A 57,671-nucleotide genomic window follows, 5' to 3' on the forward strand; every position below is an offset into this window, starting at 1 on the left:
CTTTCAGCGAACGCTATTGACCGGCACCTTACCGCTGATTTGGCTGGATGCACTGACGACGTTTCTCTACGAGTACTTTACGCTCAGCAGGAGCAGTCTGTCATTTATTGGTTAATCAACACGCGTGGCTTTTTATATTACTAATTTTTTTAGCAACTTACTCCACTTTCTCTATAAAACTTCTTTTATACTTGCGATCGCAAATCATGCCGACTTAGCCATTCACGAATCATTGCTACATATGCCTGCGGTTCTTCGATTGCTGGCATATGAGAACTGTTTTCAAAAATATGGAATTCTGCACCTGGAACGAGCTTTGCATAACGCTCTGTTGCTTCTGGCGTAGCCTCATCATAGCGACCACATGAAAAAAGGGTAGGAATTTCAATTTCATGCAAGCGTCCAGTTGCATCAAAATTCTTTAATGTGCCGGTAACGGTAAATTCGGAAGCACCCCACATGAAGTTATAAATTTGTTGGTTCATCTTGACCATGTCTTCTAGCATTTCTTCTGGCCATGGATCGACACGGCATACATGACGCTTATAAAAGACCAGCATTGCTTCATTGTATGCTGCAGAGTCTGTCGTACCTTTTAGCTCACTTTGTTTGATTGTATCCCAAATCTCTTGCGGAAATTGTTTCAAGTAATTGCGCTGGTCGCGTTCCCATCTCTGTGCATCTAAAGCAGGTCCAGAAAAAATAACACTGCGGATACCGTCTGGCTTTTCGAACAAATAAGAAGCAGCTAGCATCGTTCCCCAGGAGTGCCCCAGAATATGAACTTCTTCAAGTTTCAATGCTTTAATTACTTGCCCTAGCTCTTCTACATAACGCTTGACTGTCCAAAGTTTCGTGTCTGTTGGTCGATCTGATTTTCCGCAGCCTAGTTGGTCGTAGTGAATCACTCGTCGTTCGTCTCCTAATCGATAAAGTGGACTGTTGTCGCTGCTTTTGCCACCTGGACCGCCGTGCAAAACCAAAAGCGGGATACCGGGACCATCACCGCTGACTTGATACCAAATTCGGCCTCCTGTAACAGGGATAAAACCTTTTGTAACGTTTTCCATTAAGTGATCCCTCCTTCTCGTTAGCTACTCCTCCTCTTAATTCTCTTTAAGATAAAAAACTCCTTTTTTATCGCTCTCAAAAAGCCTCGTTTTACAGAACCATTCTACAACCCAAACGCAACGGTGGCATGTTCGGGTAATTTAGATCCGGATGTCGTCACAGTCAGTTAGCTTAAGAGCTTGTTTGGCAGAGGCAGCGGTGAATCGGTACAAATGAAGTTTCCAAGCAATGGCTTTGTCTTCGCATAGCCTTTTGAGAAAGTTTACCAAGTACAGCAAAAATAATTTTGCTATTGATTTGAGTAAGTGTATTCGTGAAATTTATGAGTGTAGAAATTCAGAAATAATCACAGATGAAATTACTTGTCTTGATTTTGCAGATTATCTTCAGGAAGAAGTGAGTAGCAGAGAGTAAAAGTACCTTTTAGCTTTTAACTCAGCAAGTAAAAAACCTTCGTTTCCTTATGGAAGGAAACGAAGGAACTTTATTTCTTCGCGCGAGTAGTAAAGTCTTTTTCGATATCTTTTTTCCAACTGCGATCGATCTTTTTTCCAGTTCGAAAAGAAGTGACAGCCTCACTCAATACGTCATAGTTTAACTGAGTTCCTTTAGCGTCTGCATGGTAGTTGACCGCGAACTCCTCATTTACTCCAAATTGACGCGCTGTCGCGACTGCGTCGATATTCGCGCCAAGAAAGATGAATTCCCAGTGTGCTTGTTTTTTCTGCATCGCAATCATTTCATGGATTTTTTTATACGTGTATTCACAGCTGGAGTTTTCTAAGCCATCTGTCGTAATCACAACCATTACTTTACCTGCTCGCTGTTCTTGCACATTGCTTATTTTCTGTATTGTCAAACCGATTGCATCCAGTAGCGCCGTCATTCCTCCTACCTGGTAGTCTTTTTCAGCTAGTGGAGAAACACTTTTTAACGAAATTCTGTCATGCAAGAGTTCGTAGCCTTGATTGAACAATACGGTTGTAACATGGATGTCGCCCGAAAGCTTCCGCTGCTTTTCGATCAATGCGTTAAAGCCACCAATGGTATCCTGCTCTAGTCCAGCCATTGATCCACTCTTGTCGAGAATAAACACCAATTCTGTCGTTTTGTTTTTCATCATCTATTCCTCCTCAAGTTTTCTTTACAACTTAAGAATATGATTTTCAACAATCAAATGGGTCGCTTTTAAAGCGACATCTCACGCACCGAGAAGCATTTGGTCAAACGCGAACAAAGCTTCGTTGATTTCATGAATATCGTAATTTTTACGTTCAATGAAATAAAGAATAATCAAATCAAATTTATGGCTACGCGATAATCGATATCCTGCTTTTTCAAGTAAATCCTCTGTTTCAGCTAGATCCAGTTCAAGAGCTATTGCAAAAGCGATAATGGTCTTTTTTAAAGGTGTATAGTCTGTATTGTTCCGAATCTTGGAAAACAGCTTGCGATCAATATTCGCTTTTTTATAGGTTTCAGTATCTGTCATTTCTTTTTCGTCAATAAAGCGGAGTAGTCGTTGTGAAAAAGATTCATTCATACCTTTAAAAATAGCCTGTAAATGGGATGCTACGTCAACTTCTGCTTCTGGACTAGAGGCAGGTTCTGAACTACTTTTCTTACGATAGCGAGTACTCTTCTCCTCTAGCACACTTGCCTCATTATCATCAATAAAAGCCGAAATGGATCGATAAAGTTTTTTACTGATTCCAAAAGATTGTTTGTCGAACACCACTACAGACACATGCATTTCATGCGCCTTCAAAAATAGGTCAATTGCGGAAATGGCAATCTGCAAAGCCGGTTCTTTTGGGTAGCCAAATATTCCAGTGGAAATGAGCGGAAAAGAAATCGACTCACAGCCAAGCTCATAAGCAAGTTCTAGTGAATTTTTATAACATTCTCGAAGCCTTTCTTCTTCGTTGTGGCTACCCCCTTGCCAGACAGGTCCAACCGTATGGATAATGTATTTGGCATTCAGCGCAAAAGCATCTGTATGCACCGCTCTTCCCACAGCGCAATAACCAATCTGGTCGCATGCCTTTTGTAACGCCTGAGCTCCTGCCGCATTAAATACAGCACCGCACACACCGCCACCCATTTTTAAATGGCTGTTGGCAGCATTGACAACAGCATCCGTCGTCATCTTCGTAATGTCGTTTCGGACGATTTCTAGTGGCATACGGACATCTCCTTTTCGTTAAATTAGTTGATGAATTTTACTTTCGCAAAATGATCTTTCAGTTTGTTTTTCATCGCGTCTTTATTGTCTGCAAACTGCTTATGGCGATGTCCGTTGCCTCCTGAAGGGTGCGGAAAACCTGAGAGAATTTGCTCGCTTGAAATCACTCGTTGCTCTACTAAATAATTCAAGGCATTCGAAACGTTTACACCTAAAGGAATAATCAAAGATTCACTTAAATTCTTTAATTCTTCCGCAAAATTCTCTGTCATGTATTTTTTCAACAGCTTGTTTTTCACTAAATTAGGAGTTGAGCCGCTGTAATTTTTGCCATTATAGAATACCGGATAAGCAATTACGGATGTTGTATGTACTAAGTGGCTAGCATCCTCGAATAACTCTGAACTAGAACACAATCCCAAATGCTCATTCAGCTCCAACTCATCTAGCATCTTTACTAAATTTTTTCGCATAGGTCCTTCAAAACTAGAGTTGTTTTTTACTTTCCGAAGAATTTCTTCATCATCATGTTCTGCCCCTGCTGCATCTATCACCGTTGAAAACGATTTTTTCATTTGATGAAATCCAGGTGTGATGCCCACAATTACTATTTTTGCATCTTTATTCACATACTCAAAAGGCGCATAATAAATCGCTAACTTTTTCTTGTCGTCTCTTGCCAGTAAAAATTCTTCGTTAATTAGTTCTTCTTTTGTATATGACGATGGAATCGATTGAATCCTTTTTTTGTATTGCTGAAACTTAGCATAGTTGGTGATTGACACGGATATTACTCTCCTTTTTACTGAACATACTTGTAACTTACCACTAGTTGGAAACCTATAGTTTGATGACTTAATTTTTTAAAAGTCATTCAACACTCTTATTGATTTTGCCTTTAAAAATAAGGCTCTACTTCTTAGATATTATTAAAGTTCCTCTTTTTTTACTAATCACTTTTAACATTCAGATAAAATTTCTACTAACTTTTTTAAATACTGTGTGAAGTCAATGACACGAGGGTATTCTTATAATGAAGACCATACTGTCAAAGCATTTAGTTAATCGCTTGACGGTAAACTTCACGCGCTAGCAAAAGCAGAAAGGAGGCCCTATGTGGAACCATTCGCTATTATTATTCCAGCATATAAACCAGATCAAAAATGCTTGAATATAGTCCAACAAATAATCGATGCTGGTTTCCAAAACATTATCGTTGTTGATGATGGCAGCGGCAAAGAATATTCGACTATATTTAAGTCACTGGAATTACATAAAGAAATAACGGTAGTGAGCCATGCCGTTAACCAAGGAAAAGGGCGCGCTTTAAAAACCGCTTTTCACTACATACTCACAAAAAAACTTCCATTTAAAGCCGTCATCACAGCGGATGCAGATGGTCAGCATTCAGCCAATGACATGGTGAAATTAGCGCAACATTTACTCAAGACACCTGATCAAGTTGTGCTTGGTGTTCGAGACTTCACTGGAAAAAACATTCCATTTAGAAGTCGATTTGGCAATCGCTTTACGCGGTTGCTGTTTAGACTTTCAACCGGCGTTGTCCTCTCTGACACACAGACCGGTTTAAGAGGCATTCCGGTCGACTACCTCCCCCAAATGCTTACGGTAATTGGTGAGCGATTTGAATATGAAATGAATGTGTTGGCGTATTTAGGAAAAAATAAGATGGATGTAGGAGAAGTGACAATTGACACCATCTATTTGGATGACAACCAAACCTCCCATTTCCACCCGTTGAGAGATTCCTACCATATTTATAAAGTATTTATTTTTTATGGGTTGTCAGGAGGAGCATCTTTTGCACTGGACATCGGACTTTATTGGGTATTTATCCAACTGCTTAAAGATCCCGCTCCAGAGCTGTTCATTATTTTAGCAACCATTGCGGCACGCATTTTGTCTTCATTGTTTAATTATTACGTCAACCGCAATAAAGTCTTTAAACAAGGATCCAGCAAGTCGCTTGTTCGTTATTATATACTGGCTGCGTTTATCATGCTAACTTCTGCCGGTTCAGTTCATTTGCTTTATGCCGAGTGGCTCGGACGTGGAGAGATGATTTTGAAAGTCGGTGTGGATGCCATTCTCTTTATCGTTGGCTTTGTGGCTCAGCGTGCTTGGGTATTTCGTAAAGAATAATTGATCTAAAAGCACCGAATCATTTTTTGAAGAACAATTATTGCATACTTAAAAAACCGATCGTATTACTGGTGCTTTGCAGTTTTCTCTATAGGCATGATGATCAAAACTTTCTCCCCTTCTAATAACATTTACGCGCATCACAAGTTCATTCTACATAAAAAAATAAAGAAACCAAGAGAGTTTTCCACTCTTTTGGTTTCTCTATCAATTGCGATGTAGGTTAAAAAACGAAACTATTCAAGTAATTATTGAAGACCAAGTAAGATCAATTTCCTTCTTCCAACATCTCCAAAAACTCTGCTCTACTCTCAGCCCCCGAATGATCGATTGCACTCAAGCCGTCCGGTCCAGGCAAAGCAGGATCTGCTCCGTTTTCCACTAGCAGCAATGCGCTTTCATTTTCACCATAGATCACAGCTGTTCCAAGTGCTGTTGAGTAGTCATCCGCCGTATTGGCATCTGCTCCAGCATCTAACAAATACGCCATCATAGCCAAATCTCCAGAATAAGTGGCGTACATCAAGGCATCTGCTCCTTCAGAATCCTTTGCATTCAACTCTTCCCCATTTGCAATTGCTACTTCAACTGCTGCAAGGTCACCCATCGAAACAGCAGACATTAAAGCGGTTTGGCCTTCTACTGCGTAATCCTCTTCATAAAGAGCATCTTCAAAATCCGGCAGGAACTGTGAAAACGCAAATGCGCTTCCGGCAAAAAGAGCAACCGTCAGCAAGTAAGCAGCACCGAGCACACCGAGCATTGCTGCAGCACCCAGAACGATTTTTCCGTGAGCAGGCTCGTAAAACTTGGCATCCTTATTATCAAATTGGCTGATAGCCTGAATACGTTTTGGTAAGCGGGGATGCGTCGATAACACTTCACTTAACCACACAACAGCGTTTGACTCTGTAGCGATTTGCTCGCAATAAGCATCTTCGTTTACTTCTGCATATGTCTTCTTGCCAATTCCAAGAAGCGTTAATGCACGTTTTGCAGCTGACGCGTTTTGAATTGTAAACGCAGCATGACGATCACACGTGTATTCACAAGACCGGCTATACGCTTCAGCAAGAAAAGGAATAAAACCAGCCGGCATTATTAACAGATTTTTCCAAACGTGACGACGTTTAATATGTGCCAGTTCGTGAGCAATGATAAAGTCTAGCTCTTCTTGCCCTTGCTCGCGTGCCAGTTCAAACACTTCAGAATACAAAACGACCATGTCGCGACCGAAGAAACGAGTTGCAAAAGCATTAAGTGCCCCTTCCGATTGAATGACAAAAACATCCGGCACTTTTTTCAGTTCCATTTGTTTCGCTAAAACTTGGACACGCTCATAAACGTCTGGAAACTGCCGCTCATGAATCCGGACTCCATTTCCGCGAATCGAACCAAGCATAATTGCGTTTGTGAAAAGTAAAATGATAAAAATGGTTAAGGCAATGGCAATACCGATAATCGATACAGCTGCTAGTGCGTAAATAACAATGCTGAAAACTAAGCTAATAATAAAATACGTGGTTTCTCTGTTTGACTGAATACTCGTCTGATTCATCGTGTACTTCCTTTCAAATTGGAATATCTTACATATAATAGCACATAGTGCCCATCTAGAGAATGTAATTTTAAATTATATAAATTGAATTAAAGAATCCAACAAATATGCCGCTTCGGTGCCATGGACAAGCCTTTGCTGGGAAGTGTCTCTGAAGAGATGGAGCAAAATAGCGAAGACGCCTTGGGGAACAAGCGAAGTGCTGAAATCCACTCGGGCGTTTAGCTCGAGTTAGTTCAGCGCGAGCCCCCGGCAAGCGAGCTGTTTTGCGGAATATCGACTGCTATCGGTTTATTAGTTCAACATATATAGTTGAATAATTATTTTCATTATAGATTTTGAGCTTTTGATTAGCATACTTGCAGAAACTTCTAAACTGTAGTACTATTTTTAAAGTACTTATTATATGCATCTGTATAACCTTAAGGATATGGCTTAGGGGTCTCTACCAGGAGCCGAAAAATCCTGCTTACAGAAAACGACTTGTTCGTTTTTTGTAAGCAGGATTTTTTTATGTTTTCTCATAAAGATCTTTGAGAGTTTGATTAATGCACTCAAGAAAGGAAGCGTACAAAAATGAATTTAAAAGTGTATATTTTAGCCTTGTCTACCGTCGCTGTTGGACTTGTCGAACTAATTGTGGGGGGGATTTTGCCGACAATTGCGGAAGAATTCGATGTATCTTTAGCAACCGCCGGACAGCTGATTACCGTATTCGCCATGATTATTGCTATTGCCGGTCCGGTCTTACTTGTCGCCACCAGCAAAGTTGAACGAAAAAAAGTTTATTTAATTTCTATGTTTGTCTTTTTTCTTGGTAACTTACTAACTTATTTCAGCCCTGACTTTACGTGGATGATGATTGCACGCGTGATCACTGCAGCGAGTACAGCACTTATCGTCGTTTTGTCTCTAACCATTGTTGCGAAGCTTGTGGAACCACGTTATCGTGCCAAAGCAATTGGTTTTATTTTTATGGGCATTAGTTCTTCACTGGTTCTTGGTGTGCCGCTCGGAATTCTCATTTCAGACGCTTTTGGATGGCGGTTTATTTTCCTTGGTATCGCCCTATTGTCAATTGGTTCTATGGTGCTGATTGCACTTTACATCCAACCGATTCCTGGTGGCACTGCAGTTCCATTTAAACAGCAGTTAAAAGCAGTGGCGAGCGCAAAAATTGGCACTGCACACCTTGCAACCTTGTTTATGCTGGCTGGGCATTATACCGTTTATGCTTATTTCACACCCTACTTAGAAGTGAACTTGCAGCTAAACTCGACGTGGATCAGTATTTGTTATTTACTGTTTGGTATAGCGGCAGTAAGTGGGGGCGCAATTGGCGGCGCATTATCTGATTCGATTGGTTCGAAAAAGAGTATCATTCTTGTGATCTCTGCGTTTGCGATCGTGTTGTTTTTCCTTCCGTTCACTACATTCTCATTGATCGTCTTCTTACCGGTAATGATCATTTGGGCAGCACTCAGTTGGACTCTTGCACCTGCTCAGCAAAGCTACTTGATTGAAACGGATCCAGCAACGTCTGACGTTCAGCAAAGTTTTAATAATTCTGCACTTCAAGTAGGTATTGCGCTCGGTTCGGCAATCGGTGGAATCGCTTTGACTCAAACCGGCTCAGTTTCAAGTATGCCGTGGGTTGGCGCTGTTATTGTTGTTGTCGCTCTTGGCTGCGCAGTGTTTTCGATCACACGTCCTGCCATCAAGCGCACAACCAAAGCTTCTGACAATCAATACGTTAAAGCGAACTTCGAGCAAAAGTAAACATTACTTATTCAGCTAAAAGAAGGCCCCTTAGGAAATCAACTGGTTTTCTAAGGGGCTTTTGTTTCCTATTGCTACTCGTCGAATTTCACTGGAACTAGTATTCTGAATGTAACTTACTTAGGATTAAGTTACATTCAAATTTGACGACAAAAAGAGTGAACTTCTTTAATTTTTTAAATTTTTATAGGGTAAACAAATTAAAATGTCTTAATTTATTTAATGCTAAATGGGTCTCACAATGTGTGAGGAACGGTTAACAGAAAATCCAGATGCGGACATTATCATGGTGGATGATCTTACTTACATCAATGCCGAGGAGATCGACAGAGATTTTTATCCGGAATTAGAATTAGGGAAAAAAGTACTTGAAATCAAAACTCAAACAGATGACGCTGATGATTTTGTAAATGGGGCAGCTTCTAAGTTGGCGGTAGGTACAGTAATCTATGAAGCAGCTAGCCCAAACCAGGGGGATATTGCTGTAGTTAATAATAAAAAAAGGCTGTATGTAATAATTGCTGAAGGTTAAGGACTTAAATATTAATTTCATACATTCGCCTTCATCTTTTTGGAAAGATTTTTCTCCAGTCATTAAATTAAATGTTGTGATAGATTAATGCAGAAAAACATTTAGTTCAGAAAGATCAGGTGATTAAAGTCTTTTTATACTAAATAAATCCTGTAATAATCCTACTACCGGATATTTGGTCAATCAGAAATTATCTTTGTTTTGAATGTAACTTAACTGCGCTTAAGTTACATTCAAAATTTCATTTTTTAGCTGTATTTAATCCAACAAAAAGCCATCCTTTGCTTAGGATGGCTTTTATCAGTTGCCTAGATACCGTTTTAATTCCAAATAAAAATTTTCGCGAGTCCCCAGTAATACAACCAGAACCATTTCGCCCTCTTCATTTTCTCGTAGGGCATAACACAGCTCATAATTGGTGCCTCTGTGATGAACGTCCAAGCAGGAATAGCCTTTTAAATCCCCTTTTTTCGCTTCGCCAATGGCCGGATCCTTACGGATGCTCGTAATGGCTTCGTCCATTTTCCGATAGAGGACTTGGTCGGACTTCTTGATCTTTTTCAACTCTTTTCCAGCTCGTTTGCTGAGCTGAACTGGCAACAAGTCTTCACTCATCTTCTTCATTATCCTCCAGAGCGTCTAAATAGTCGTCTAAACTTCCTTGGATGACAGGCTGAGCCATCGTTTCCTGTTCCAATGCTTGCAGGGCTTTTGGAATGCGGGCTTTGATTTTCTTGAATTCTTGCAACAACTCTTGCCCAGAAAGACCTTGAGCGATTAAGTCTTGTAAAATATCTGCAGAGAAATCGACTTCTTCGAATGTGGCAGGCCGGATGATGATCTCTGTCCCCGTAAATTCCATGACGGCTTCATCGGTGAGTCCAAGAGCCAGGTAAAAATCTTTGGGGATGCTCAATTGTCGTTGCTGCGAAACACGTACCCGTCTTTTTGCTTTTTTTCCGGGCTTCAGTCCGTGTTCAGACGCTCTTTTTTTCGGCATAATACCACTCATTAGTTTCACCCCTAACTTTAAAATAAAATTATTTATTTCTTTTTTTAAAGTATATCATTTTTTAGGGTGAAGGAACGTTTGACGAACTGAAAAAACATTGGCTACCGGCGACTTATTGAAGAGCCATAGAAAAGAAAGTGAATGTAACATAATTCACATTAAGTTACATTCAGATATTAAAAAAGCAGCTTAATTGATGCTCTAGCTCATTCTCTTTGTTTGGCACTAGTGTAAAGCTACTATATCTTGTCTTGTAATCGATTTGATTGCTCATGCAAAAATTCTCTCAAGCTACTAAACTCTTTTTAAAAGTTCCAACTCGTTACTTCCTGACCAATTTGAATGTAACTTAACTGCACTTAAGTTACATTCAAACACCAGTCTTTGCTGGCTATTTCCCGTTTAATTCAGCTGTCCATTCTTTAAACCAATACGAGGCCAACTCCACTTTGGGGAGGTCCATCTTCATAAGCTTTTCATGAGAATATAGAAGAATGATGCTTGTCTTATTCCAATTCCATTTCACAGTGCAGTTCTTCCATTTTATACAAGTATTAAGCAAAGTAATCTTGTGATTTTCATTTTTACTAATACTATCCTATCGAAAAGCTACGTATGATGTTGCCCGATATTTCATTTGCAAAAAACATTCGTAAAAGCTTTGAAGGATTTTCGCAAGCTATTACAAACTATAAGCTCATGAGAAATCACAAAAAACTAACTTTACTTCTCCCCTACTGTCAACTCACCAAGCGAGGCGCGGTCACGGGCTCGGCGAAGCACTGAGACAGGTGTTCTTTTCTGACTTAGTGCGAGAGCCATGCCCAAAGCGATCGGAGCGACTTTCACCTGTCTCTCTTTCTCAACCCCTCTCGCCACTTCTACTGTCTCCAAATCCCCTCTTTACTTCCTCAGTCACTTCCTCTACACTAAACTCATCGGGAACAACCCGAACACAAAAACCGCATACCGTTTTCTGCACTAGGGGTGCCCACTTTGGCTGAGATGCAAGCGCAAGCTTCGATCCCTCAAAACTCGATCAGGATAATACCTGCGTGAGGAAGTGCGGCGCATTTCTGAAATAATTTCTTTTATTAATTATTTGTAGACTATGGCTGCATCTTCACGGATGCGGTCTTTTTTGTGCACATTTTTAAGGAGGAATTATTCATGGACTCACTGCAATGCGGCACAAACCCCATCGTCGGATTTCGCTTTTCACTGCATCCGATGACTGGCGATTTTATCAAAGTAATTAAAAGGGCGTTAAACGATACCGACACATCGAACGTTTGGATGCATACGGACGACGTCTCTACAGTAATACGAGGCAAGCAAGTTCACGTCTTTAATGTCGCTAAAGTTCTAGCCTTGCATACGGCAAAGACAGGCGAACATGTCGCACTGTCCGGCACTTTTTCAATTGGTTGTCCTGGTGATTCGTCAGGTGATGTCTATTTAGAAAAAGACGATGTGCTAGTAAATACCGACAACACACAACAATACGTATCTTCACAATTTGCGCTATACCCGATGAACAATCCAGATTACATGACAGTAATTTACCGTGAAGTCGAGCGCGCTAAACATCAAGGCGTTTTCAACGATTCCATGCATTACGTAAGCGGTATTCATGGCGATATTCATGAGGTATTCGATTTTTATGAAGAAGCATTCACCAATGCCCGCTCTGATAAACATCGCCATTTGGTCATGACCATATCCATGAGCATCAATAGTCCATCTCATGGAGGTGCATAATATGTTGAAGTCGTGGAAATTAAAAGAAGTGGTATTGATGTCGTTATTTGCGGTCGTTTTCGGCATCGTCTATTTATTGTTTGTTCACGCAGCGAATATTTGGGCAGCTGTAATTGGACCACTTGCTTATGAATGGATGTTCGGTATTTGGTTTATTGTATCAATAATCTGCATGTATATTATCCGCAAGCCGGGTGCTGCCTTTCTTTCTGAAACGATGGCTGCGGCAATTGAAGTCCTAATTGGCAATGCTGTCGGCCCGCGTCTCATTTTATCTGGTGTTATTCAAGGGCTCGGTGCTGAAGCGGCATTTGCATTAACCGGTTATAAGCATTTCACTATTTTGGTGCTTATGCTTGCAGGAATCGGATCAGCTGTTTTCAGCTTTGTTTACGGCTACTTCATTTCTGGTTATGCAGCACTGGATCCATCATTCGTCGCGTTAATGTTTACGATTCGCGTTCTTAGTGGGGCAATAATTGCGGGTATTGGTGGAAAGTATATCGGAGACGCTTTACTTGCGACCGGATCACTCCGCGGTTACGCCATTGCTCGAACGAAAAAAGGTGATATCAATGCCTGAAGAGATTTTCTCTTTAAATAGAGTGTCGTTTCACTTTCCTGAAGACTCTAAAAAAACCTTAGAAAATCTTTCATTCTCGGTTTGTCGAGGCGAAAAGCTAGTCATTTCTGGGCCCAGTGGTTGCGGCAAAAGCACGCTTTTGTATATACTAAATCGCTTGTATCCTGACAACTGCGATGGCTCAATTGACGGTGAAATTCGCCTATTTGGAAAACCAGCTAGTGATTATGCCCCTGGAGAAATCAATCACCGCGTTGCAACAGTTTTTCAAGATCCTGATTCACAGTTTTGCATGCCTACCGTTGAAGAAGAACTGGCGTTTACGTTAGAAAACTTGCATACACCTTTTGAAGACATGGACATTCGCATTACCGCGGTTTTAGAATTGACGGACCTGACCTATCTGCGAAAAGCCATCATTCAGTCGTTGTCAGGTGGTACAAAACAACGAGTTGCAACTGCTTGTGCGCTAATCATGGACCCTGAAGTGTTATTGCTAGATGAACCGCTTTCTCACTTGGATCCGTATACAGCACAACAATTTGTCAACTGGCTAGAGAAACTACAGACAAGATCTTCTTTAACTATTGTCGCGGTTGAGCACAGGTTAAGCAGTTGGGGTTCCTTTTTCGAACGAGAAATCCAACTGGATGGGGATGGTCGGCTAGTAGTGGACCAGTCTTTTACACAGAGAGAGCCGGTTTTATTCCCCAAACGCTATTCTGCAATACGAGAGACCACAGCATTACGAACTGAAGAACTGTCATTCACGATTAACAACCGCCAATTGCTGTCGCCTTTATCCTTTTCAGTTGAACGCGGTGAAATAGTCGTTATTGCGGGACCTAATGGCAGCGGTAAATCCACACTCGTCAAATCACTATGTGGTATTTACAAAAAGTCGACCGGTACTGTTGAGTCAAAAGGCATTGGCTATGTTCCACAATCTCCTGAGTATTTGTTTTTGACGCAACAAGTCGCTCAAGAAGTCGCTTATTCAGGAGCCTCTAGTCGCTCAGAACTCGATAGATTAATGACAAACTTACGTCTGGATGAAATTCACAACGCTCATCCTTTCGCCATTAGCCACGGACAAAAACGCCGTGTAGCGATTGCCGCTATGCTCGCCGATAAACGCCCAGTACTATTGATGGACGAACCGACTTCTGGGCAGGATGCTGCCGCGCTGCTCGAACTCTTTGAATTGATTGACCAGCGCTCTCGGGAAGGTACAACGCTTTTGATTGTGACACACGATATGGAATTTGCGGCGAGCCTTGCTGATTCGGTGCTACTCATTAAAGGTGGCAAGTTGACAGGTAAATTTGCAGCAAAAGACGTATGGCAGAACGAAAGACTGCTCACGTTACACCATTTACTAGCACCAAAAGGAGTGGCTGACCTTGCAAAATCTTTTGCATGACATGAATCCTTCAATCAAATTTATCTTAGTGACGATTTCAATGCTTATTATTGCGTTCTTTTTTAATCCGTGGACGCCCCTGTTGTTTTGGCTAGGCATCATTCTTTTACAACTAACAATGAGTCGTACAAATTGGAAGCTATGGTTGGTCTTCATGCTCCCTTTTTCGATTGGTGCTTTTGGTTATTTATGGACTACTGTCGTATTCGGCGCAAATACTGGCGGTACCGTTATTTGGTCATTTGCTGGAATTGATGTGACTGATACACAATGGGCATACGCTTTGTCACTAGCTTTTCGCGTTATGGCGTTCTCGACTTTATCTTTGTTATTCGCTTTTACGACCGATCCGGCAAAGTTTATTATGAGTCTCATGCAACAGCTAAAGCTTTCCCCGAAGCTTGCGTATGGTGTAATGGTCGGCTATCAATTTTTACCGGTTATGAAAGAAGAATTTTTACAAATCCAACAAGCTCAAAGACTGCGCGTTGTTGAAACGAAGAAATATAGTTGGCAACGAATACTAGCTATGCACCGTGTGTTAATTCCCATGCTTGCTGGAGCCGTTAGAAAGGCTGAACGATCAGCATTTGCTATGGAAGCACGCGGGTTTACAGGTAACATTAGAAGCGCTTATTACTGCCCCATTCGATTAGGTCGCATAGATATCTTCATGTCTGGTGTTTTTATGACGATTTTACTTATTAGCTGTCTTGGCGGCGTTTGGTTGAGCTAAAAATCTTTTCAAAAAAGGAAATTCTCTTTAAAGAGAATTTCCTTTTTTTCATCTTTCTTGTATTGCATGTTTTTGTTTTGAATTTCAATTAATACCTTATGTAATATTTTACATAGTAAATAAAAACAGAGCCTCTGTACCTTTTCAGTTGATTTGCATGGGATAAATAGGCTCTTTTTAGTTTACATAATGTTATTATTAATAGAATTGACTGCATTGCTTTTCAATTGAGAAATTCTTTCGCTTTTATTACATAAAAAAAAGAGAGCTGCACTTCAGCTCTCTAACGGCCCATATGTGATAAGGTCTTCATCTCTTGCATTAACGCCATTTTTGACATGGACAATAGTTCGTAAAATCAATTTAGCTTTTGGGTGTTCTAACATCCAACGCTCATCTGGAACAATTTCAAATTGCTGCATGACCGTGTCTTTTGACTTGACCGATCCTGCAAACTCCATTGATTGTTTCGCAATGATGGTTTCAAAAAAATCAAAGTCGCTGTCATCTCGTGTATCTTCAACGAGTCTTATGACATTCAATTCGATAAAATCAATTGTCTGTTCTCCGTCCCCACCATCAAGATAAATCGTACCATTCAGTGTTTCGCCTTCTTCTAAATGTGGCATCTCAACCACTGTATTCACTTTTAGTGACCCAATGCCAATAGATGATAAAAAATCTTTAAACTTCATATCGTGGAAACCCCCAACTTTTGTTAGTACTTATATACCACAATTCGATCATTTTGAAACACGACTACAAATCTGTATAATCGTATTGATTTTCTAAATTGATTTCGTGTCGATTATAGCGACGTTTAAACAATTTATAAAAATGAGAAACCAATACCCGCACTAAAGCGTACATCGGTATTCCTAGAATTACACCGACGACGCCAAACAAGGAACCTGCTGTTAATAAGACGAAAATAATTGTCACTGGATGGATAAACATCGTCTTGCCCATGACTTGCGGTGAAATCAAGTTGCCTTCAACTAATTGTACAACAGTCCAAACAACCGCCAGCTTGACGAGCATGAATGGTGACGTTACTAAAGCAATAATAGCAGCTGGTGCAATAGCAATTGCCGGACCGATATAAGGAACAACACTCGTAACCATTGCTAGGACTCCTAATAATAATGCATACTCCATACCGATAATCAAAAACCCAATATAAACCATGACACCAATACAAAATGCAACAATTAACTGACCTTGAATATAAGCACCTAGTTGCTTATCTGCTTCTGCGAATACTTCACGTGTATCATCGCGGAATCTTGGCGGCAAAAGTTTCAAGAAATAATCCGGCAAGTTTTCGCCGTCTTTTAAAAGATAAAACAAGATAAATGGAACAATAACAATCGACAAAATAACGCCCGTAATCGTCGAAATTAACCCCGTAATCCCAGTAATGACACTGGTTACTGTATTTTGCAACGTATCTGCTATATTTGCAGGCAACGTAGCAAGTAAGGTATCAATCGTGAAATTAGATTCACTATAGTAGTCGCCGACAAATGATGTTCTCAAAAATCCATCTACATTCGTCAATAATTGCATAAAATATTTTGGGAAATCAACGATTAATGTTTCGAATTGGGAGCGTAAAAAAGGAAAAACCAAGACGATTAGTAAGGTGATTAGTCCAATTACGCCAAGAAAAATAATAACGATTCCCCAAATACGCGCTATTTTAAAATTCTCCAACATACGCAAAATCGGTCGCAATAAATAGAAGAAAACCAATGCCAATACAATCGGCAGCACGACTGTTTTCATGAAAACGCTAATAGGATGAAACAAGAACGAAACTTCTCTAAAAATATATACCACCAATCCGAGCAAAAGCAACGAAATTAGCGTGAATAGGGTGTTTCTGCCACCTAAAAAGCGAATATAACTAGTAGCAAAGAATGATGGCTTGTCCTCTGACTGCATAAGCTTCCTCTTTTCTGAATAAACTCTATAGTTTCATATTAGCATAATTATAACAAAGTTAGTCTAAGGGTTGCGACAAATATTCGCGTAACGCCTGTTTGTTTTGTTCAACATCGATATCCAAAACTGAGCCCGCGTGAGAATAATTCCCATAGCTATAGCTGTTTTCAACCGGCAAAGTCAATCGTTCAACTTCCCCGCCTCCTCCAGTTGCTAATTGCGCCGCTAACTTCACTTGGTCCAGTAACGGCATATCGGTTTGGACATAACCTTGTAATGCTCCAGCTAACTTAGGAAGTTTTGGAATAGCCGTAACACTAGCCATTTCATCTTTCATCGCTGTAATAACTTGCTGTTGACGACGTACTCGTCCAAAATCTCCTTCGTTATCGGCACGAAAACGAGCATATCCTAAAAGTTCTTTACCAGTTAATTTTTGAACACCTGGTGTTAAAGAAACACCGATATATTCAGACATTTCTTTTTCGACATCAATTTCCACACCATTTGGTGCAGCTACATCAACAAGACTTTCAAAACTCGAAAAATCGATTAGTGCATAATGATGAATTTCTACACCAAACATACCTCTTAACGTTTCTGCAAGTAAATCAACACCGCCCAAATAATAAGCGGTATTAAGTTTATAAGATTGATAGCCCGGAATATCTGCATAAATATCCCGCATAAATGAAGTTAATTTAATTTCGCCGTTCACTTTGTCATGTGTTACGAGCATCATCGTATCTGTACGAGACTTCTCCTCCCCGCGTGAATCCACACCTAACACTAAAATATTTTCATATTCTCCATTTGCTTCGTCTTCATTGAAGGTAACAGGTTCTTGTTGTGATTGATCTGCCAAACTTTCACCATTTTTAAATTGTATGAATGCATAAGTACCAATAGCGACCAAGACAATCAGGAGCAGGAAGATGATACCACGCAGTCGAAATCTTCTTTTTCTGCGTCTTTTTCTTTTAATGGGTTGTAATTCTTCTTCCATAAGGAATGCACTCCTTTCTAAACTTTCACGTCAATAAGACGTTATCGTGATCATTAAGTTTCGACATTTTTTAAATAGTGCAACTGGACATAAAATAAATAGTGCTGGTCCCCATTCCGTGAATATACTTGGCGGTCGTTCACCATCAGCACATTATTATACCGAAATTCAGTAAGCTAAAGGAAGCGTTCCACTGCTAGTATTAATAGAGAAGACATTTTTATTGTCGGAAATCCACTAGAGTGGTAAGATTCTTCTTATCAAGCTGACAGGAGACGATTAAATGACGGAAAAAGCGACATTTGCTGGCGGCTGTTTTTGGTGCATGGTCAAACCGTTCGATCAGTTTGACGGCATTGAACAGATCGTTTCAGGCTATAGTGGGGGACATGTTGAAAACCCTACATACGAACAAGTAAAATCTGGAACAACAGGTCATTTGGAAGTTGTGGAAATCACTTTCCAACCTGATGTCTTTTCTTACGAACAATTACTCGATATTTTTTGGCAACAAATTGATCCGACAGACGACGAAGGTCAATTTCAAGACCGTGGTCCCTCTTATCGTGCATCCATCTTCGTTCATAATGAACGCCAACGTGTGATTGCGGAAAAGTCAAAGCAGGAACTCAACGACAGCGGACGTTTCACTAAACCGGTTGTCACTGAAATCCGTGAGGCCACACCTTTTTACCCAGCTGAAGATTATCATCAAGACTTTCACAAGAAAAATCCCGAACACTACGAAAACGACCGAGCAGCATCTGGTCGCGATGAATTTCTTTCCTCTACTTGGGAAAAAGTTGACGCTTAATGTGTCAGCTTTTTTTACCCATTAAAATAAACTGATTATTCAACTAATAAAAAATTGGTTTAGATTTTTTTACTTTATTCTTCGTTTTCAGGGAGGTACTCGATTGAAGTTTATTGAATCTATTGACCCAATCATTATGTAATTGCTAGTCGTTCCCATCGTTGTTATTGGAATCGGAATTTTACTGTCCATTATCACTAGACGCATCTACATTGGACCGATTGTAACGATGGTTTTAACCTTAAGCTATAATTATTGGTATTTCACGACTTTTTTTCCCAATTCAGAATTATCATTTACGATGGTTTCGTCTTGGTGCATCATCTTCCCTTTAATATCTCTCTATCTTTCTTGGCTTGTTTCGATCCAAATTAAATCCATTAAAGCTTTGTTTGAAATGGAACCTGGAAAAATCGATTAATTTTTTTATTGTGCAATAAGAAAAACAAGATAGCAATTATCGCTATCTACTAAACATGATAAACAAACCATTCAGAAAAAGTCCGCATAGCGAAATAGCAATTACTAAACTCGGTAAGTTACTGACTGCGATAAACGATGCTAGTCTGTCACCATAAAATTTACATAAAAAGGCCTACCTTTTAAGAATCCTAGCAGTACTTTATGTGAAAGCAATCCTTTCAAAAAACGTTGGTCAGCATCATTTCTCTATCTTCGCTCAAATCTATTATAATCCTACTATAATTTTTATTCCTTACTCAAATTTTCTTTATTTTATAAATGAATACAAACTTGTGTTCCCACTGTCTATTCATTTAAAATAGAGGTGTGAAAGGCGGGTTGTCAATGAAACTCGTAAATTGGAGTTACGCAAAGCGCTATAATATAAAAGCGATTTTCGATGAATTTCCTCATGTCGTCGTTTTATTCCGTCAAATTGGTGGCTATTATTTTATCTATTCGATGAAAGGCCTGACCCAAGAGCATATTCCCGGTCGGCGTGATTATGTTCAGATGGAATACTTATTAAATAAAGAGCTAGGTATGTTGGAAGCTTATTTAGAACGCAAATCCAGATAAAACCTGCTTCTATTTTTAGTTTATCCGAGACCACGGGCGATTGCTATCGATTTCCGTGGATTTCGTGGTATACTAATCTTATTGTGAAATTTGGGAGGTACGTATAAATGATAGCAGTAAACGATGTGAGTCTTCGCTTTGGTGATCGCAAACTATTCGAAGATGTAAATATTCAATTCAACCCTGGTAATTGCTACGGATTAATTGGTGCCAATGGTGCTGGTAAATCGACATTCATCAAAATTCTTTCTGGTGAACTTGAAGCACAGTCTGGAAATGTCTATATGGGTTCTGGTGAACGCTTAGCGGTATTAAAACAAAACCACTTTGAGTACGAAGAGCATGCTGTCCTTGAAACAGTTATTATGGGCCATAAAAAGTTATATGAAGTCATGTCTGAGAAAAACGCTATTTATATGAAAGAAGATTTTTCTGACGAAGATGGCATGCGCGCAGCTGAACTTGAAGGCGAATTCGCTGAACTTAACGGATGGGAAGCAGAATCTGAAGCAGCTATTCTTTTGCAAGGACTTGGCATTTCTGAGGATCTTCACGACAAAACAATGGCTGAACTTTCAGGGTCAGATAAAGTAAAAGTGCTTTTGGCACAAGCTTTGTTTGGTAAACCAGATGTTCTATTACTGGATGAGCCAACAAACCATCTAGATTTGAAAGCTATTCAATGGCTAGAAGACTTCTTAATGAACTTCACGAACACAGTCATCGTTGTATCACATGACCGTCACTTTTTGAACAAAGTGTGCACGAATATCGCCGATCTTGATTTCGGTAAAATTCAGCTGTATGTAGGTAACTATGATTTCTGGTACGAATCAAGTCAATTAGCGACACGTTTGGCATCAGATCAAAATTCGAAAAAAGAAGAAAAAATCAAAGAACTTCAAGCCTTTATCGCCCGCTTTTCTGCCAATGCATCTAAATCGAAGCAAGCGACATCACGGAAAAAAATGCTTGATAAAATTGAGCTGGATGATATTCGTCCGTCTTCTCGTAAATACCCGTTTGTTAACTTTACGGTCGGCCGTGAAATCGGCAACGATGTGTTGACAGTTAGAGATCTTAGTCAAACTGTAGACGGCAAGAAATTGTTAAACAACATTAGCTTTAATATGAGTAAAGAAGACAAAATTGTATTGATTGGCGATCCACTTGCTAAATCCGCGCTTCTTCGTATTCTCGCTGAAGAAGACCAACCCGAAACAGGCGACAGCCGTTGGGGTGTGACAACGTCACGTGCTTACTTGCCACTCGACAACACATCCTACTTTGAAGGCAGCGAAACATCCTTAGTAGACTGGCTTCGTCAGTACTCACCTGAAGACGAAAGCGAAACTTTCTTGCGCGGCTTCCTTGGTAGAATGCTATTCTCCGGTGAAGAAGTGAAAAAGAAACCTTCTGTTTTATCTGGTGGCGAAAAAGTACGTTGTATGCTTTCGAAAATGATGCTTTCTCATTCTAACGTTCTATTACTAGATGAGCCAACAAACCACTTGGACCTTGAATCGATTCAAGCATTAAATAACGGCATGATTGCTTTTAAAGGCGCCATGGTCTTTACTTCTCATGATCATCAGTTTATCCAAACCGTTGCAAACCGTGTCATTGAAATCCGTGAAGACGGTTCAATTCTTGATAAGCAATTAGGCTACGATGAATATTTAGAATGGAAAGAGACGCAAGGCATTACAAACTAATCAATCGTTTAGTTGACTTAAAACAGGCTCCTCTCGCACGACTGAGGGAGCCTGTTTTTTTCTGTTAGGCAGAAAAAAGCTGAAGATCTGTACAGATCTTCAGCTTTTTTTATTGTTTATTTGGTGAAACGTTTTACTAATCTCCCTGCAGGTAATTTGGAAACGTATTCGTTTCCTGAATTTGATACTTTTTTAACAAGCGCTAATAGATCTTCGTCGCCTGCCCAGTGATCGGTAATGACTTCTGTTGGGAATTTGTTTAACATCGTATTGATAACGAATACCGCAACAACAACATCATCCAAAAATCCACCAGGTCCTACGAGAATCTCTGGCAAGAAATCAATGGGTGCGATAAAATACATAATCCCAGCACCAATAGCCGCTTTACTTTTCGAATCAATTCGGCTATCAAGCATTAACCTCGTTAACAAATGGAACAAATCAGGAGCAAACAAAACATACCCGCTCACTGTTCCGACAACCCCTGGTTTACTATCTACCCAGTTCTGCACTTTTAACCGTAACTTTTGGTAAAAGTCATGCTGCTTTTCTTCACTTGGCATCGGTTTTTTCAAATACTCATTCGTCATTTGTTTGTCCCCCTTGGGCATTCTGTTAACCATTAAAATACTAAGGTAATATTAGTGGCTACACGTTCTTTGTCAGCTACACCTTCAAAAATGGTGAATTTTACTGGTTGACCTGGATTCAATTTTCGGAATCCTTCTACGTTAATATTCATTTCCTCGAAAAAAAAGTCTTCCCCGTTATCACCTAGAATCATACCGATTCCTTTATTTTCATCAAATGATTTCACTTTGCCTTCCATTTTGAAAACCTCCCATATCGTCTTTATCCAGTCATCTTTTTATACCCTTCTGACACTTAATAAAAACCTTGCCGATTAAAGCTAATCAATTGCTAACGGACATTACCTTTTTTCATTCCATTAAAAAGAACCGCTCCCGAAAGAGCGGTTCTTGGTTATTATGCTTTAGTTACGTTTGTCGCTTGTGGTCCACGGTTGCCTTCTTCTACTTCGAATTCAACACGTTGCCCTTCGTCAAGCGTTTTAAAGCCGTCACCTTGAATTGCCGAGAAATGTACGAATACATCGTCTCCGCCTTCAACTTCGATAAAACCAAAGCCTTTTTCTGAGTTAAACCATTTTACTGTTCCTTCTTGCATGTAAATTACCTCCTGTAGTAAGAAAAATTTTAATATGGAATCTTTTTCAATAAAAAATTCACATATTCCCTAAAGTACCATTACTTGCTGATCACTTTTGGGAATATGTGAATAGCTGTGATTGGTCAAGATTTCATATTGTTTCATTTATTATATCAAATTGACCACAAATGTCAAACAAATCTAAAAACTTGTTTGAGGATTCCCATTAAATAACCAAATCAAGCCGTGAAATATTTGCAAATCTTCTTCACATGATTCACAGTACTCTACTTCTTCTTCATTCCAATAGCAGGAAAAAGCTATCTCTCTTTGCTCGTTTTCAGCAAATCGTTGGCTGAATTCTTTTTTTAATTCTTCAAGGTAGTTTCTAGCGTTTTCCGCTAAAGTGAACTGTTGTTGCGAAATAATTTGATCTTGCCATCCCTCAAACATCCACCAAGGTTCAAAATTTGCTCTTATGTAAATAATGTCATGCATGCAACAGCCTCATTTCTCCCTAGTTAGCATTGTGCCAAATCTTAATAGGCTTGTAAAGTGTTTCATTCATTTTTTTTACGAGTTTCGAAAGTTTGTATTGACTTCTTGTTTCACGTAAAATATAGAGTAGCAAGTGCAGTGAAATGAAACTTTTCAATGCGCAGGACGTATAGATTAAGTAGCAGTGAAGGAGGCCCTTTGCATGAAGCCCTTAAAGCCAATTGAAAATTTTATCAAGAGACAATCCGTGAGTCTGCCGATAATGGCTGTGATGTTCCCAGTCCTTTATTTAGGTGCAGAAATTGGGTTGATTGCTTCTGGAGCAGTTGCAGCCGGAACTTATATCGCTAGCAACAGCACCCTTAAGCAAGTTCAAATTTCTACGGACTCCAAAAGTCTTGGCATGACGCGCAGCGAGTTAAAAAATGTGCGAACCCAAATAAAAGAAGGCAAAGAAAAAATCAAACAGTTGCAAGGCAATTATTATAAAGTTCGTTCGATTTCTTCTTTTAAGCAGTTGATGGATATGACGAAAATTGCCAATAAAATCATACTCATCGTGCAACAAAACCCAAGGAAGTTCTATTTAGCTGAACCGTTTTTTTATTCTCATTTAGATTCAGCAATTGAATTAACAGAAAAATATACGTTGCTTGTTGGACAACCCGTTAAAGACCAAGAAATGCGCATTGCTTTGCAAGACACACGGGAAATGCTGCTATCACTTAACAAAGTAATGGAGCAGGATTTAAAACGTGTGTTGTCCAGCGACATTGAAAAATTGCGTATGGAATTAGATTATGCACAATTGGCTGTCAATCAGCATAACAATCAAAAATTACTCGTTCAGCCAGAATCTGAACATGAGGGAGACGTGGAAGATGACAGAAAAACCTTCAACTCGAAGTGAGTTAGATGATTTATTGGAATCCCCTTTCGGTATGCAAATGAAAACGCAGGAACAAACACTTGGAGAGATAGCAGAAGAACGTCCTGTTATGTTGATGGATCGTTTATCAAAAGACGAGCAAGCGAAAGCGCGTGAGCTTGCTAAACAAATTCCTATTGGGAATAATGAAGCGATTCTTACTTATGGTGCCAATGCTCAAAACCAACTCAGCCAGTTTTCGCATAAAATGCTTGACCATGTGCAGAGCAAGGACATTGGTCCTGTCGGTGATGTGTTAAATGATTTGATGAAAAAGTTACAAGAACTGAATCCTGAAGAGTTGACACAAAGTAAAAAATCAGGAATTCGCAAGATTTTTTCAAAAGCTAAGTATTCGATCCAAGAAATGATGACGAAATACCAAAAGCTTAGTAGTCAAGTGGACCGCATCAGCATCCAACTGGATCATTCCAAACGTGGACTTCTCGATGATGTGCAAATGCTCGAACAGCTTTATGACCAAAACAAGACTTATTTCCAAGCATTAAATGTCTACATCGCTGCTGCAGAAATTAAGCGTGATGAAATTATGAGCGAAACGATTCCAGCACTACGTAAAAAAGCAGAAATGTCACAGGACCAAATGGTTTATCAAGAAGTTAACGATATGGTTCAATATGTAGACCGTTTGGAAAAACGCCTTTATGATTTACAATTATCACGCCAAATTACCATTCAAAGCGCACCACAGATTCGTATGATTCAACAAACCAACCAGACGCTCGCAGAGAAGATTCAGTCATCTATCATGACATCCATTCCGTTATGGAAAAATCAAATCGCCATTGCTTTAACTTTAAACAAACAGTTAAAGGCTGTTGAAGCTCAAAAGCAAGTCACTGCAACTACTAATGACTTACTGTTGAAAAACTCTGAAATGCTGAAAATGAATTCAATCGAAACAGCTCGTGAAAATGAGCGCGGCATTGTTGAAATTGACACCTTGAAAAAAACACAAGAAAATCTATTAGAAACAATTGAAGAAACCTTAAAAATCCAGTCAGAAGGTCGCAGAAACCGGAAAGCTGCTGAGATTGAAATCGGTCGCATGGAAGAAGATTTAAAACAGCGTTTGCTCGCCATTCATGATGGTCATGAATCGAATAACAACTGACAAAAATGCCTCTGAAGCTAAAGCTTCAGAGGCATTTTATTCTATAAGGTCGTTTGGACAGTATTTCATCTAAATCCGACAGTATCAGGCTCTATTCCGACAGTATTTCAGCTAAACCCGACAGTATTTGTGTCCGGTCGGACAGTATATCCAATTAACTGGAAAACACTATAATCTATTATACAAAAAAGAATCAAAAAAAACTTGCGCTTAGCTTTATACGCCTTCAGCCTGTCTGAATTACCAAATGTAAGCTTCGCTTCAACAAACGCAACGTTTGTTCAACAAACTGTTCTAAAGAATCGGCGCTAACGGATTTATTGCCATACATCATCTGATAAAATGCTGCCTGCTCTTCAGAAATCGATTCACTACTTAAAAACAGATGCAACACTTCAATGCCTTGTTTTTTAGCTTCTGCTACAGCGTTTGCTGTATCCACTATGCCGTTCTGCGCGTAATTATAGGCAGATGGCTCACCATCGGAAAAGACCAGTAAAAATCGGTGTTTTTCAGTCCGGCGCTTTATCCGGCCATTCATCCAGCGAATAGCAAATCCATCCCGATTGTCTTCATGGGCTTCAAAGGAAGCGATTTCTTTAGCATGGTCTATGCCGCGGTCTTCAAATTTATGCATCCACTCAAAATAGTTTGGCTGCTCAGCATCACTTGCTTCGTATGCATCCTCATAAAACAGCACAATTTCATGTGGCACATTCAAGCCTCGCAACACGTCATGAAACAACAACACAGCTTGTTTGGTTTCTTCTAACTTATCAAGCATTGAAGCAGAGCCATCGATCAATAAACAAAAAACCGCATCTAATTCTTTAGAAGGTGCTGTTTTTCGGTAAAATGGTTTGGGTCGTTCTTCGATAGCAAGCGGCACTAACTTTTTTGATAACCTGCCTGCGTTCAGATTACTACGCACACCTTCCTGCCTTTGTGTCATTCGTTTTTTTAATTCTTTTAATAACGCACGTACGTAAGGCGCTTGTTTTTGACGCCAGTCTTCAATTTCTAAGCGATGATCGCCGTCTACTTGACTCCGCGATTCGTAATAAACCACTTGATCATTCGCTGAGCCAAATTGACCTTCTGCTTTTTTAGGCTTGCTTGTCATTTGTCGGTCATCTGCATCACTATCTTCTAAATGTTCGCCTCTTGAATCGCCTTTTGCCGTTTGTTCCACGTCTCCTTTACCCTCTTCTTCCCTGCCACCTTCAGCAAGCTGCGAATCGCCACGTTCAAGCTCAAACTCCATCGCAGGGGCCTCACTCATCTCGGTTTCTCGGTGCCAAGACTCAAACCATTCTTCAATGGTGTCAATTTCTTCTGGTTCTTCTGCTCTGTCACTTTCAATCCCTTCATGGTAATGAAAAGGTGGCACTTTTTCCAACGCTTCGCCAAATGTATAATAGCTATGGATTGCGTCTGTTTCAAACATAAATTCAGCACGGTCCATTATTTGATCTACGACTCTTATAGAATCCATCGTTGTTTTCGCATCATACAATTCAGTCCAAATTAAAGATAATGCCCGAGGCAGGCCCTCCATCTCTATTTCAACATTACGCAAACGCAAATAGGCCGCATTGATCAAAAAATCCGCTTTAAAGCCTTTTTTGAGATTTTGTTTGGATTGGTCTTTGTGGTATTCCTTATAAACCATGTCTCTTATGTCAAAAGCTGCCACTGTTCCTGGTCGAGCCGTCTTGATCTTTTCAGATAACCGAAATTCTTCTGCACATAACAGTAATTGTTCTCTTAAATTGGGCAAAGTCGTCTTACTTTTCTTAAACTCGCGCCACGCAGCTAAACTGAAATCACGCCAAAATCCACCCGCCATTAAATAAATATCCGATAAATAACCGTTGCGTTCGACTCGCTTAGAACGATGGCGCCAAAAGACACTAATCGACATGGCAGCTTCTGACGGCCGCAACTCTACTAGTTTACGGGTTGTTACTTTTAAATAAGGTGCATCGGCCAGTGCACCCGCAAGCATTTCCATTTGGTGAAGCAATTTCGTATCGATGGTTTCATTATTAAACTGAATAAAGCGGTTAACTGATGCCATCATTTCCACCTACTTTTTCCAAGTATGAGCCAAGTCCATGAACAAATCACGTTCACTTTCATCATCTAATTTTTCTGCAATGGCGTATTGTACTGCGCGCAGAGGGTCCATATGTTGAGATAGAGCCGTTGCATCTAGCAAACTTCGAATCGAAGCCGCTTCTTCTGATAATAAGCCATTTTTTACTTGTTTCATTAAATCCTCTGCTAAATTCAGGATAAACGATTTCAAACTTTCTTGTGCATCTGGGAATTCGCGGTCCCATAAGTCAGCTAATTGCTGACCCGTTAAATATGGAATCGGATAAGCAATAAATCGGTTTTTTAATGCTTCATTCATAGGTGCAGTCCCGATGTAGCCTTCATTTATCGCTGAAATCACACCGAAATCAGGATGAGCTCTAATCACTTCTCCTGTAAACGGATTGGTCATCATTCGACGATGGTCCAAGGCGCTGTGGAGAATTGGTAAAGTTTCTGCTTTGGCCATATTGATTTCATCGATATAAAGGAAATGGCCTTTTTTCATCGCTGTCACGACAGGTCCTTCAACAAACTCGATGATGCTTTGTCCGTCTCGCTGTACCAACGTTTTAAATCCTAAAAGCGCTTCTGCATCAAGATCTACAGAACAATTGATACTTTGCATCGGCTGGCCAAAAAGCGATGATATACTTTCTGCAAGCTTTGTCTTGCCGGCGCCCGTTGGTCCTTTTAATAGCACAGGCTTTCGCAATACAATTGCAGACAAAATGTCTTGCCAAAGATGATCGTCCGGTGCAATATACCCTGACTTACCAATCAATTTATCGTATTCTTCATGATTTCGTTGTTGTCTATTTGCAATATCTTGCTCAATCACTGACATTTGGATCTCCTCTTTTCCACACAAAAAGCCGATGTACACCATCGACTTTTCATCATTCTATTATGATTCGAAATAAGTTTTATAGAACCCACCAATTTTTCCGGTATTGTCCACTACAAAAATGAATTCTTCGGTTTCGTTTTTAACTTCATATTCTTTACCTACAGTTAGTACATTCGAGACCAAAAATTTAGCTGCGTCTGTATGCTTACATGTAACGGTTTTGATTGTTTCTTTTGCTAACCATTCGTTATGAATCATTGTCCTCATCCTTTTCTATCTGTCTCTCTTCAGTATAAGGAAAAAGTAGATTAATTTCAAACAGACTCTTACTAGATGGATATCCTTGTTACTTTTTCGTAAATTTCGCACGATACAAATAACGCAATAGCACAACCATTACAACAACAAACGACAGTAAAATTAGAAACACTTGTACGTGCTCGAGAATTGTCTCATAGGCATAAGGAAATGTTCTGCTGACATTAAAATAAACGAGCAGCCAGACAAATCCAGCTGTATAGGCAAACATCATATAACGCATAACCGGAAAGCGGTTAGCACCCACAACATAGGGCATGGCCCAACGAATGCCCGGCAGGAAAAAACTAAGAGCAATTGCCCATTCTCCTCTTTTTTCCAGAAACTCACTAAATCGACTGATAGGTTGCTTCAGACGGGTGCCGCTTAATCGCATTAGCAAGCGATGCCCTAAGCTACGACCAATAAAATAAGCAAATGTATTGCTAGTAATCAATCCTGCATACGCTGATAAAAAAGCATAAGTTGGCTTAAAGTCACTAATTTCTGTTAACACGCCTGATAAAGCCGCTGCTACTTCATTTGGAATGGGTAAGCCAAATAACAGAAGCCAGTTGAATATGAACATGCTTATGTATCCATGCTTTTGTATCAATTCGATTAAAAATGAAATATCCATAGAACATTCCCGCCTTTAAACTACTCTTTCCTTTATCATGACAAAAAAAAGATAGTCCTGCAATGCAGGACCATCTTTTACATCATTTATTAAGATTCTAGCAATAGATCTTCTGGGTTTTCGATCATGTCTTTGACCATTTTCAAGAAACCAACAGAATCGCTTCCGTCAATTACACGGTGATCGTATGAAAGAGCCACGTACATCATTGGACGAATTTCAACTTCATCGCCAATAGCTACTGGACGTTTTTGAATTGTGTGCATTCCAAGGATACCTACTTGCGTACCATTTAAAATCGGTGTAGATAGTAATGAACCAAAGACGCCACCGTTTGTAATTGTGAATGAACCGCCTGTCATGTCTGCGATTGAAAGCTTTTTATCGCGAGCTTTTTTAGCAAGTTCGCCAATTGTTGCTTCAATTTCAGCAAAGTTCTTTTTGTCCGTGTCGCGAACGATCGGTACCACAAGTCCTTCTTCAGTTGAAACCGCAATTCCTACATCGTAAAACTGTTTTAGCAATACATCTGTACCTTCTAATTCAGCATTAACATATGGGTATTTTTTTAGTGCAGCAGTAACTGCTTTTGTGAAGAATGACATAAAGCCAAGTTTCACATCGTTATTTTTAAGGAATTGATCTTTTTTGCGGCTACGCAATGCCATAACATTTGTCATGTCGATTTCGTTGAATGTTGTCAACATTGCAGTTGATTGTCTTACTTCAAGAAGACGTTTTGCAATTGTTTGACGGCGTCTTGTCATTTTTTCACGAACAACGCGACCATTTTCTTCATCAGAAGAAGGTTTAGCAGTTTTAGGTGCTTCTGCTTTTGCAGCAGGTGTACTAGCTACAGGTTGTGATCCGTGAGCTTCAACGTCTTGAACGCGTACACGGCCCATCGGATCTACTGGAGAAATCGCAGCCAGATCGATTCCTTTTTCACGTGCCAATTTGCGAGCTGCTGGGCTTGCAATGGTACGGTCAGAAGAAGATTGCTCTTCAGCTGCTGGATCTTTTTCTACAGGTTCTTGAGTTGCAGGAGCTACTGTTTTAGCTGACTCTTCCGATTTAGGAGCTTCTTCAGTTTTAGGTGTTGCAGCTTCGCCAGAACCTTCACCAACGATCGCGATCACTTGCCCAACTTCAACTGTATCGCCTTCTTGTGCTAAAAGTTCTTGAACCACTCCAGCTTCTTCAGAAATAACTTCAACGTTAACTTTATCTGTTTCTAGTTCAACGATGAATTCTCCTTTTTCAACTGATTCGCCTGGCTGTTTAAGCCACTGAGCGATTGTTCCTTCTGTAATCGATTCTGCTAATTCTGGTACTTTGATCTCTGCCACAAAAAATTCCTCCTTAGATTATCCTTACAATTTAGCTAATGCTTCGTCAATAATACGTGTTTGTTCTACTTTATGCGCTTCTCCGTCACCTTCTGCCGGACTTTGACGCTGCGTGCGCCCGAAGTATTTCACTTCTTTACCGTCTGACAGTTCGCGTAAATACGGATCTGCAAATGTCCACGAACCCATGTTTTGTGGCTCTTCTTGTACCCAAGCTAATTCTTTAGCATTTGGATAACGATCGATAACCGCTTTAATCTTCTCAGCTGGGAATGGATACAATTGTTCTACGCGGACGATATGTGCCCATTCATAATCCGTTCCGTCTTTCACTCGTTCTGCTAAGTCAATCGCCATTTTACCACTTGCAAAAAGAATACGTTCTACTTTTTTCACAGCTTTGCCCATATTTGGCTGTTCGATGATGGTCTCAAAATGACCTTCTGTTAAATCATCTACTGACGCACCTACTAGTGGATGACGCAACAGCGATTTTGGTGAAACGATGATTAATGGACGTATTGAATCTTCCTCAAGCATTTTAGCCTGACGGCGCAAAATATGGAAATAGTTTGCTGCACTAGAAAGATTCGCGACTGTCCAGTTATTCTCAGCAGCCATTTGAAGATGCCTTTCTAGGCGTGCACTTGAGTGTTCTGGTCCTTGGCCTTCATAACCATGAGGCAGTAACATAACAAGGCCCGATTTCTGTCCCCATTTCGCGCGTCCCGCAGAAATGAATTGATCAAACATCATTTGTGCCATATTCGCGAAGTCGCCATATTGAGCTTCCCAAATAACTAATGCTTTATTATTTTCAACATTGTAACCATACTCGAAGCCTAATACAGATGCTTCACTGAGTGGACTGTTGTAAACGACAAATGATGCTTTAGCATCTGAAATGTGATGCAATGGAACGAGTTCATTGCCGTTTTTATCATCATGCAGAACAAGGTGACGATGAGCAAATGTGCCTCGCTGTGCATCTTGACCAGTCAATCGAATGGGGTTGCCGTCTTGCAAAATCGTACCGAATGCAAGTGTTTCAGCATGCGCCCAATCAATTTTCCCTTTTCCTTTAAAAGGCTCTTCACGACGCTTTAAAATTTTAGCTAATTTACCAAAAGTTGAAAAGTCGGTTGGCCAAGTCAATAATTCTTCGTTCATTTTAGTTAAGACAGCTTTATCAACGCCCGTTGGCACTTCAGGATAACCGTTTAAAACAGCTTCCGGAATTTCAAGTTTCGGGAATTCTGCAGATTTGTTTTCTTTCACTTTGTCATAAGCTTCTTGCATTTCTTTTTGAGTATCAGTATCAAGTTTCTTCACATCAGCCTCAGATAACACTTTTTCAGCTGCTAATTGTTTACCATACAGTTCACGAACTGTATCATGCTGATGAATGCCATGATACATGGTTGGATTCGTCACTAATGGCTCATCCATTTCGTTGTGTCCGTATCGACGATAACCGATTAAATCAATTAGTATATCTTTGCCAAATTTCGCACGGTATTCAAAGGCCAAACGAGCAACTGCAACTACTGCCTCAGGCTCATCCGCATTAACATGAATGACAGGCACTTCAAAACCTTTTGCAGGATCAGAAGAATAATGTGTTGATCTCGAATCAAATTGCTCTGTCGTGAAGCCGATTAAGTTATTGGCAATAATATGAATAGAACCACCTGTTTGATAGGCTTTAACACGACTGAAATTTAGTGTTTCGGTTACGATACCTTGTCCTGGGAATGCCGCATCCCCGTGTACAAGTATCGCGTAGGATTTTTTAGGATCCATTTTTGCGATACCGGTTTCATCCGTTACTTCCTGCGCAGCACGTGTTTGCCCGACTACAACGGGACCGACAATTTCCAAATGAGAAGGGTTATACGCGAGTTTCACACTTGTTCCATTGGCAGACTTATAAGCTGCACCCATATGGTATTTCACATCGCCAAACCAACCTTTAGTGATTTGAAGTGAACCGTCTTCTGGTAGAAAAGCATCGTCTCCTACATGCGCGAAACCGGCAAACATCATCTCATATGGTTTGTTTAAAATATGCGTAAGCACATTTAAACGACCGCGATGCGCCATCCCGATCATGATGTCTTTTGTGCCTGCTGATTCAGATAACTGAACTAGCTCATCCATTAAGACAACTAATGAATCGACACCTTCAATGGAAAAGCGTTTTTGTCCGACGAATGTGCGGTGAACGAATTTTTCAAAACCTTCAACGCGAGTTAACAAATCAAGAACTTGTTTTTTCTTGTCTGCATCGAGTGTTGGTTTAACTTCGCCTGCTTCGATTTTCTCCTGCAACCAGCTGCGTTCTTGTGGCTGAATTACGTGTGAAAATTCAAAAGCAACTTTATCTGTATAAAGAGACTTCAAATAATTAATCGCTTCCAAGCCATTTGTTACATTGCTCGGTGCATTATTTAAAATCAACGCTACAGGTACTTCTGTTAAATCTTGTTCGTTCAAGCCATATGTTGATGGTTCCATACGACTCGTATCTTTTGGTTGATCATTTAACGGATAAATATCTGATGCCAAATGACCATGTGCACGAATTGCTTCTGCTAGATGAACAGTAGCCAAAACCTTTTCAAAATTATTCGGCTCTACAGCTGTTGTAGCTGAAGCTTGGTGGCCTACAGTAACTTCAATGGGTGATCCGTATTGCTTAAAAAGTTCAACGTATTCTGGATCAAGCAATTCCGGGGATTCTTGATACAGGTCATACATTTCCATTATGTATCCCAAGTTAGGACCCGTAATGGAGCTCCACGGTGATTTTGCATCTGAATAATTGCTAGACATTAAAAAACCTCCAACTAGTTGTTTGACGGCAGTCACTTTATTTGTATATGTCTTGCCTATTTTATCACGCATCCCATTAGACTTAAAGCAGAAGGCGCTTAGGTAGGACAAGTTTAAAATTCCCTATCAATCTTACTACTTCCTCGATGAAAAACAAAGCATTTTCGTGAAAAGATTCACATAACAGGATTTAATGTGATTTTATCCATTTTCTTACTCTCATCTGACCAATTTACAGAGATTTAGTCAGTAGTTTGAATAGAAATGACAAGTTCCCTTGCCTTTGGCTTTCGCTAAATAGAGTGCTGCATCGGCTTTTTTTACTAAACTGTCAAAACTATTTCCATGAACAGGATAAACGGCAATTCCCGCTGATGATGTTGGCGTGAATTGATGTCCGTTAATGTACCAACCTTCAGAAAGCGTTTGATTGATTCGATTAATAACTTTTTCGATATGCTGCTGGCTTTCTTCTGGAACAACGTCGCACAATGCCACTAAAAATTCATCGCCGCCTATTCTGGCGACTAAATCGTTTTTTCGTACGCTATTTTGAATTGCTTGACCAAAATGGTAAATAAATTCATCGCCTATGTCGTGGCCGAATTGGTCATTGATCAATTTGAAGTCATCTCCGTCTACATAGAGCCATGCAACGTGTTCTTTTTTTTGATCTGCCTGTTTTGTGATTCGCTCAAATTGTTGGACCATATAACGGCGATTCGGTAGACTCGTTAAGCTATCATGGTAAGCCATAAAATGTAGTTGCTCTTCTAGCTGCTTTCGGTCTGTCACGTCAAATAAGATTGATAAAACTTGATAGGTCTTTCCGTCTACATTCATTAAAGGAATGATTGTGCAGTCTACCCAGAAAAAGTCCCCATTTTTCTTCATACTTTTAATTTGTCCACGCCAAATCTGACCTTTTCGAATCACGTTGCGAATCTCACCGTATTGTTCTGCAGAAATTTCTGTATTTCCTATCTTAGAGATAGTTAAGCCGATTAATTCTTCAGATTTATAGCCCGTTAATTCATTAAAATTATCATTGACGAATTCTATCGTACCAGAGACATCCCATATTGCGACAAGTGCTGCGTAATTAAGAGCATCCTTGTAGCTTTCCAGAATATTCTCCGTTTTTTGCAGTTCATTTTTTAATAACAGTTCGCTCGTTAATTCCCTAAAGACAACGTGGAACGCACGAATTATGCCATTTTCATTAACGGGAGAATAACTGACGGAAAACTTTGCTTCTATCCCATTTTGCTTTTTGCGCTTCATGATGACAGAAGTGCTTTCTGATGTGGAAGAGAATTGTTTTAAAAGATTTTTCCCAGCACGAAACAGTTCTTTTTGCTTGTCGGGTATATCTTCATAAAAAAGACTGACCCAATCTTGTTTTTTTACTCCAAATGCTTTTTCATAGGCTGTATTCAAATCAATAATCATGTATTCTGCTGAAATCATAATCATCGGATCTACAGAATTTTGGACCAAAGATTCATAAAACAAGTAATCTTCTTCTATTTTCTTCTGATCAGCAACATTTTTTGTTACTGCGAGCACAAATGCCTCACCTTCAAACACGATTGGCGTCAATTCGGTTTCCATTGCCACATCCAGGTCACTGAACAGGTTATAATCACGGTAAGTATGTCTCATCCCTACTTTTAAGGCAATCAAATACTGCTTTTTAATTTCCTTCGAAAGTTCTGGTGGCATGCTGTCATCAAGATTTGTTCCGATTAGTTCTTTTTTAAATATCGCTTTACATATTGGATTAACATACAGATAATCGAATGTATTACCCGTCTGCTTCATAAAGTAAACTGGATCTTTAAGATTTTTGTAAAGTAAATCCAGTTGTTCTACCGTAAAAGGCGTTCGCATCTAATTCACCGCTTTCCATTACACAAATTGACTTGAAAGCGTTGTAACTTGTTCGATAAATTCTTTGTAATCTGTTTGCTCATCCAAAGGTTCAGTAGATAAAATGCAGCTATTTTCCCCACTACTAGACCAGTTAAATTTAACAACTGATAAATACGTCGCATTACCAGTTAGTTGAAGACGAATAGTATCTTCTGTTTTAGAGACAGCACATTTCACCATGCCACCTGGATTGTATACAGTTACGTCGCCATAAGGCACGAGCCCTGCTAGACAGCTGATTAGTGCCGAAGCTGTCATTGCTGTACCACAAGCATTTGTAAACCCAACACCCCGCTCATACGTCCGTACGAAGATTCCGTTTTCTATTGGCGTTACATAGCTAACGTTAACACCATCTGAAAAATAATTGTTTTCTTCATTAAAATAGTGTGCCCATTTTTGCTGATGGCTTGTATCTTTCTGTAATGCTGCTGGAACGATGCCAATTAAATGTGGATTGGGGACAGATACCGCTGAAAATGGAATTTCTTCCGATATAAAAGGCAATGGTTTGTGAAGCCATTCACTGTTACTTAAGTAACTCATTGGTAAACTGTTTAATGCAAATGATATCGGGGAGATTTCCACGGCGTAAGTTTCGATTTTATCGTTCAAGGTTTCTTCTTTTTTAACATGAAGAGAAGCTTTCATCGTTTCGATCACCGCTTCGGTCACACCGTCACGTTCACACACAAACCGAGCAACGCAACGGAGACCATTTCCACACATGGAAGCTTCCGAACCGTCAGTATTGAAAACTCGCATTTTTGCATGAGCAATCGTTGATGGCAAAATCACTAAAATTCCATCGATGTCTTGATCTATTGAAGAAAGCTGAATTGCCAATTGTGCATAATCCTCATGTTCCTCACCTTCAAACATATAAAAAGTGTTCATAGAGCCGTGGACTTTTAGCAACGTCATTTCCATTTTGATCACCTCTTTAAATTAGTTAGGTATTATTTTGTATGAACTGCTACTAATTTAGCCATTTCTGCCGCCGTAATCGGGGCTTCTGCTTGTGTCATTGCTGTAATTAGCTGCTCTTTATCCGTTTGTAAACGCTCTAGCTCTTCCATGAAACGATCTGCAGACAGCTGTTCTTCTTCCACAACATGCGCAAATCCTTGTTTTTCAAATAAATTCGCATTCAGAATTTGATCACCGCGGCTTTTTTGCATAGATAATGGAACGAGTAGCATTGGTTTTTTCAAAGCCAAAAATTCAAATATGGAATTAGAACCAGCTCGCGATACGACAAAATCTGTCAGATGTAATAGATGCGGCAATTCATGCGTGACATACTCAAATTGGCGATAATTTGAATGATGATCTAATTCTGTCATGTAATTTCCTTTACCACATAGGTGAATGATATTAACTTGCTTTAGTAAACGCTCTAGGTTGTTGCGGACGGCCGAGTTAATCATAGCCGATCCTTGACTACCTCCCATGATCAGTAGAACCGGTAAGTCGTTGTCGAATGAACAAATTTCCTGTCCTTTTATTGCAGAGCCTTCCATGAGTTCACTACGAATAAGTGATCCCGTGCAAGTCGATTTGCTGCTTGGCACATGCGCCAAAGTTTCCTTGAATACAGTAAAGATATGATCAGCAAAAGGTAAGGCAATTTTATTTGCTAATCCAGGTGTAACGTCCGATTCGTGAATAATGACCGGAATTGACATCATACGCCCTGCCATTACGACTGGTACAGAAACAAATCCACCTTTAGAAAAGATAGCTACTGGCTTAGTTTTACGAATAATAGCAACTGCTTGCATAAGTCCCGCTCCTACGCGAAATGGATCCGAGAAATTTTTAGTTGAAAAATAGCGTCTCAATTTACCACTAGAAATTGCATGGTAAGGAACGGAAGGGAAGGACTCCCGGATTAGCTCATTTTCGATACCGTCTTTAGAACCGATATATTCAACGTTAAAGCCTAAATTTTTTAATTCTGGAATCAATGCCTGATTCAAGGAAACATGTCCTGCTGTTCCGCCTCCGGTTAATAAAATTGTTTTGTTGTTCATTTCTTGTCCTACTCTCATCTGTTAATTTGGCTTAGAGGATATGCCTGAAGCATACCTATCTATGCTATACTGGATTTTATTTGCTAAATTGTAATTGGGTAAGTTTATCTCATGATAACGTTTTCTGGGCAGTTGGCGCTGTAACGTTTTTACATCCCGACTGTGTGCTAGAAATCGTCCGTCCAAAATAGTATAAAATTTGCTGTGCTTTGATCGATAACATTTGATGCATAAGTTTGACTTACTAAAGGTAAATTGCGGGAGGAACGAGATATGTACCAGACAAGAACCAAAAAAGAAAAGCTACTGCTTTTAGTGAAAATTATTTTCCCGATTCTCGTCACACAAATAGCGATGTACATGGTGACGTTTTTTGATATTTATATGACTTCCCGCTACGGAACAGAAGACTTAGCCGGCGTTTCCATCGGGTCCTCATTTTGGGTTCCCGTCTACATCGGACTTGCCGGTATCCTCATGTCCATTACTCCAATTGTAGCACAATTGATGGGAGCTAAGAAAAAAGATCAAGTAAAACAAGCTGTTCAACAAGGGATTTATTTGGCTATTTTGTTGGCTGCTATTGTCTTCGCTTTCTTCTATCTTGGCATTGATTACTTGATTGCCTTTATGGATCTCGAACCGACTGTTGCCGACGTTGCGAGCCGCTATATTTTTGCAATGACGATTGGGTTAATTCCGCTCTTTGTCTATAACGCTTTGCGTTCTTATATCGATGCACTTGGAGCTACACGCGTAACGATGGTTATTTCGCTTTTATCAGCACCTATCAATATTTTCTTTAACTACTTACTAATTTTCGGACACTTTGGTTTCCCAGAACTCGGAGGTCCGGGCGCTGGACTTGCATCAGCTATTACCTACTGGCTGATTTTAGTTATTGCAGTCTGGATCATCCACACGAGAAGCCCGTTCAACTCCTATAATATCTTCCGGACTTGGCCGAAATTGTCATTAACTCGCTGGATGGAGATTAGTCGCATTGGCGTGCCGATTGGTATATCCATATTCGTAGAAACTAGTATTTTCTCTGCCGTCACGTTTATGCTGGCTGTTTACGGCACTTTCACTATTGCCGCACATCAAATTGCGTTGAATTTTGCATCTTTGCTATATATGTTACCGCTCAGCATTTCTATGGGTGCCACAATTCTTGTAGGCTATGAAGTCGGTGCCAAGCGTTTGCAGGATGCGAAGCAGTATAGCTGGCTGAGTGTTGGCACGGCTGTTTCATTAAGCTTCCTGTCAGCTTGCGTATTGTTCTTTATGCGCAGTGAAATTGCAGCCTTGTATTCGTCAGATCCTGTAGTAGTCGAACTGGCTGTTCAGTTCCTACTGTTTGCTGCTTTGTTTCAATTGTCAGATGCTATTCAAGCGCCCGTCCAAGGGGCACTTAGAGGTTATAAAGACGTCAACATTACCTTCGTCATGGCGTTAATTTCTTACTGGGTTATTGGGCTACCTACAGGTTACTTACTCGCAAACTTCACTGATTATGAAGCTTTCGGTTATTGGATTGGCTTGATTGTTGGTTTGACAGCAGGAGCAATTACGTTATCACTCCGTTTACTACTGATCCAAAAAAAATTGCAGCATGTTCAACCTAAGATTATTAATTCCAAACCATAAAAAAGCAGGACACGAAAAATCAATGATTTTTCGTGTCCTGCTTTTTTAATAGCGTTCTCTTTATGGGTTCGCAAGCTTATTATACAGTATAATTAATTCACTTTTTTCTGAATCTGATAAATCCGATTGCTCGATTCTCTCTGAAGCCAACGCCAGCTTTTGCTGCTTGGTTTTGCGAACACGTGGATGAGTCAGTTCGTCATTCAGTTCGATAAGTACGTATTTTTCGAGTTCTTGTTGAGTGGTGATTTGTTGTACAGCTACTCGTTGTGGCCAGAGCTTGCGATATGATTCAATCATGGAAGTTCGACTCCTTCCAGCCCTTCTCCAATAATCACAATTTGATTCTGCATTTTCATGTACTCGGGAAGCCATTGCGCCATTCCGTAAGCAAACTGAAAAGCATTAGGGTATTTATCGCCTTCAAGCGGTACATAGCCTTTGATTCGAAAAACCGTATCTGGTAGCGCACGTAGCCATTCTTCAAATAGCTCTCTTCGAACTGGCGCCTCAAATTTCAACACCTTAGCATTTAAATTCAATTTTGAAACAGGTGCTTTGACGACATCTTCATTTTGTAATGGCGACAATTTTTCTAATGCCGAGAATGGTATTTTAGCGTGTATCGTTTGGATGATTTGTGCTTTTGGATTAAGTGATTGAATTTCATATACGACAGTAGCCTGCTGTCCTTCTGTCAACAAATCCATTTTATTGGCCAGTAGTAGGTCAGCATGGCGAATCTGCTCTAAAAATAGCGAACGAATTTGTGGAGATAAGCTGTTGCGATCCATCCATCTTTTGCTGTCTGCTACTGTTACAATGCCTTTAAAGTTTAGTTGTTCAGCAAACAGTGGGGAAAAAATAGCATCCAGTGCTTCTACAGGGTGTGCTGCACCTGTTGTTTCAATGAGTAGGACATCAAAATCTTCTTCTGCCAATAATGTTTGAATTTGCGCTTCTGATTTCTCTGATCCCGAACAACAGATGCATCCATCAAGAATTTCTTTCAGTGGAATGCCCTCTTCTACTGCATCCGAATCCATGTTCATTTGGCCTAGTTCGTTCATGAAAACTGCCGGTTTTAACCCTTTATCTTTCATTTGACTAATCATTGTTTTTAATAATGTTGTTTTGCCACTTCCTAAAAACCCACTAAATAAATATACATCTTTCATCTTCTCATCCTTTCAATTTCGAAGAAGAAAAGGCCCGCATAAGCGGACCTCCAAATCATTCATCAGTTTTTTTAGATGCAGAAGCTTTGATTCCAGCTTCTTCCATTATAATTGTTTTAGCTTTCTGTAATTGCGGATCATCATTTTCAATTTTCTCACGCAATGCATCCATTACTGCGAATGTACTTTCTCCAGTCAAGATACCTGTCACTTCCAATTCGTTTTCTTCTTGGAAAGTTTCTACAGCTTCTTGCATCTGCTCTTCGAAGACGCCATCTACTTTTCCAACTTTAAAGCCAAGCGCTTCAAGCATTTGTTCAGCGGTTTTGACTTGTTCGGAAATAGTGCCGTCTTTTAGCTCCAGTGAAGTATCCAAAAGCGGAAGCGACGCATATGCGGGATACGCAACTTCTACATCTGGTTCGATTCCTTTTTCATGAATCCAATTGCCGTCTGGTGTTAGCCATTTAGCCGTTGTAAACTTCAGGTTCGAACCATCTTGAAGATCGTTAGCTGTTTGTACAGTCCCTTTTCCGAAAGTCTTTTCTCCGACCAATTTGATATCTGCTGACTCATTCATTGCACCGGCCAAAATTTCAGATGCCGAAGCACTTCCACCATCAATCAATAAGGTAACGGGTACTTTGATTTTCGTACCTGGTGAAGACATATAAACTTCAGGTTCAGCGCCTTTTGCCTGAACTTCAAACAATGGTTTCCCTTCTTCAATAAACAAGTCAGAAATATCAAGCGCTACATCAAGTAAGCCACCTGGATTTCCACGAACGTCCATAACGACCGCTTTCATTCCTTCGGCTTCCATTTCTTTAATGGCATCAAGCAATTCTTGATACGTATTTTCAGAAAAACTAGTAATTTGAATATGAGCTACATTGTTTCCAATCATTTCTGCGTACACAGTTTCAATCGGTATTTCATCGCGAGTGATAGTAATATCAATTGGATCTGCATTTTTACCACGCATAATGCTCAGCTTGACGTCAGTTCCTTTTTCGCCACGGATCAGCATGACAGCTTCAGTTGTTGTAAAGCCTTGTATGCTTTCGCCATCAACTGCTATAATTTGGTCATTTGGCAATACGCCTGCTTTTTCAGCAGGTGAATTTTTGATCGGTGAAACTACCGTGATATAGCCTTCACGCTCTTGCACTTCTGCGCCAATGCCTTGGAAGCTTGATGAAATTCCTTCCAGAAATTGAGAAGCTTCTTCTTCGTTCAAATAATCGGAATAAGGATCTTCCAAAGAATCGACCATCCCATTGATGGCTCCATTAACTAGAACATCTCTGTCGACATCTTCAAAATATTGATCCTGTATTTGATCATAAGCTGTATAGAGTTTCTCGAATTCGCGACGCTCTGGAGAATTTACTTCTACAGCTTTATCGTCGCCGAATGTTAATGCAAAAACAGTTAATCCCGCCGTTGTCAAGATTAAGAGGAATCCAAGCATAATAAAAGTGAATGTTTTCATCTTAATAATATGTGACGGTGATTCTTCTACCGGCGGAGTTTGTTGCTGCTCGTCTTCCGGGCGTTTATCATCCATCTATTTCACCACTTTCGTAATTGCCTTTAGAACCATAGGATATGAAAAGAAAAAGACTGTCAAGACAGTCTTTTTCTAATTTGAGAAAGAACGGCTTTTTTCTACTCTTGAATTGCTGCCTCTAAAGCTACAACAATCATGTCGTTAAACGTCGTTTGACGTTCTTCAGAAGTCGTCACTTCACCCGTCAGTAAGTGATCGCTTACTGTTAAAATAGACAACGCTTGGCAACCGAATTTGGCAGCCAATGTGTATAGCGCTGAAGATTCCATTTCAAGACCAAGCACCCCGTATTGCGCCCATTTTTCGTGTTCTGCAAATTCGTTGTAGAAAACATCTTCAGTAAAGACATTCCCGACACGCAAGTTTAATCCTTTTTCCATACCTGCATTATATGCTTTCAATAATAATTCAAAATCAGCAGTCGGTGCATAAGTAATGCCTTTAAAAATGATATCATTCATTTTTGAATCGGTTGATGCACTTTGAGCCAAAATCACGTCACGTACTTTTACGTCTTTATGGATAGAACCACATGTTCCAACACGAATCAATTTTTTCACATCGTATTCTTGCATTAATTCTGTTACATAAATTGAAATTGATGGTACACCCATTCCAGTTCCTTGAACAGAAATACGTTTGCCTTTATATTTGCCGGTATAACCAAACATATTACGAACTTCATTGTACATCGTTACATCTTCTAAAAAAGTTTCCGCTATGTATTTTGCGCGAAGCGGGTCTCCTGGTAGTAAAATTGTTTCGGCAATATCGCCTTTTTTCGCATTAATATGAACGCTCATCTAAAAAACCTCACTTTTATATAGTAGATTTAATCATACTGTTTTTTTAACTATAGTGCAACGACAAGCCTATTCACTTATGTAGTCTTCCCATATTTCATCAAAGATTGAGGCTTTCATAACGGGATGCGCTTTTTCTTCGATGTATTTAGAAAGCAGTTCAAAGTCAGTTGCTGTTTTAGGAAATGAATGATCCAAAAATAACGCATCGGCAAAACTTGAATAGTCATCCGGGTCAATTTTCCCACGATATTTTAATGCAAATTGATAAAAAGAACGTTCCATAACGGTCTCCTTTCGTATTTTGGGCAAAAAAAACCGGACTAGTTGTCCGGTTGACCCATTATTCAAATAGTTTGTTGTATTCGGATAGACCTTCTGCATCCAATTGCTCTTTAGGAACAAAACGTAGTGCTGCAGAATTGATGCAATAGCGAAGGCCTCCCATAGACGATGGTCCATCTGGGAATAGGTGCCCTAGGTGAGAGTCAGCGGTTGAGGATCGGACTTCTGTTCTTCTCATGCCATGACTGGTATCTAGATTTTCTTTTACTTCTGTACCTTCGATTGGTTTTGCAAAGCTCGGCCATCCGCAATGAGCGTCGAACTTATCTTTAGAACTAAATAGCGGTTTGCCGGAGACAATATCTACGTAAATGCCGTCTTCAAAATGCTGATCAAATTCACCTTGAAAAGGTGGTTCTGTCCCACTTTCCTGGGTTACATGATATTGCATTGGCGTTAATTTTGCTTTTAACTCTTCTTTCATGCTTGTCCACCCCAATTCTTTTCGATAAACGCAGTCCGCCCAGAACCAACTGAATAACGGTTGTAATGAGCAGGATTTTTCTTATAGTAATCTTGATGATGCGTTTCTGCTAAATAAAATGGTTTTGCTTCTAGTATCGGCGTTGCAACAATTTTTTCAAACCTTCCCGAGTTGTCCAATTCTTGCTTAGACTTTTCTGCAGCTAGACGCTGTTCTTCGGAATGAAAGAAAATCGCGGTTTGGTAAGATTCGCCACGGTCAAAAAATTGACCACCAGCATCTGTCGGATCTATTTGTGTCCAGAAAACATCCAATAATTTCTCATATGGGAAGACGTCTGGCTGAAATGTAATTTGGACTGCTTCCACATGACCAGTCGCATTCGAACAAACCTGTTCGTAAGTTGGGTTTTTTAACTCTCCACCTGTATAGCCACTTACTACTTCTTCAATGCCGTCTAATGAATCAAAAGGCTTGACCATACACCAAAAACAGCCTCCTGCAAATGTAGCTTTTTCCGTATTCATATACCCACTCCATTCTTTATGGTTCAATTGTCACCAATAATCGAATATCGTCTTCTTCCAAATTGAACGATGCCGCTCGCACTGAAATTCCTCCATCTAACGGAATATCCGTTAACTTTAACAACACTTCTTCATCCGCAGGCATGACTTCCATAAATTCTGGAAGTTCTACTGAGTCTCTAAGCAATTTTAACGCAGCTTCAGGAGGAATATCCAGCATACCGACTTCTACTGACTTTTGTTCTAACAGCAAATTGCCATCTTCTTGTACAAGTGGTTCGAATTTCATTAAAATAGGCAAAGTTACTGAAAAAACGGTAAGTTCCGTTGATATACTAACGTCATCATCAACTGATAAAGCCAAAGGAATTGGCTGGTCTTTCATAGCTTCTTGTATATAGGTGTTGGCAATTCCTTCAAAATCTGCTTTTGTAGCGTTGACGACTACCGTGTTTCCTTCCGTAGAGGTATTTTTCAAAGCCTCATAAGACGTAAAATCTTTGGAAGGAGTCGTAACAAAAAGTACCACTCCCACAAGCGCCAACACATTTATTGCGAGTAAAATAAAAAATGCAACGCGCCATTTTTTCATCAGTTCACCACCTATCCTTCATAAGTCATGCCACATTCATTCATCCGCTTTAAAATACGTTCTGTCATTAAATCATAGCCCTTGCTATTCGGGTGAAAAAAATCAGAATGGTAAACCAAATTCTGATTGCCAACAAATAAATCACTGACAGGCACGAAGCATGCTTGCGGATCTGATTCTGCTCTTTTTTGCATCGCCTGATTATAGGAATCAATAATTTGATCAAACTCTTCTACTTCATCCGTTACAAGTGAAAACGGGTTATAAATGCCCATGATGATGATAGGCGCATTCGGATTAATACCTCGAATGGCTGTCAAAATATGATCAAATCTACTTTCATAAAAAACCAATTCGTCTTCAAAGGCTTCTGTATTCAATGAAAACAAGTCACGTTTGACGACTCGCATAACATCATTTCCACCAATGGTCAGCGTTAAGTAATCGGCATCTGCTATAGGACTCGTTAGTTTTCCTTGTTGGAACATGGCCAGCAGCTGATCACTACGACGTCCACGTTTTGCTGTATTTTCAACAGCCACGCCTTTAATTCCTTGCCAGGTCTTAACCTCTGCTGCCACTCTGCCTGTGTAGCCGCCTAACTCCTCTTCATCGCCAACACCTTGAGATAAGGAATCCCCAAGAGCGGTAATAACCACTGCTTGAGGAATGAAGTTTGGCGGTATAGTATAAGAGTCGATAGCCGGTTCATTTCTCGGTTCTGCTTTTTCATTGCCAAAGTTAAAAGATGGACTGCACCCCGCTAGTATACCCATAGACAAGATGATGATAAACAGGATGACTTTCACGATTGTCTCTCCTTTTTCAACTAGACCTTGCTAATTCGTTTAATCCGTATAGTACATAAAACCAATTGCCCCAATACCTGTATGAGTAGAAATAACTGGCGTTGTAAAATCAAATTGGATATCGCTAAAGCCTGTTTCTTTAATTTTTTCACGCAGTGGCTCAGCCATTGCCAATCCATTCGCATGAGCAATGCCAACCCCTTTAACAATTTTGCCTGCTGTCCGCTCTATAAAATCCTTCATCAAGTAATCGACTACTTGCTTATGGCTTCGGACTTTAGCAACCGGAGTATACGATCCATCATCTAAAGAAGCAATTGGTTTGATTTTCATTAAAGATCCTAACAAAGCACGGCCTTTCCCAATGCGGCCTCCCTTCACCAAGTTATCAAGGGTATCTACAACAACGAACAATTTTGTATTGAGACGAATCTGCTCTACTCGTTTAACGATTTCTTCCATTGATTTTCCCGCTTTTGACATCTCTGCCGCTTCAAATACTTGGAAAGTTAAGGCGTGAGAAATATAACGAGAATCGATGACAGTAACGTCTGAATCAGTCAATTGAGCTGCTGTTTTTGCTGACTCCACAGTACCACTCATCCCACCTGTCATATGAATAGACAAGACCTGATCACCGTTTCTACCTAATTTATCGTACAACTCTTTGAATACGCCTGGTGCTGGTTGAGAACTTTTTGGCATTTCATCGGTATTTTTCATCAATTCAAGGAAAGATGCCGGCTCTAAGTCAACGCGGTCCAAATAGGTTTTTCCACCAATTTGAATACTTAAAGGAACCACATACAAATCATATTTTTCAATGATCTCTGGCTTTAAATCAGCGGTCGAATCCGTGACGATGTGAATCTTTGACATGAAATCACTTCCTTTTTACCTTAGTCTAAGCAATTATTTAATATCTAACAACTACAAAGCAGATTGTTTTCCTGGTTAGTTGTCATTATTTCTTTGTTTTTCCGCAGACATAGCAGAAACAGCTTCTTCAATTTGCGTATGGATCACCGCAATTGCTTCTTTTGGCTTCATGTCCTTAAGAACATCAACAGAGACAGGATCCAAAAGTTGTACGGTTACCGTAGCTGCCTTTACTTTATTGTTGTTTTTTTCCATTATGTCTGAAGTTCCGTGAATCGCAACCGGTAAAATAGGGACATCTGCATCTTTTGCAATACGCATAAATCCTGCTTTAAATTCACCCATACTTTGACCTTTACTTCTTGTGCCTTCCGGAAAAATCAAAATCGAATGACCTTCTTTTAATTTTTCTATAGTGTCAGTAATGGATTTCAATGCGCTCCGACGATCTGTGCGGTCTAAAAAGACACAGTTCATTTCTTTCATATACATCGGAATAATCGGGAATTTATTTACTTCTTTTTTGGAAATAAAACCAAAAGGCTTCGGAATGGTCGAAAGCAATGTGGGGATATCGAAATTCCCTTCATGATTGCTGACAAACAACACCGGTCCATCAGGTAATTTATCCAGTCCTGCAATCGTAACGGTACTTTTTGTGCGCTTCATAATACCGGCTGCCCATTTTTGAGGTTCTGTATGAATCAGCTGGTCGTACTCTTTTACGCTTAATGTTGATTTTTGCTTGATATTTTTTTTCAAATTCACAGCGCTAATCGGTAAATAACCAAATAAAAAAGAGAACGTGCGAATGGTATTAAACATTGGCCGTTTTCTTTCGCCGTCTTTCGTATACCAAGTACGAAAAAGGCACTTCATTTGAAATTTGCTGCTCAGATTCAGAAACGAGTTTCCATTCACGTCCATATTCCGGGAAATACGTATCACCATCAAAAGTTTGATGAACCAGTGTTATGTAAAGACGGTCAGCATCTGGTAAAATCGATTCAAAAATCTGTTCTCCGCCGATAATCATTACTTCTTCATGAAATTCTGTCGCTAACTTTATAGCATCTTGCACATTATGAACGACATCTACTCCATCTGCCTGATAATCATCGTTGCGCGTAACTACAATATTGCGGCGCTTCGGAAGCGGTCGCCCAATAGATTCATACGTATTACGGCCCATAACAATCCCTTTTCCGATTGTCTGTTTTTTAAAATATGCCAAGTCCGCTGGAATATGCCAAGGCAGTTCGTTATCTTTTCCGATAACTCGGTTCGGATCATGCGCGACCATTAATGAAATCATGTATCTTCCTCCTATCCCGCTTTTTGCGGGTAATACGTATTATTTAAACTATTTTGAAGTTCAAACTAATTGATACACTGTAGATGAAAGTTAGTACTTGCTATTAAACTGCAACAGGCGCTTTAATCCGAGGATGTGGATCGTAGCCTTCGATCGTAATGTCTTCTAGTTTCAAGTCAAAAATTGATTTGACTTCCTCGTTAATTTTTAAGGTTGGCAGTGGTTTTGGTTGTCTAGCTAATTGTTCTTGCACTTGAGACAGGTGATTTGAATATAAATGTGTATCGCCTGTTGTGTGAACAAAATCACCGACTTCTAAGTTACATTCTCTGGCAATTAGCTGTGTTAATAGCGCGTAAGATGCGATATTAAAAGGCACGCCTAGAAAGACATCTGCACTGCGTTGATAAAGTTGGCACGACAATTTGCCATCCGCTACATAAAATTGAAACATAATGTGGCATGGTGGTAAAGCCATGTCATCAATAAATTCCGGATTCCACGCGGTCACTAAGTGACGTCTGGAATCTGGATTTTTTTTAATCGATTCAATGACGTTTTTCAATTGGTCGATGGTACCACCTTCTGTTGTCGCCCATGAACGCCATTGCTTGCCATAAACGGGACCGAGGTCTCCGTATTTTTCAGCAAACTCTGGACTTTCAATTACCTTGCGCTGAAAGCTTTGCATCTCAATCTTATATACTTCCGCAAATTCCGTATCTGTTTGTGCACGGCGACCGAAATCAGACATGTCAGGTCCCGCGTATTCGTCGCTTGCTACCCACTGTGCAAACGCCCACTCATCCCAGATGTGATTATTATCTTGCAATAAAGATCGGATATTGGTATCACCTTTAATAAACCAAAGAAGTTCCGAGACAATCAAGCGGAACGCCGTTTTTTTTGTTGTCATTAAAGGGAACCCTTCCGTTAAATCGAATCGCATTTGATGGCCAAAGACACTCAAAGTACCTGTACCGGTCCGATCTTCTTTTGTTGCTCCGTTATGTAGAATGTGTTCGCATAAGTCTAAATATTGCTTCATATAACTCGCCTCCGTTGTTAGTTTAATCATAACAATACTACCGGTGTTAATAAAGATTTTAGACATCTTAAATTATACGGAAAATTTGTATTTACTAAAACCTCTTCGCTCTCATTATGGTTCACTCGATAAACCGATAAATTCACACACTTTCTCTTTCTCCTTCTCCCTTGGACGCACCAGTTACGCTAGTTTGGCAAAAAAAATCGAGCACACATAAAAAAAACCGCCAAAATTGGGCGGTTTAAGAAAGCCATTTCGGCGGTGTATTTTTAGACCAGTAGATGTCTCCTAGCGTAATATGCTTTTGGAAATCATCTTCAGCTAAATGATAGTGAAAATTAAAAGAATAGCCTAGCTGTGGTTTGTTCTCCGTCCTAACGTGGAAACGGATTTCGTCTTTGTTGGTTTCAGTGTTATATACATGGAAGATTTTTTCAGCATAATCACCAGATGGCTTTTCAGAAATGGCTAATTTTTTTAATTTGCCGATATCTAGGGTTGCCAAATGGACATCAATCGCTCGTTGAATGTTTGGCAAAATCATGGTTTGGAACTGGTCTCCAATAACTGGTCCAATTCGCGAACCAAATTTCAAATACGATTGCTCTTCTGCAGATTGATACACAGAATGGATAAAAGAGTCACCGGTGTCGTAGAACTCACTGGGGTCGACCCAATCGTAGATATATTGTTTGTTATCACTTTCCGCTGCATGTGATTTCGGTTGACCTTTTTCGTCTAGAAGCGACTCCCAGATTAAATGGTTCGGAGAGATTGCTCCCAATGTTAAAACGGCAACAGTAATCATCAGCGACTTTTGCCACCAATTTTTCATCAACATCACCTTTTCTTTTATGAACATTTTTGTCATAAGGTTTGCTTATTTATACGAATTTCGCGGGTAAAGGTTTCATCTTCTTGAAATTCATTGTACAATAAAGTCATTAACAACGCCTTGTTTTTTTATTGAAAAGGAGGAATTTTTGTGGATGCATCATTATTAATCGGACTGGGTCTCCTGTTTATGCTTGGATACTTGACTTCACTTTCATTTACAGACTAATAAACACTAAAAAAACTCCCTGAATTTCAGGGAGTTTTTTGTTTCAGATGGTCGATAAATCAGACTTTTTATATCATTATGCAATAAAAGAACTGTCAATTCAATTGTCCATTGACAGTCCTTTTGCTATTCATCTTCAGTTTTTGCATAAACCAACTCTTACTCTTCAGTGTCTTTTCACAAAGACTTGCCTTGAGCTCCATTGCTAAACTCATAAGCTTTTTCAATTATCAATCCGCTCGATGTCACCTGCCCATGCGTTCATGCCACCTTCGACATTTATCACTTTATAGCCCTGATAGTCTAAAAACTTACATGCCGAACCGCTACGTCCGCCAGCTTGGCAATTAACATAGTATTCTTCTGATTTGTCCAATTCATTCATCTTAAATTCCAATAATCCTAAAGGCATATTGACAGCTCCAGGAATTTTCCCACCGGCTACTTCTGACGCTTCACGCACGTCGATTATATTCACTTGTTTGCCTAGTTTTAGTAATGTTTGCAATTCTTGCGTCGAAATCACTTTCACTTGTTATTCCTCCTAGTAATTTAGTTTTCGTTGAATTTTACTCAATGTGGGTTTCACATTTATTGTTTTAGGCGTTCACTAGTTCTGTGGCACGGTTTGGATCAAATCCAAGCACCCATTTTGGTCGTTTGTCTGCACAAGGCGCTTGGTCTCGCTGTACGTTTACTTTCGTATAAGGGACATCACTTGCCGCTAGAAGTTTTTTTCATCATGATGCAATGTGGGCAGGTATCCGTTGAATAAACTGTTACTTGGTTTGACATAACGGCTCACCCCCTTAAAAAAGAACTCTTTTGAATACACCCAAAACATACCACAGGGGGTATATTTCGCACAAGAAATTAGCTTGCTTTGAAAATAGATTCACAATACAAAGCACATGCAGATAAATTGAATCTGCATGTGTTCTATAAGTGAAACCAAATATACTCCAGAACACTGTCAGCTTGAGATCACGAACCTGAAACATAGCTATACTTTAAATTCCCAACTAACGAGCATCCGTTTTTATTGTTTACTCTCTGGTTCAATTGAAATGACACCATAGTGGAACTTGGTATTGGGCCGCATGCGCCTAATAAATCCAAAACGTTCGAAATCCTGAGAACGAAAATGTGCTTTTAAAACGACAGTTTTTCGTGCTACACGCTTTGCCTCAGCTACCCACTGCACTGTTAATTGCCCTCGGTCAGCTGTTCCTCTGAGTGGCGTAAAATTTGAAGCTTCTGTTATTTCTTCTGTAAACATCGGATCCATGTAAATTACATCTATCGAATCTGCTGGCAAAGTTTGCAAAAATGAAACTGCTTGGCATGACATTACCTCAATACGCCTCATCGCCTCTTCTAAATGTGGCATGTTGCTATATTGCTGCAACCCTTGCGCCACCACGTAAGCGAGCACTGGATGGCTTTCACAGCCCACCACTCGTCCTCTTTGACCAACACGCTGTGCTGCCACAATTGAGTCAGATGCTAACCCTAATGTACAATCTAAAAATGAGTCGCCTGGAACTAAACCTGCCACTTCAATCAGCGGATCTTGTTCAAGAGGTCTTTTTGTTCGAAAAGCTGCTGAGTTCGGATGAAAAAAGAACGGCTCGGTTTTACCCATTGGGTAAAACTCAAGTCGTTCTTTTAAGCACACCAACAAATCAGCTTGTTCATCTTCTTGCATCCGGTCAATGGAACGCTTATTGCGCGGAACTTGTAAAATTTCCAGTTCTGCTGAAACGCGATTTGCCCATGCCAATACAGACGAAGTTGGCCGGTATGCTGTGGTGACTATTGTTTTCACTGAGCTGCCACCTGTTGAAGAACTTGCGACAAATGATCGCGAATCTGTTCCATTGGGTAGCCTTCAATTTGTTCACGTGGAATAAAATGAGCCAATTCACCGTCTTTCAATACGGCAATCGATGGAGACGATGGTAGCACTTCTTCAAAGTAATTGCGCATCTGTGCAGTTGCTTCTTTATCTTGACCTGCAAATACGGTCACTAAATGATCTGGTTTTGCTTCCACAGCTTGAATGGCTCCAATAGCTGCTGGACGCGCTAACCCTGCTGCACAACCACAAACAGAGTTAATCACAACAAGACTCGTTCCTTTAGCACTGCTCATATGTTCATTGACTTCTTCTGCTGTCAATAATTCTTTAAAACCTGCTCCAGTCAACTCCTGGCGCATAGGCACGACAATGCCTTTCATATACTCATCATATGCGTTCATGCTTTCGCCTCTTTTCTTTAAAATCGATTTTCTCAATATATTGCTTTCTATCTATTTCAGTGTAACCTAGTTTGTTGGTAATTTCATCGTGAAAGGATTTGAATAGGAGTTTACTTAAAAGGAATAGATAATGGAACATTCATTAAAGGAGATTAGAGTCGTATTGTTGAAAAGACAGATTACACCAAAAGGAGTAGAGAGAAATAAATGGATTTATAAAAACAAATCGAAGAGCTAGATGTTTCTTTTTACCGTCTTTTCTGTTAAGCACGGTTGATCGGGGTGTTTTGTTTTCTAACCGAGCTCAACCAGATTATAACGACGCAAACCATGCCTACCTCAACAAAGAGCCGAGCTTTCCTAAAGAAGCGATCGATGAAGTGGTCTCATTTTACAAATGCTCAAACATTGTCCCTGGATTTCACTTAGATAATGTTCGGTCTCTAACAACGTTTATAACTCAGTTGCAGAAAAAAGACTTTCGGTTTGAACGTCTTTACAGCCTATTCATCCATGGAACCAGAAAACACCCCTGCTCCCTTTTCGTAAAGATGCGATAATAGAACGAGTAACTTCCGAGAATCATTACGAAGCACTATGGATAGGATGTCAGATTAAAGAATTCGGAGGAGTTGTTACGGCATTACGACGCTCTTTACAGTCGGTCCATGCTTTTTAAGCGACAAAACGATTACGTATAGACAAAGATACGCCTTTCCGAATTAGAAGAACATGACAAGGAGACCACCAATGAAGAAGAACAAGCAGAAGAGAGAAAACTGTTTTACTGATTTATTTATGGACCTTAGTATAGGGGTAATTTTTGAAATTGTTTTTTCATTGGTTTGGAATACCTTAATCGCCATTCCTAGATCAATCATTCGTTTTTTTAACATATAATTTTTTTAAAATCACTTAACCATCAGTGAACTCTTAAACAAAATGAAGAGTATACCCATTTTCCTGAACGCTAAGCAGTCATTAAAAACGCCTTGCCTATTTAGTTTTCTAAGATTTACCTAGACTAAAATAGCAGATAGCTTCTTTTTCCACAAAATATAAAAAGCCACCCCTCAGGATGACTTGAATAATGAAATTTGAATTCCTTCAATTGACGGCGGACGAAGAATAATCGAACTTCCCAAGTCTTCTACCTGATAATCCTTTAAATACTCTTCTACGTCTTTCGCATGTTCTGCGACAGACTCTCTTATTAATTCTCTAACGATAAGTGCACTTCTTTTTTGACTCAATACTACTCCATTGACCGTAAGATTCACCTGTAACCCTCCTATGTATACTTACAAGATATCATAAATTTAACAACAACAAACGTATACATGGACCTAATATTTTTTATTTTTTTTATTAAAAATAAATAACTTTATGCCTTTTGTTATATAAAGTGATTTTAAATACCTATTCTGCTCTATATTTATGATAATCCGAAATAGCCTATCACATATTTCTAGCAATAAAAAAACTACCCGAATTGGGTAGTTTTAGATATTTTCAATATGCTCTGACTATTTATCGACATCGTTTTAACTCATTAATTCTTTAGTACTAGCTTTGTAAGTCTAAGTAAAAAAGAAAAGCAATACCTTTTTTAAAAAAATATTCAAAAGACATCTTTATTCACCGAGTCTTTGTACTCCTACACTTTATCATTTTATATTTACTTGCATTTAAAAATTTATTTTCTAACAAACTTACTCGCTTTGGTTATACTTGTTGTTAATAAAGTCCAACATTTGGCTAAATACATCGTACTCAAACCATTCATACCTTGTATCCTGAGCGTATTCTCCATTTTCTTGGATTTTCAGATTGTTAGAAGACAGTTGGACAATGCGTGTATCATCGATCCCTTCCTCTTGACCATTTATTTTTTGATCAGCAAACTGTTGAACGACTTGCTCATAAAAAACATCGCGTTTTTGTCGATTTTCAAACTCCCATGATTCATATTTTCCGCTGTATAAAATCTCCATTGAAAAAACATTGTTTGACATATTCATTTCCTCCTCGTATAGCAACTATTATAATTAGTTTGATTACCAGCACTTTACCTCTTAACAGCAATGAGGAAACATTTAATGCAGTTCCAAGCAGCCAACAAGCAAAAAAAAGGCCAGTGACTGTTTAGTCACGGGCCTTTTCTACTATTCCTCTTTTATCGCTTGACGCGCTTCGGTCATTTGTTTCCAAACTGACCCTTTTGCATCTTCGCCTTCTTCAATACGTGCAATTGCCATTTTGATTTGTAGTTTCACTTCAAACTCCGGATCATTTTCGGCTTGCTTCAGACCTGGTAAAGCGGCTTCTGTTCCGGTTTCATAGAGGAACATCGCTGCTCTCCAACGAACCAATTTGTTTTTATCACGTAAGGTTTCAAGCATAACCGGCTCAAATTTCTCAAAACCGAGATCGCTGATGGTATCGCCTGCTGTTCTGCGGACAGCCCAGCTCTTGTCTTTCATCGCACGTTCAACATAGGGCACAACAGCTTTGTCTTTAACGTCGCCTAGGAAAATAGCGGCTTGACGACGAATCGACATTTTTTCATCGTTTAATGCCACTGCCAGTAACGGTAAATCATCAACATCTGCCTCAATCATTTGATCAAGTAGCTGAAAGCGAGTTTCCCAGTCGGGTGCATCAAAGTCTTCTACTGACACTCTTTGACCACGAGGGGCTGACTCAGCTTGAGCTGCATCTTCTTTCGTCGTCATTGCAACTAATCGTTCTTGTGGATACGCAGCTTCGATTTCTTCCATCAGGCTTTTGCCAATTTCACTTTTATCCCCATAGCGAACGCCATAATCCACCCATTTACGCTGCATGAGGTAGTTTTCTTCTGTCGGGTCCAAAACTTGCTTCATCGCCGCGACAAAACGTTCTGGCATACCAAAGCGTTGCTCTGAACTATTATCGAACACTTTGACTTGTAGTGGAATTCCTTTGAATTGTTGCACATGGACATAAATTTCCCCAAAATGCTCGTCTAATTGGACTTCTTCTCCACTATGCTGACGGTCTTCGCCAAAAACATTCCGAACCTGCGTCAAAATAATTTCCCAATCAAATTTAGAAATGCGCTCGACTGCCAAAAAATCAGCTACATGGTAAATGCCTTTTACACCGTCAATCGCTAGCAACTGCTGCACTTCTTCAGATGCGCCTTCTAACTTATCTTTCGTGTAGTTATGACTTTTGCCAAACGGCAATTCCTGGTCGATGATCACTTTCATCGTATTCGGGCTTGGTGTCGGTTCAATCGTTAAAATTTTCACAAAAATCCCTCCTGCAATTAATAGATCATGCTTCTGCTATTTCTTGAAGATAAGTCCAACGTTCAATTAACGCGTCATACTCAGCAGTTAATCCATTGACTTCTTCGGTCAATTTCTGCAATTTATCGTAATCGGCCCCAGCTAAAGCCATTTCTTCCTCACGAGCTTCAATCTTCGCTTCTGTTTGTGCAACTTTATCAAGAATACCGTTGTATTCTTGCTGCTCCTTGTAGGTCATTTTCTTTTTAACTTTGGCCGGTTGTGCGACTTCCGTTTCAACAAGCTGTTGTTCAGCTAATTCAACCGGATTATTTTTTTCTTTAATAAACTCAGAGTAAAGACCTTGATATTCTTCGATTTTTCCTGTTCCTGTTGTCCACAATTTTTGGGCAATGCGGTCAAGGAAAAAGCGATCATGCGAAATTGTAATAACTACGCCTGGGAAGTTTTCTAAGAAATCTTCCAAAACAGATAGTGTTTGGATATCCAAATCGTTTGTCGGCTCATCGAGGAATAAGATATTCGGCTGTTCCATCAGTAATTTCAATAAATACAGACGCTTTCGCTCGCCGCCTGATAATTTACCAATTTGCGTGCCGTGACCATTTGACGGGAACAGGAAACGTTCAAGCATTTGAGTTGCCGATAAACGAACACCTTTTTCTGCTTCAAAATCACTCGACGTTTCTTGAATGTATTCAATCATGCGCTGCGATTCATCCATTTCAGGCAAATGCTGTGTAAAGTGAGCAATTTTCACGGTACTGCCGTATTCCATTTTTCCTGAAGTTGGTTCTAATTCTCCGGCAAGCATTTTCATCAACGTCGATTTCCCGGCACCATTTGGTCCAACAATTCCAATGCGATCTCCACCTTGCAACAAGAAATCAAAGCCGCTGAAGATTTGTTTATCCCCATAAGCAACGCCCATATCTTGGCCTTCAATGATTTTCTTGCCAAGTCGCTGGCTTTGCATGGATAGTTCAAGCGATGTATTGTCGTTTTCTTTTTGCACGTTTTCTTTGATTTCATCGAAACGCTGTATCCGCGCTTTTTGTTTAGTCGAACGGGCTTTTGCACCGCGGCGAATCCATTTTAACTCAGAACGGAAACGGTTTTCTAATTTTTGCTGAGACGATGCATTCATTTCATCACGAATCGCTTTGTTTTCCAAATAATCGCCGTAGTTGCCTTTGTGCGTGTACATGGTTTGGTCTGCTATTTCGAAAATGTGTGTAGAAACCGCATCCAAGAAATACCGATCATGCGTGACAAAAAGCATAGCTGAACCCATGCGCAACAGGGTTTCTTGCAGCCATTCAGTTGACACCGCGTCCAAATGGTTTGTTGGCTCATCCAGAAGGATCAAATCTGCTGGTTCAATCAATGCTTTCGCAAGAGCCACACGTTTACGCTGACCGCCTGATAATTCACGTACTACTTGGTCATACATATCGATCCCTAGTTTTGACAGTGCGGTTTTGGCCAGGGCATTAATATCCCATGCATTTTCTTGCTCCATTTTTTCTTGAATATCCATCAACTCGTCTTGTAATTGTGTAGAACTTGAATCGACCATCATATTTTTCAAGGCATTTTCATAAGCACGGTTTAATGCTAAAATCGGGGATTTCCCTGAGAAAACTGTTTCGAGTACAGTCAATGATTCATCAAATTCAGGTTCTTGCATTAAATACGTAATTTGATATTTTTTCGGGTGGTCCATGACAACATTATCTGCATCCATTGATCCCGCTAGTATTGACATTAAAGTCGATTTCCCTGTACCGTTTACGCCGATTAAACCTGCGCGTTCTCCTGGATATAATGAAAATTCGACATCCTTGAATAATGTTTTTGCTCCAACAGTTTTCGTTAACTTCGTAATATTTAAGTGGCTCATTTATTCCCATCCGTTTCTGTTTGTAGTTGCTTTAAAAAGATTAGCATAAATTCATGGCGCTCTTCAGCCATGTGCTTACCCGTTTCCGTAGTCATTTGGTCTTTCAACAATAAAAGCTTTTCATAAAAATGTGTGACGCTACTGGTTTGTGCTTCGCGGTATTCATTTTCCGTCATTTTTGTACGTGCCTGTTCGTTCCAGTCGTACAACTTACGTCCCTTTGCCCCACCGTAAGCAAATGCTCGCGCGATCCCGATTGCACCAATAGCATCCAATCGGTCAGCGTCTTGGACGATTTTCGCTTCAATGCTCGTTGCCATTTTGCCATTGCCGCCTTTAAAAGAAACCGATTCAATAACTTTCTGAATCTCTTGGCGCTGAGCATCTGAAAGTTCTAAACGATTCAGAATATCACGCTCCAAGTCTTCCTCGGGCTTTTTGTACTTCGGGTCCGAAACGTCATGTAAAAGTACGGCCAATTCGACTATAAATGCATCTGCTGTTTCTTGTTGCAAAATCATTTTGGCGTTTTTCATGACCCGTTCGATATGCTGCCAATCATGGCTAGCATCAAACTGTTCATAGATTTTCTTAACCTCATTGCGACATTGCTTGATTTTTTCCTGGTCCATACTTCCGCTCCAATCGCTTGTTTCTTCTATTATAACCTGAAGTTGAAGCAAAATGCCTGTATTCCCAACGATTATTGACGTTTCCATAGGCTTCATGTATAGTATACCCATCCATAACATGGCGTCTATAGGTCCATGACATACTCAATAATAGGGGGAACTCGCATGCACCAGGGAACAGTGAAATGGTTTAACTCAGAAAAAGGTTACGGATTTATTGAGTATAATGACGGTGATGATGTATTTGTTCATTTTACCGGCATCCAA

The 57,671-nt window shown here is 39.8% G+C and carries 59 protein-coding genes and 2 riboswitches (1 of these 61 running past the window's edge); of the genes, 14 read left to right on the forward strand and 45 right to left on the reverse strand.

Translation table 11 applies throughout. From position 1 onward, the window contains the following. Window positions 1-185: 185 nt before the first annotated feature. From QMF37_RS12320 to QMF37_RS12340, 4 genes are all read right to left on the reverse strand, one after another. Window positions 186-1,070, reverse strand: a complete 885-nt coding sequence (locus tag QMF37_RS12320) for a proline iminopeptidase-family hydrolase (RefSeq protein ID WP_283478404.1) — start codon at window positions 1,068-1,070, stop codon at window positions 186-188. A 485-nt stretch (window positions 1,071-1,555) separates the two neighbouring features. Then, window positions 1,556-2,191: a vWA domain-containing protein gene (locus tag QMF37_RS12330; protein ID WP_283478405.1), complete on the reverse strand. Its 636-nt coding sequence runs from the start codon at window positions 2,189-2,191 to the stop codon at window positions 1,556-1,558. 81 nt (window positions 2,192-2,272) lie between these two features. Further along, window positions 2,273-3,256, reverse strand: a complete 984-nt coding sequence (locus QMF37_RS12335) for a macro domain-containing protein (protein ID WP_283478406.1) — start codon at window positions 3,254-3,256, stop codon at window positions 2,273-2,275. A gap of 23 nt (window positions 3,257-3,279) precedes the next feature. After that, a complete protein-coding gene (locus QMF37_RS12340; protein ID WP_283478407.1) occupies window positions 3,280-4,041 on the reverse strand; it encodes a uracil-DNA glycosylase family protein in 762 nt (253 codons plus the stop codon). Window positions 4,042-4,372: 331 nt separating this feature from the next. Here QMF37_RS12340 and QMF37_RS12345 point away from each other — a divergent pair, with 331 nt between their 5' ends. Then, window positions 4,373-5,419, forward strand: coding sequence for a bifunctional glycosyltransferase family 2/GtrA family protein (locus QMF37_RS12345; RefSeq protein WP_283478408.1), 1,047 nt, complete (start codon window positions 4,373-4,375; stop codon window positions 5,417-5,419). A gap of 268 nt (window positions 5,420-5,687) precedes the next feature. On the opposite strand, the gene QMF37_RS12350 is transcribed toward QMF37_RS12345, so the two are convergent. Then, window positions 5,688-6,977, reverse strand: coding sequence for a M48 family metallopeptidase (locus QMF37_RS12350; protein WP_283478409.1), 1,290 nt, complete (start codon window positions 6,975-6,977; stop codon window positions 5,688-5,690). A 392-nt stretch (window positions 6,978-7,369) separates the two neighbouring features. After that, a riboswitch (purine riboswitch) is annotated at window positions 7,370-7,469 on the forward strand. Window positions 7,470-7,553: 84 nt separating this feature from the next. Here QMF37_RS12350 and QMF37_RS12355 point away from each other — a divergent pair. Both QMF37_RS12355 and QMF37_RS12360 read left to right on the forward strand, forming a co-directional pair. Beyond that, window positions 7,554-8,756, forward strand: a complete 1,203-nt coding sequence (locus QMF37_RS12355; protein ID WP_283478410.1) for an MFS transporter — start codon at window positions 7,554-7,556, stop codon at window positions 8,754-8,756. 241 nt (window positions 8,757-8,997) lie between these two features. Further along, a complete protein-coding gene (locus tag QMF37_RS12360; protein WP_071154684.1) occupies window positions 8,998-9,288 on the forward strand; it encodes a hypothetical protein in 291 nt (96 codons plus the stop codon). A gap of 300 nt (window positions 9,289-9,588) precedes the next feature. Here the strand turns inward: QMF37_RS12360 and QMF37_RS12365 are convergent, their stop codons facing one another. Both QMF37_RS12365 and QMF37_RS12370 read right to left on the reverse strand, forming a co-directional pair. Further along, window positions 9,589-9,912, reverse strand: coding sequence for a type II toxin-antitoxin system RelE/ParE family toxin (locus QMF37_RS12365; protein WP_256204461.1), 324 nt, complete (start codon window positions 9,910-9,912; stop codon window positions 9,589-9,591). Further along, complete coding sequence (locus tag QMF37_RS12370) at window positions 9,896-10,300, reverse strand: hypothetical protein (protein WP_078080441.1); 405 nt, start codon at window positions 10,298-10,300, stop codon at window positions 9,896-9,898. The genes QMF37_RS12365 and QMF37_RS12370 overlap by 17 nt, the downstream gene beginning before the upstream one ends. 973 nt (window positions 10,301-11,273) lie before the next feature. Further along, a riboswitch (TPP riboswitch) is annotated at window positions 11,274-11,379 on the forward strand. Window positions 11,380-11,470: 91 nt separating this feature from the next. Here QMF37_RS12370 and QMF37_RS12375 point away from each other — a divergent pair. Genes QMF37_RS12375 through QMF37_RS12390 form a run of 4 tightly spaced genes read left to right on the forward strand, consistent with a single transcriptional unit; the run spans window position 11,471 to window position 14,803 of the window. Next, window positions 11,471-12,061, forward strand: coding sequence for a YkoF family thiamine/hydroxymethylpyrimidine-binding protein (locus QMF37_RS12375; RefSeq protein ID WP_283478411.1), 591 nt, complete (start codon window positions 11,471-11,473; stop codon window positions 12,059-12,061). A gap of 1 nt (window position 12,062) precedes the next feature. Next, entirely contained in the window at window positions 12,063-12,644 is a 582-nt protein-coding gene (locus tag QMF37_RS12380; RefSeq protein ID WP_058385267.1) for an ECF transporter S component, read from the forward strand. Beyond that, window positions 12,637-14,067, forward strand: coding sequence for an ABC transporter ATP-binding protein (locus tag QMF37_RS12385; RefSeq protein WP_283478412.1), 1,431 nt, complete (start codon window positions 12,637-12,639; stop codon window positions 14,065-14,067). Before QMF37_RS12380 ends, QMF37_RS12385 begins: the two co-directional genes overlap by 8 nt. Beyond that, window positions 14,048-14,803 carry an energy-coupling factor transporter transmembrane component T family protein gene (locus QMF37_RS12390; protein ID WP_151897509.1) on the forward strand — a complete coding sequence of 252 codons (756 nt, stop codon included), beginning with the start codon at window positions 14,048-14,050 and terminating at the stop codon, window positions 14,801-14,803. Before QMF37_RS12385 ends, QMF37_RS12390 begins: the two co-directional genes overlap by 20 nt. Before the next feature lie 275 nt (window positions 14,804-15,078). On the opposite strand, the gene QMF37_RS12395 is transcribed toward QMF37_RS12390, so the two are convergent. From QMF37_RS12395 to QMF37_RS12405, 3 genes are all read right to left on the reverse strand, one after another. Beyond that, window positions 15,079-15,498, reverse strand: coding sequence for a sporulation protein (locus QMF37_RS12395; RefSeq protein ID WP_058385265.1), 420 nt, complete (start codon window positions 15,496-15,498; stop codon window positions 15,079-15,081). Between the two features lie 64 nt (window positions 15,499-15,562). Continuing rightward, window positions 15,563-16,750: an AI-2E family transporter gene (locus QMF37_RS12400; RefSeq protein ID WP_283478413.1), complete on the reverse strand. Its 1,188-nt coding sequence runs from the start codon at window positions 16,748-16,750 to the stop codon at window positions 15,563-15,565. Between the two features lie 58 nt (window positions 16,751-16,808). Further along, a complete protein-coding gene (locus tag QMF37_RS12405) occupies window positions 16,809-17,756 on the reverse strand; it encodes an LCP family protein (protein WP_078080445.1) in 948 nt (315 codons plus the stop codon). A 283-nt stretch (window positions 17,757-18,039) separates the two neighbouring features. On the opposite strand from QMF37_RS12405, the gene msrA (QMF37_RS12410) reads away from it, so the two are divergent. From msrA (QMF37_RS12410) to QMF37_RS12420, 3 genes are all read left to right on the forward strand, one after another. Next, window positions 18,040-18,570 (forward strand): peptide-methionine (S)-S-oxide reductase MsrA, encoded by a 531-nt coding sequence (gene msrA / locus QMF37_RS12410; RefSeq protein WP_078080446.1) that lies wholly within the window; start codon window positions 18,040-18,042, stop codon window positions 18,568-18,570. A gap of 807 nt (window positions 18,571-19,377) precedes the next feature. Next, window positions 19,378-19,611, forward strand: coding sequence for a hypothetical protein (locus QMF37_RS12415; RefSeq protein WP_058385260.1), 234 nt, complete (start codon window positions 19,378-19,380; stop codon window positions 19,609-19,611). 107 nt (window positions 19,612-19,718) lie between these two features. Further along, window positions 19,719-21,326 carry an ABC-F family ATP-binding cassette domain-containing protein gene (locus QMF37_RS12420; RefSeq protein ID WP_071153006.1) on the forward strand — a complete coding sequence of 536 codons (1,608 nt, stop codon included), beginning with the start codon at window positions 19,719-19,721 and terminating at the stop codon, window positions 21,324-21,326. A 116-nt stretch (window positions 21,327-21,442) separates the two neighbouring features. Here the strand turns inward: QMF37_RS12420 and QMF37_RS12425 are convergent, their stop codons facing one another. The 4 genes from QMF37_RS12425 to QMF37_RS12440 all read right to left on the reverse strand — a co-directional run bounded on the left by QMF37_RS12425 (window position 21,443) and on the right by QMF37_RS12440 (window position 22,997). Further along, window positions 21,443-21,919: a YkvA family protein gene (locus QMF37_RS12425; RefSeq protein WP_283478414.1), complete on the reverse strand. Its 477-nt coding sequence runs from the start codon at window positions 21,917-21,919 to the stop codon at window positions 21,443-21,445. A gap of 32 nt (window positions 21,920-21,951) precedes the next feature. Beyond that, window positions 21,952-22,158: a cold-shock protein gene (locus QMF37_RS12430; protein WP_058385257.1), complete on the reverse strand. Its 207-nt coding sequence runs from the start codon at window positions 22,156-22,158 to the stop codon at window positions 21,952-21,954. Between the two features lie 158 nt (window positions 22,159-22,316). Next, window positions 22,317-22,517: a cold-shock protein gene (locus tag QMF37_RS12435; protein ID WP_058385256.1), complete on the reverse strand. Its 201-nt coding sequence runs from the start codon at window positions 22,515-22,517 to the stop codon at window positions 22,317-22,319. 183 nt (window positions 22,518-22,700) lie between these two features. Next, window positions 22,701-22,997 (reverse strand): DUF1033 family protein, encoded by a 297-nt coding sequence (locus QMF37_RS12440; RefSeq protein WP_071153007.1) that lies wholly within the window; start codon window positions 22,995-22,997, stop codon window positions 22,701-22,703. A gap of 202 nt (window positions 22,998-23,199) precedes the next feature. Here QMF37_RS12440 and QMF37_RS12445 point away from each other — a divergent pair, with 202 nt between their 5' ends. Further along, a complete protein-coding gene (locus tag QMF37_RS12445) occupies window positions 23,200-23,907 on the forward strand; it encodes a 5-bromo-4-chloroindolyl phosphate hydrolysis family protein (protein WP_078080448.1) in 708 nt (235 codons plus the stop codon). After that, a complete protein-coding gene (locus QMF37_RS12450) occupies window positions 23,879-25,060 on the forward strand; it encodes a toxic anion resistance protein (protein ID WP_283478415.1) in 1,182 nt (393 codons plus the stop codon). Before QMF37_RS12445 ends, QMF37_RS12450 begins: the two co-directional genes overlap by 29 nt. 226 nt (window positions 25,061-25,286) lie before the next feature. On the opposite strand, the gene QMF37_RS12455 is transcribed toward QMF37_RS12450, so the two are convergent. From QMF37_RS12455 to QMF37_RS12495, 9 genes are all read right to left on the reverse strand, one after another. Further along, window positions 25,287-27,140 carry a vWA domain-containing protein gene (locus QMF37_RS12455; protein WP_283478416.1) on the reverse strand — a complete coding sequence of 618 codons (1,854 nt, stop codon included), beginning with the start codon at window positions 27,138-27,140 and terminating at the stop codon, window positions 25,287-25,289. 9 nt (window positions 27,141-27,149) lie between these two features. Then, the gene (locus tag QMF37_RS12460) at window positions 27,150-28,007 is read right to left on the reverse strand and encodes an ATP-binding protein (protein WP_283478417.1); all 858 of its coding nucleotides are present in this window, start codon (window positions 28,005-28,007) and stop codon (window positions 27,150-27,152) included. A 60-nt stretch (window positions 28,008-28,067) separates the two neighbouring features. Then, window positions 28,068-28,268 (reverse strand): DUF6501 family protein, encoded by a 201-nt coding sequence (locus QMF37_RS12465; RefSeq protein ID WP_071154324.1) that lies wholly within the window; start codon window positions 28,266-28,268, stop codon window positions 28,068-28,070. A gap of 88 nt (window positions 28,269-28,356) precedes the next feature. Beyond that, window positions 28,357-28,947 (reverse strand): DedA family protein, encoded by a 591-nt coding sequence (locus tag QMF37_RS12470; protein WP_283478418.1) that lies wholly within the window; start codon window positions 28,945-28,947, stop codon window positions 28,357-28,359. Between the two features lie 89 nt (window positions 28,948-29,036). Continuing rightward, window positions 29,037-30,296, reverse strand: coding sequence for a 2-oxoglutarate dehydrogenase complex dihydrolipoyllysine-residue succinyltransferase (gene odhB, locus QMF37_RS12475; RefSeq protein WP_283478419.1), 1,260 nt, complete (start codon window positions 30,294-30,296; stop codon window positions 29,037-29,039). A 24-nt stretch (window positions 30,297-30,320) separates the two neighbouring features. After that, window positions 30,321-33,131 carry a 2-oxoglutarate dehydrogenase E1 component gene (locus QMF37_RS12480; protein WP_283478420.1) on the reverse strand — a complete coding sequence of 937 codons (2,811 nt, stop codon included), beginning with the start codon at window positions 33,129-33,131 and terminating at the stop codon, window positions 30,321-30,323. 246 nt (window positions 33,132-33,377) lie between these two features. After that, window positions 33,378-35,024, reverse strand: a complete 1,647-nt coding sequence (locus QMF37_RS12485; RefSeq protein WP_283478421.1) for a sensor domain-containing diguanylate cyclase — start codon at window positions 35,022-35,024, stop codon at window positions 33,378-33,380. Between the two features lie 18 nt (window positions 35,025-35,042). After that, on the reverse strand, window positions 35,043-35,996 hold the full coding sequence (dapF, locus tag QMF37_RS12490) for a diaminopimelate epimerase (RefSeq protein WP_058385245.1): 954 nt from the start codon (window positions 35,994-35,996) through the stop codon (window positions 35,043-35,045). A 29-nt stretch (window positions 35,997-36,025) separates the two neighbouring features. Continuing rightward, the gene (locus tag QMF37_RS12495) at window positions 36,026-37,102 is read right to left on the reverse strand and encodes an undecaprenyldiphospho-muramoylpentapeptide beta-N-acetylglucosaminyltransferase (protein ID WP_071154562.1); all 1,077 of its coding nucleotides are present in this window, start codon (window positions 37,100-37,102) and stop codon (window positions 36,026-36,028) included. A gap of 273 nt (window positions 37,103-37,375) precedes the next feature. Here QMF37_RS12495 and QMF37_RS12500 point away from each other — a divergent pair, with 273 nt between their 5' ends. Continuing rightward, on the forward strand, window positions 37,376-38,752 hold the full coding sequence (locus QMF37_RS12500) for an MATE family efflux transporter (RefSeq protein ID WP_283478422.1): 1,377 nt from the start codon (window positions 37,376-37,378) through the stop codon (window positions 38,750-38,752). Between the two features lie 60 nt (window positions 38,753-38,812). Here the strand turns inward: QMF37_RS12500 and QMF37_RS12505 are convergent, their stop codons facing one another. The 22 genes from QMF37_RS12505 to QMF37_RS12610 form a co-directional block, all read right to left on the reverse strand. Then, window positions 38,813-39,052 carry a hypothetical protein gene (locus QMF37_RS12505; protein WP_283478423.1) on the reverse strand — a complete coding sequence of 80 codons (240 nt, stop codon included), beginning with the start codon at window positions 39,050-39,052 and terminating at the stop codon, window positions 38,813-38,815. Beyond that, on the reverse strand, window positions 39,049-39,930 hold the full coding sequence (locus QMF37_RS12510; protein ID WP_283478424.1) for a CobW family GTP-binding protein: 882 nt from the start codon (window positions 39,928-39,930) through the stop codon (window positions 39,049-39,051). The genes QMF37_RS12505 and QMF37_RS12510 overlap by 4 nt, the downstream gene beginning before the upstream one ends. Window positions 39,931-39,985: 55 nt before the next feature. Next, the gene (locus QMF37_RS12515; RefSeq protein WP_283478425.1) at window positions 39,986-41,500 is read right to left on the reverse strand and encodes a lmo1851 family serine protease; all 1,515 of its coding nucleotides are present in this window, start codon (window positions 41,498-41,500) and stop codon (window positions 39,986-39,988) included. Between the two features lie 101 nt (window positions 41,501-41,601). Next, complete coding sequence (gene deoD, locus QMF37_RS12520; protein WP_283478426.1) at window positions 41,602-42,306, reverse strand: purine-nucleoside phosphorylase; 705 nt, start codon at window positions 42,304-42,306, stop codon at window positions 41,602-41,604. 69 nt (window positions 42,307-42,375) lie between these two features. Next, the gene (locus QMF37_RS12525) at window positions 42,376-42,591 is read right to left on the reverse strand and encodes a YozE family protein (RefSeq protein WP_058385238.1); all 216 of its coding nucleotides are present in this window, start codon (window positions 42,589-42,591) and stop codon (window positions 42,376-42,378) included. A gap of 58 nt (window positions 42,592-42,649) precedes the next feature. Then, on the reverse strand, window positions 42,650-43,075 hold the full coding sequence (gene msrB, locus QMF37_RS12530; RefSeq protein WP_058385237.1) for a peptide-methionine (R)-S-oxide reductase MsrB: 426 nt from the start codon (window positions 43,073-43,075) through the stop codon (window positions 42,650-42,652). Then, the gene (gene msrA / locus QMF37_RS12535; RefSeq protein ID WP_058385236.1) at window positions 43,072-43,602 is read right to left on the reverse strand and encodes a peptide-methionine (S)-S-oxide reductase MsrA; all 531 of its coding nucleotides are present in this window, start codon (window positions 43,600-43,602) and stop codon (window positions 43,072-43,074) included. The genes msrB and msrA (QMF37_RS12535) overlap by 4 nt, the downstream gene beginning before the upstream one ends. 16 nt (window positions 43,603-43,618) lie before the next feature. Beyond that, complete coding sequence (locus tag QMF37_RS12540) at window positions 43,619-44,194, reverse strand: YpmS family protein (RefSeq protein ID WP_071154568.1); 576 nt, start codon at window positions 44,192-44,194, stop codon at window positions 43,619-43,621. 11 nt (window positions 44,195-44,205) lie between these two features. Then, on the reverse strand, window positions 44,206-45,003 hold the full coding sequence (locus QMF37_RS12545; protein WP_071154569.1) for a GDSL-type esterase/lipase family protein: 798 nt from the start codon (window positions 45,001-45,003) through the stop codon (window positions 44,206-44,208). A gap of 39 nt (window positions 45,004-45,042) precedes the next feature. Then, window positions 45,043-45,882, reverse strand: coding sequence for a DegV family protein (locus tag QMF37_RS12550; RefSeq protein ID WP_283478427.1), 840 nt, complete (start codon window positions 45,880-45,882; stop codon window positions 45,043-45,045). A gap of 75 nt (window positions 45,883-45,957) precedes the next feature. Continuing rightward, complete coding sequence (locus QMF37_RS12555; protein ID WP_058385232.1) at window positions 45,958-46,707, reverse strand: lysophospholipid acyltransferase family protein; 750 nt, start codon at window positions 46,705-46,707, stop codon at window positions 45,958-45,960. Next, window positions 46,700-47,197, reverse strand: coding sequence for a dihydrofolate reductase (locus QMF37_RS12560; protein WP_071154571.1), 498 nt, complete (start codon window positions 47,195-47,197; stop codon window positions 46,700-46,702). The genes QMF37_RS12555 and QMF37_RS12560 overlap by 8 nt, the downstream gene beginning before the upstream one ends. 103 nt (window positions 47,198-47,300) lie before the next feature. Next, window positions 47,301-48,245 (reverse strand): thymidylate synthase, encoded by a 945-nt coding sequence (locus tag QMF37_RS12565; RefSeq protein ID WP_078080456.1) that lies wholly within the window; start codon window positions 48,243-48,245, stop codon window positions 47,301-47,303. 244 nt (window positions 48,246-48,489) lie between these two features. Then, the gene (locus QMF37_RS12570) at window positions 48,490-49,083 is read right to left on the reverse strand and encodes a YpjP family protein (RefSeq protein WP_071154572.1); all 594 of its coding nucleotides are present in this window, start codon (window positions 49,081-49,083) and stop codon (window positions 48,490-48,492) included. A gap of 451 nt (window positions 49,084-49,534) precedes the next feature. Continuing rightward, window positions 49,535-49,843: a rhodanese-like domain-containing protein gene (locus QMF37_RS12575; RefSeq protein ID WP_071154573.1), complete on the reverse strand. Its 309-nt coding sequence runs from the start codon at window positions 49,841-49,843 to the stop codon at window positions 49,535-49,537. 507 nt (window positions 49,844-50,350) lie between these two features. Beyond that, window positions 50,351-51,139 carry a class I SAM-dependent methyltransferase gene (locus QMF37_RS12580; protein ID WP_283478428.1) on the reverse strand — a complete coding sequence of 263 codons (789 nt, stop codon included), beginning with the start codon at window positions 51,137-51,139 and terminating at the stop codon, window positions 50,351-50,353. Continuing rightward, the gene (locus QMF37_RS12585; protein WP_283478429.1) at window positions 51,136-51,573 is read right to left on the reverse strand and encodes a BrxA/BrxB family bacilliredoxin; all 438 of its coding nucleotides are present in this window, start codon (window positions 51,571-51,573) and stop codon (window positions 51,136-51,138) included. Before QMF37_RS12585 ends, QMF37_RS12580 begins: the two co-directional genes overlap by 4 nt. A 1,073-nt stretch (window positions 51,574-52,646) precedes the next feature. Beyond that, on the reverse strand, window positions 52,647-52,853 hold the full coding sequence (locus QMF37_RS12590) for a hypothetical protein (RefSeq protein WP_058385225.1): 207 nt from the start codon (window positions 52,851-52,853) through the stop codon (window positions 52,647-52,649). Window positions 52,854-53,285: 432 nt separating this feature from the next. Beyond that, complete coding sequence (locus tag QMF37_RS12595; protein ID WP_071154576.1) at window positions 53,286-53,588, reverse strand: hypothetical protein; 303 nt, start codon at window positions 53,586-53,588, stop codon at window positions 53,286-53,288. A gap of 150 nt (window positions 53,589-53,738) precedes the next feature. Beyond that, the gene (locus QMF37_RS12600) at window positions 53,739-54,869 is read right to left on the reverse strand and encodes a conserved virulence factor C family protein (protein ID WP_283478430.1); all 1,131 of its coding nucleotides are present in this window, start codon (window positions 54,867-54,869) and stop codon (window positions 53,739-53,741) included. Between the two features lie 25 nt (window positions 54,870-54,894). Next, entirely contained in the window at window positions 54,895-56,772 is a 1,878-nt protein-coding gene (locus tag QMF37_RS12605; protein WP_071154578.1) for an ABC-F family ATP-binding cassette domain-containing protein, read from the reverse strand. After that, window positions 56,769-57,404 (reverse strand): HD domain-containing protein, encoded by a 636-nt coding sequence (locus QMF37_RS12610; RefSeq protein WP_283478439.1) that lies wholly within the window; start codon window positions 57,402-57,404, stop codon window positions 56,769-56,771. Before QMF37_RS12610 ends, QMF37_RS12605 begins: the two co-directional genes overlap by 4 nt. 165 nt (window positions 57,405-57,569) lie before the next feature. Here QMF37_RS12610 and QMF37_RS12615 point away from each other — a divergent pair, with 165 nt between their 5' ends. Continuing rightward, window positions 57,570-57,671, forward strand: partial view of a cold-shock protein gene (locus QMF37_RS12615; protein WP_058385221.1) — the 5' end (the start) only. Its footprint extends 108 nt past the window's final position; only the first 102 of its 210 coding nucleotides appear in the window; its start codon is at window positions 57,570-57,572; the stop codon falls past the right edge of the window.

This window comes from Planococcus sp. S3-L1, assembly GCF_030063085.1.
GTDB classification, from domain to species: domain Bacteria; phylum Bacillota; class Bacilli; order Bacillales_A; family Planococcaceae; genus Planococcus; species Planococcus kocurii.

Excerpts from the sequence above, each read along its gene's own strand:
- QMF37_RS12320 (WP_283478404.1), bottom strand. The coding sequence starts at position 1,070 with ATGGAAAACGTTACAAAAGGTTTTATCCCTGTTACAGGAGGCCGAATT.
- QMF37_RS12330 (WP_283478405.1), bottom strand. The coding sequence starts at position 2,191 with ATGAAAAACAAAACGACAGAATTGGTGTTTATTCTCGACAAGAGTGGA.
- QMF37_RS12335 (WP_283478406.1), bottom strand. The coding sequence starts at position 3,256 with ATGCCACTAGAAATCGTCCGAAACGACATTACGAAGATGACGACGGAT.
- QMF37_RS12350 (WP_283478409.1), bottom strand. The coding sequence starts at position 6,977 with ATGAATCAGACGAGTATTCAGTCAAACAGAGAAACCACGTATTTTATT.
- QMF37_RS12355 (WP_283478410.1), top strand. The coding sequence starts at position 7,554 with ATGAATTTAAAAGTGTATATTTTAGCCTTGTCTACCGTCGCTGTTGGA.
- QMF37_RS12360 (WP_071154684.1), top strand. The coding sequence starts at position 8,998 with ATGTGTGAGGAACGGTTAACAGAAAATCCAGATGCGGACATTATCATG.
- QMF37_RS12365 (WP_256204461.1), bottom strand. The coding sequence starts at position 9,912 with ATGAAGAAGATGAGTGAAGACTTGTTGCCAGTTCAGCTCAGCAAACGA.
- QMF37_RS12370 (WP_078080441.1), bottom strand. The coding sequence starts at position 10,300 with ATGAGTGGTATTATGCCGAAAAAAAGAGCGTCTGAACACGGACTGAAG.
- QMF37_RS12375 (WP_283478411.1), top strand. The coding sequence starts at position 11,471 with ATGGACTCACTGCAATGCGGCACAAACCCCATCGTCGGATTTCGCTTT.
- QMF37_RS12380 (WP_058385267.1), top strand. The coding sequence starts at position 12,063 with ATGTTGAAGTCGTGGAAATTAAAAGAAGTGGTATTGATGTCGTTATTT.
- QMF37_RS12385 (WP_283478412.1), top strand. The coding sequence starts at position 12,637 with ATGCCTGAAGAGATTTTCTCTTTAAATAGAGTGTCGTTTCACTTTCCT.
- QMF37_RS12395 (WP_058385265.1), bottom strand. The coding sequence starts at position 15,498 with ATGAAGTTTAAAGATTTTTTATCATCTATTGGCATTGGGTCACTAAAA.
- QMF37_RS12400 (WP_283478413.1), bottom strand. The coding sequence starts at position 16,750 with ATGCAGTCAGAGGACAAGCCATCATTCTTTGCTACTAGTTATATTCGC.
- QMF37_RS12405 (WP_078080445.1), bottom strand. The coding sequence starts at position 17,756 with ATGGAAGAAGAATTACAACCCATTAAAAGAAAAAGACGCAGAAAAAGA.
- msrA (WP_078080446.1), top strand. The coding sequence starts at position 18,040 with ATGACGGAAAAAGCGACATTTGCTGGCGGCTGTTTTTGGTGCATGGTC.
- QMF37_RS12415 (WP_058385260.1), top strand. The coding sequence starts at position 19,378 with ATGAAACTCGTAAATTGGAGTTACGCAAAGCGCTATAATATAAAAGCG.
- QMF37_RS12420 (WP_071153006.1), top strand. The coding sequence starts at position 19,719 with ATGATAGCAGTAAACGATGTGAGTCTTCGCTTTGGTGATCGCAAACTA.
- QMF37_RS12425 (WP_283478414.1), bottom strand. The coding sequence starts at position 21,919 with ATGACGAATGAGTATTTGAAAAAACCGATGCCAAGTGAAGAAAAGCAG.
- QMF37_RS12430 (WP_058385257.1), bottom strand. The coding sequence starts at position 22,158 with ATGGAAGGCAAAGTGAAATCATTTGATGAAAATAAAGGAATCGGTATG.
- QMF37_RS12435 (WP_058385256.1), bottom strand. The coding sequence starts at position 22,517 with ATGCAAGAAGGAACAGTAAAATGGTTTAACTCAGAAAAAGGCTTTGGT.
- QMF37_RS12440 (WP_071153007.1), bottom strand. The coding sequence starts at position 22,997 with ATGCATGACATTATTTACATAAGAGCAAATTTTGAACCTTGGTGGATG.
- QMF37_RS12445 (WP_078080448.1), top strand. The coding sequence starts at position 23,200 with ATGAAGCCCTTAAAGCCAATTGAAAATTTTATCAAGAGACAATCCGTG.
- QMF37_RS12450 (WP_283478415.1), top strand. The coding sequence starts at position 23,879 with ATGACAGAAAAACCTTCAACTCGAAGTGAGTTAGATGATTTATTGGAA.
- QMF37_RS12455 (WP_283478416.1), bottom strand. The coding sequence starts at position 27,140 with ATGGCATCAGTTAACCGCTTTATTCAGTTTAATAATGAAACCATCGAT.
- QMF37_RS12460 (WP_283478417.1), bottom strand. The coding sequence starts at position 28,007 with ATGTCAGTGATTGAGCAAGATATTGCAAATAGACAACAACGAAATCAT.
- QMF37_RS12465 (WP_071154324.1), bottom strand. The coding sequence starts at position 28,268 with ATGATTCATAACGAATGGTTAGCAAAAGAAACAATCAAAACCGTTACA.
- QMF37_RS12470 (WP_283478418.1), bottom strand. The coding sequence starts at position 28,947 with ATGGATATTTCATTTTTAATCGAATTGATACAAAAGCATGGATACATA.
- QMF37_RS12480 (WP_283478420.1), bottom strand. The coding sequence starts at position 33,131 with ATGTCTAGCAATTATTCAGATGCAAAATCACCGTGGAGCTCCATTACG.
- QMF37_RS12485 (WP_283478421.1), bottom strand. The coding sequence starts at position 35,024 with ATGCGAACGCCTTTTACGGTAGAACAACTGGATTTACTTTACAAAAAT.
- dapF (WP_058385245.1), bottom strand. The coding sequence starts at position 35,996 with ATGGAAATGACGTTGCTAAAAGTCCACGGCTCTATGAACACTTTTTAT.
- QMF37_RS12495 (WP_071154562.1), bottom strand. The coding sequence starts at position 37,102 with ATGAACAACAAAACAATTTTATTAACCGGAGGCGGAACAGCAGGACAT.
- QMF37_RS12500 (WP_283478422.1), top strand. The coding sequence starts at position 37,376 with ATGTACCAGACAAGAACCAAAAAAGAAAAGCTACTGCTTTTAGTGAAA.
- QMF37_RS12505 (WP_283478423.1), bottom strand. The coding sequence starts at position 39,052 with ATGATTGAATCATATCGCAAGCTCTGGCCACAACGAGTAGCTGTACAA.
- QMF37_RS12510 (WP_283478424.1), bottom strand. The coding sequence starts at position 39,930 with ATGAAAGATGTATATTTATTTAGTGGGTTTTTAGGAAGTGGCAAAACA.
- QMF37_RS12515 (WP_283478425.1), bottom strand. The coding sequence starts at position 41,500 with ATGGATGATAAACGCCCGGAAGACGAGCAGCAACAAACTCCGCCGGTA.
- deoD (WP_283478426.1), bottom strand. The coding sequence starts at position 42,306 with ATGAGCGTTCATATTAATGCGAAAAAAGGCGATATTGCCGAAACAATT.
- QMF37_RS12525 (WP_058385238.1), bottom strand. The coding sequence starts at position 42,591 with ATGGAACGTTCTTTTTATCAATTTGCATTAAAATATCGTGGGAAAATT.
- msrB (WP_058385237.1), bottom strand. The coding sequence starts at position 43,075 with ATGAAAGAAGAGTTAAAAGCAAAATTAACGCCAATGCAATATCATGTA.
- msrA (WP_058385236.1), bottom strand. The coding sequence starts at position 43,602 with ATGAATACGGAAAAAGCTACATTTGCAGGAGGCTGTTTTTGGTGTATG.
- QMF37_RS12540 (WP_071154568.1), bottom strand. The coding sequence starts at position 44,194 with ATGAAAAAATGGCGCGTTGCATTTTTTATTTTACTCGCAATAAATGTG.
- QMF37_RS12550 (WP_283478427.1), bottom strand. The coding sequence starts at position 45,882 with ATGTCAAAGATTCACATCGTCACGGATTCGACCGCTGATTTAAAGCCA.
- QMF37_RS12555 (WP_058385232.1), bottom strand. The coding sequence starts at position 46,707 with ATGTTTAATACCATTCGCACGTTCTCTTTTTTATTTGGTTATTTACCG.
- QMF37_RS12560 (WP_071154571.1), bottom strand. The coding sequence starts at position 47,197 with ATGATTTCATTAATGGTCGCGCATGATCCGAACCGAGTTATCGGAAAA.
- QMF37_RS12565 (WP_078080456.1), bottom strand. The coding sequence starts at position 48,245 with ATGAAGCAATATTTAGACTTATGCGAACACATTCTACATAACGGAGCA.
- QMF37_RS12570 (WP_071154572.1), bottom strand. The coding sequence starts at position 49,083 with ATGAAAAATTGGTGGCAAAAGTCGCTGATGATTACTGTTGCCGTTTTA.
- QMF37_RS12585 (WP_283478429.1), bottom strand. The coding sequence starts at position 51,573 with ATGAACGCATATGATGAGTATATGAAAGGCATTGTCGTGCCTATGCGC.
- QMF37_RS12595 (WP_071154576.1), bottom strand. The coding sequence starts at position 53,588 with ATGTCAAACAATGTTTTTTCAATGGAGATTTTATACAGCGGAAAATAT.
- QMF37_RS12605 (WP_071154578.1), bottom strand. The coding sequence starts at position 56,772 with ATGAGCCACTTAAATATTACGAAGTTAACGAAAACTGTTGGAGCAAAA.
- QMF37_RS12610 (WP_283478439.1), bottom strand. The coding sequence starts at position 57,404 with ATGGACCAGGAAAAAATCAAGCAATGTCGCAATGAGGTTAAGAAAATC.